We start from the raw sequence: 56408 nt of genomic DNA, 5'->3' as shown, positions 1-56408 counted from the left end.
AACGCCGCGCCGCTGCAGCGCGCCGTCGACCAGCTCGACGCCAACCTCGCGGCGACCCAGCTCGGCATCACCATCTCATCGCTCGGCCTCGGCTGGATCGGCGAGCCGGCGCTCGCCCATCTGATCGCCCCCTGGCTCGCCGCCCTGCCGGCCTTCCTCGCCGCGGCGGGCTCGCACGCCGTCGCCGTGGCGATCGCCTTCATCCTCATCACCTCGCTGCACATCGTGCTCGGCGAGCTCGCGCCCAAAAGCCTCGCCCTGCAGCGCAGCGAGGCGACGGCGCTGTTCGTCGTGCGCCCGCTGCGCCTGTTCCTGTTCCTGCTGCGTCCGGCGATCTACGTGCTGAACGGGCTCGGCAACCTCGTGCTGCGCGCCTTCGGCCTGAAGCCCGGCGCCGGCGAGGGCTCGATGCATTCGGCCGAGGAGCTGAAGCTGCTGATCCAGGCGAGCCAGGAGGCCGGCATCCTGCAGGAGGCGCAGGAGGAGGTCGTCGTGCGCGTCCTCAACATCGGCGAGCGGCGCATCGGCGACATCATGACGCCGCGCACCGAGGTCGAATGGATCGACGTCGAGGACAGCCGGCAGGAGGTGCTGAACACCATCCGCGACTGCGCCCACGAGCAGCTGCTCGTCGGGCGCGGCTCGATCGACGAGCCGCTCGGCATGGTCCTGAAGAAGGACCTGCTGCATCAGGTCCTCGACGGGCGCGAGCTCGACCCGCTCGCCGTGGTGCGCGAGCCGCTCGTGGTGCACGAGAGCATGTCGATCTTCAGGGTGCTGGAGCAGTTCAAGGCGGCGCCGGTGCGCCTCGCCCTGATCCTCGACGAATATGGCGTGCTCGAGGGCATCGTCACCCAGACCGACCTGTTGCAGGCGATGGCCGGCGACCTGCCGGACGCCGAAGGGTTCGACCCCGACATCGTCGAGCGCGCCGACGGCTCGCTGCTGATCGACGGCATGACGCCCGCCGACGAGACCTTCCAGCGCCTCGGCGTCAGGGCGCCGAAGGACCGCCATTTCCATACCGCGGCCGGCTTCGTGCTGACCCAGCTCGGCCACCTACCCGAAGTCGGCGAATCCTTCGCCTACGAAAACTGGCGGATCGAGGTCGTCGACCTCGACGGACGGCGCATCGACAAGCTGCTCGCCGCGCCGCTGGCCGCCGAGACGGGGCGCGGCGCGGGCCCCTGAGCCGCGGCCTGGAGCGGACTCTCGGAGGGAACGCTCAGCGCGCCCAATAGGCCGGGCTGATCGCCTCGCCCCATTTGGGCTCGAGGCCGCCGTTCTCGTCGACGACGACGTTGGTGTAGTCGCGGCACAGCGTCATGACCCACTGATGCGATTGTCCGCCGACCGTCACGGTCTGGGCGTAGACGCCGGCTGGCGCGCCCTCGGCCGGGCCTATCGTCAGCTTCGGGCTCGGCGCGCGCTTGCGCATATAGGGATCGGAGCACATGCCGCTCGCGTACAGCGTCTGCGCGAGATCCATCGCGCTCTTGCCCGAGCGCGGATGGACCCAGTCGGCGCGCGCCCACTTCTCCCAGCGCGACAGGCCGAACTCCTTGGTCCAGTAGGTGCGCTCGATCTGCATGGCGTCGGCGCCCCTCGGGCTGGTGACGTCCTTCGAGAAATGATCGGAGACAAGCGCCTCGAGCGTATGCCCGCTCTTGAAAGCCACCTCGTCCCGCACCCAGACATTGGCGCTGCGCCCGTACGCCCTCGGACAGGAGCCGGCGGTCGCCGCCGGATCGCCGCTCTCGTGCTTGGCGGCGAAGACGCCGACGCCGGCGACGCCGCGCGGCGGCAGCTTCGCCGGGCCGATCACCCAGGCGCGCGCGAACCTGCGCGAGGAGTTCGGATTCTCCTGGCACAGCGGCGTGCGCCACGACGACAGGGCGACCGGGCTCCAGCTGCCCATAATGAAGCCGTAGCCGTCGTCGGCCCATTGCACCGAGCCGCCCTCGCCCGCGCTCTCGAGTTCGCCGAAGCGCGGCGCGTTCGGCGCGACGTCGGGGCAGGAATGGTCGACCCCCTTGTCGTAGAAGCTGACGACGCGCGTGACGCCGTCGCGCTCGATGGGGATGTTGTCCTTCGATATTGCGCCGAGCCGTCCGGCGCAGCCGGCGTTCTTCGCCGGGAAATCGTGCAGGTGATAGGGAATCTTCTCCCCGGCTCTGATGTTGCGTCGTTTCGAGCAGGCGGCGTCATAGGGGGTGACGCCCGGCAGGATATGATCGGCGGCGTCGACGCACACGTCCATGATCATGAAGTCGAGGATGTCGTTGGAGGCGATCTGCGCCGCCGCCGGCAGGCTTGCGCCGAGCGTAAGGAAGCCCGCGCCGAGCGCCAAGGAACTTGCGCCGAGCCTCAGGGCGCTTGCGGCGGCCCTCGAAAAGCTCGCCCCCGGCGCAGGCCGGCGCGTCGCAAAGCCAGCCCGCACGCCGCGTCTCCCTGAATTCAGCCCCGTCGCCACACGGCCGTTCACGCCTCCGCCCGCTTCGCGCGCCTCGCCTTGGCCCGCGCGTCGGCCTGCGCCGCGATCTTGGCCGCGCGTTCGCGCAGGCGGTCGGAGACGCGGGCGAGCTTGCGCGCCTCGGTCTTGAACTTGCGCTTTTCCTCAGGCGTGCCGGCCAGCTTGTCGGGACGACGCGCGCGTGTCGCCGCGTCGACGAGCTGGTCCTTGACGAAGGCCGTTCGGAAGGCGCGCTCGATCTGCGCGTCGGTGACGCCGGAGAGGCAGTAATAGCGCTCGAACACGCGCATGTTGAAGTCGAGGACGTGCTTGCGCACGTGTCGGCGATCGGGCAGGAACGGATTATTGAACGGCCCCTGCACGATTTCGTAGCTCGGGAAATAGAACAGCTTCTCGTCGCGCGCCTGGGCGGCGCGCAGGAATTCGTCGAGCGCGGCGCGCAGGATCGCCTTGGAGGCGGAATTGGCGGCAAGGCAGCCGATCGGCCGGAACGTCGCGGTGAGCGGGATCGGCGAGAGCGTGAAGACGATCGCCGCCTCGGGCCGGCGCTGGCGGATCAGCTTGTAGATCTCGAGCAGGTTGACGAGATTTTCGTGGTGGGTCGAGACGCGGAACTTGTGGCGCGCAGGATCGTAACGATCGGCCGGAACGGCGCGCCAGAACACCTCGCCGGTCGGCTCGTCGTACCAGATCTCGGAGAGGCCAAGGGTCAGGACGAAGACGTCGGCCGAATCGAACAACTCGGCGGTCCTGAGCCGCACCGCCTCGTCGTAGCCAAACTCGGCGGCGTCGTAGCCGTGCCAGAGCGCCGACTGGGGCTTCTTGTCGAGCCAGGCCCATTCGAACTGCTGGCGCAGGGCGAAGGTGTTGACGATGCCGTCGCCCATGGTCGAGACATAGGCGGTCTGGTCGCGTTTGGTTGCGACGTCATAGCCGATCTTGTTGAGATAATTGGCGATGTTGGCGGCGAAGCACGATCCGAAGGCGACGATCCGCGTGTCCTTGTCGATGAAGGGCTGCGCCGGGACGAGACCGTTGACGAGATATTGGGAGACGACGGACGAAGTCAGGTAAGACGCGTCGGAGGGAAAGAAATTCGTCTGTTCGCCACGGAAGAAGGAGCCGCTCGTCCTTTTCCTGACCCCGTCCTGAACGTAGGAATGCATCTTCGACCCGCCGGCAATGGCGTTCATCTCCCGCTCCAGTCGTCGCAATAAAACGTCATGACCTCTACGCGCCGGCCAAATAGCTGTCAAACCCTTGCGTCGCAGCCTCAATACCTTTGCGCGCCGCCTCAAATAGAACAGGGATTCGCTTCAATGTCGCCACGTTCATGAATAGCGCGTCCGCCGCCCCCGCGGCGCGCGTCGAGATCGGCGGGCTTGCGCTCGCCAACGATCTTCCGCTCGTCCTCATCGCCGGCCCGTGCCAGATGGAGTCGCGCGCGCACGCGCTTGAATGCGCGCAGGCGCTCGCCGAAATCGCCGCCCGGGCGAAGATCGGCCTCATCTACAAGACCTCGTTCGACAAGGCGAACCGCACCTCGATCAAGGGGCGGCGCGGCGTCGGCCTCAAGGCGGCGCTGCCGGTGTTCGCCGAGCTGCGCGAGCTCTTCGGCCTGCCGCTCCTCACCGACGTGCACCTGCCGGAGCAATGCGCGCCCGCGGCGGAGGTCGTCGACGTCCTGCAGATCCCGGCCCTGCTGTCGCGCCAGACCGACCTCATCCTCGCCGCCGCCGCGACGGGGCGCGTCGTCAACATCAAGAAGGGCCAGTTCGCCGCCCCGTGGGATATGGCCCCGGCGGTGGAGAAGGCGCGCGCCGGCGGGGCCGGCGGGGTGCTGCTGACCGAGCGCGGGACGAGCTTCGGCTATAATTCCTTAATCGTCGACATGAGAAGCTTGGTGATCATGGCTGGCGCCGGCTGTCCGATCGTCTTCGACGCGACCCATTCGACCCAGAGCCCCGGCGGCCTCGGCGACGCCTCGGGCGGCGATCGGACGATGGCGCCGGCGCTCGCCAGAGCCGCCGTCGCGGTCGGCGTCGCGGCCGTGTTCGCGGAGGCCCATCCCGATCCCGACCGCGCCCCCTCCGACGGGCCCTCGATGTTGCCGATCGCCGCCATGCCGGAGCTGATCGAAAGCCTCATGGCCATCGACGCCGTGGCGAAGGGACGCCGCGGCGCGAATTGAAGCGGACGGCGCGGTTGGGTTAAGATTTGCGGCGCGGCCCGGCCGCGCAGGGGGTTCGGCGAACATGAGGAGGGCGCGAAGCTTGCGAGAGGCTGCGATGAAATTCGCGCTGCTCCCCCGCGACGCGAAAGCGGCGGCCTATCCGGCGGACCTCGGTCTCGACGCCGACCTCATGGTCGCCGCGCTCGCCGTCGCGCGCCAGATCGAGGGGCTCGAGGCGCTGCGCGAAGCCCTTTCCGGCGAGCTCGGCTTCGCGCTCGCGCGGGCGACGCGGATCTTCATCTCGCTCAAGGGCCGGCTGATCGTCACCGGCATGGGCAAATCCGGCCATGTCGCCCGCAAGCTCGCCTCGACCTTCGCCTCGACCGGCACGCCGACCTTCTTCGTGCATCCTTCGGAGGCGAGCCACGGCGACCTCGGCATGCTGCGTCCGGACGACGGCGTGCTGGTGATCTCGCGTTCGGGCGAGACGGTCGAGCTTTCCGACATCGTCGCCTACACGCGCCGCGCAAAGATTCCGCTCGTCGCGGTCACCTCGGCGCGCGAGAGCGCGCTCGGGCGCGCCGCCGACGTCGCCCTCGTCCTGCCCGAGGTCGTCGAGGCCTGTCCCAACGGCCTCGCGCCGACCACCTCGACGACGGCGCAGCTCGTCCTCGGCGACACGCTCGCCATCTGCCTGCTGTCGCGGCGCGGCTTCTCCTCGCGCGACTTCACCAGCCTGCACCCCGGCGGCAACCTCGGCGCGCGGCTGAAGACGGTCGAGGATCTGATGCACCGCGGCGCGGACGTGCCGACGACGCACCACGCCAGCACCCTCGCCGCGGCGATTATCGAGATGACGTCGAAGCGTCTCGGCGTCACCGGCGTCGTCGACGACGAGGGCAGGCTCGTCGGCGTCGTCACCGACGGCGACCTGCGCCGCGCGCTCGAGGCGGGCTTCTACGACCGCCCGACCAGCGAGGCGATGCGGCGCGAGCCGCTGTCCATCGCCGGCGACGCGACGGCGCATGAGGCGCTCGCCAAGATGACGCGCAACCGCGTCACCTGCCTGTTCGTGCTGGATCGCGGCCGCCCGGTCGGAATCGTCTCCGTGCACGACCTGCTCCGGATCGGCGTCTGACGCGCGCCGGACATTCGCTCTCCAGTTCTTCGCCGATCTCCTTTCGCGCCGGCGCGAACCTTTTCGCGTCGAATCTGTTCAAGGGCGCGACGCAAGACACGAGGAGATCATCCATGAAATCCGCCGCCGCCTTCGCCGCACTCGCCCTCGCCCTCTCGCCCGCGTTCGCGCTGGCGCAGGGCGAGACGCCCAACGACGCCGCCCATCCCGCCGCGGGCTCGGTGCCCGCCGACGAAATCGCCCCGGCCGCGCCGGCGAGGCCGATGGAGCGCGCCATGCCCGACGAACCGATGAGCGGCCGCTCCGCCGTCAGGTCCGGCGAGCCCTCCGCCGCTCCCTCGAGCGGCGAAACGCCCTCCGGCGAGCCCCCGGTCGGCATGGGTCGAGGCGAGAAATGACCGGCGCGGCGCGCAAGCGCCTTCTGGCGCGGCCGCCATATGCGTTGACGGCCGCGGCCGTCTTCGCGGCGCTCGGCGCCGCCGACGCCTCGGCCGGAACGAAACATCGTCGCGCGCATGCGAAGGCGGGCATGGCCAGCCAGGACCAGAGCGCTTACGGCAAGACTGGCACGCGCGGGCGCATGGGGCTCGGGGCGAACCCGCGCGCGCCGGAAGGCCCGGGCAACCCCTCGACGCGCTGAGCGGAGGGCGCGGCCATGCGCTCCGCCCCTTCTTTTTTCGCCGCGGCCGGCCTATAGCTGGGCTGCGGCGATAGGAAGAAGGAAGCCGGCGTTGAAATTTCTGACGATGCTGATCCTCGCCGTCGCCATCGCCGCGCCGGCTGGAGCCGCCACGGCGCAGACGCGACGCGGCGTCTCCACGCATCGCGCGCCGCATGTCGCGCATCACCCGCCGCGCAACGCCCGCGAGCGCGACCACGCTAGATTCGGCCACGCCGGAACGCGCGGCCGCGAGGGCCTCGGCGCCGATCCGCGCCGCCCCGAGGGGCCGGGGCGCGTCCAGCTGCGCTGAGGCGGCGGCCGGGCGCTCAGGCGTCGATCGCCGAGTTCCGCTCGCGCGCCTCGAGCTCGGCGGCTTTTTCGCTCTCCCTCCCGCACGCCTGCGCATGATGGAGCGACCCGCCTTCGCGGTTCGCCTGCGCGCCCGCCTCGCCGTCGAACAGCTTTACGCGCAGCGTCGCGCCAAGGGCGCGCGCCGCCGCCGCGAGAGGACCGTCCGCGCAGGCCCGCGCGTTCTCGAGCGAATCGAACTCATGGAAGCCGCCGACGACGCGAGGCTCGATCCCGGCGCGCCAGACCCCGCCGAGCAGGCCCGGCTGCGCCGTCGTCGACGGGGCGAGCGAACGCCAGTCGAGCGTCTCGAACGGCGCCTGCGCCTCGATCTCGGCGTAGAGGAAAATCTTCCGCTGGCTCATGCCGGTCTCTCCCATGCGCGAGCGTTCTAAACGGTTAACGCCTGAACCTGGGAGAAAGAGGCAGAATTTCCAATGTGTTCCGCGAAACGGGCGGTCGTCGCGGCGTGGCTTTGCGGCCACATCGTTCGAGCATCTGCGCCGCGTTAAGCTTTTTAGGCACCCGTCTGACCTAAAGGTGTGCGAACAAGAGGGGCTGTCCGAAGGGTTGCGCGCGGGACCGCACGCCCGGCGCACGTCGTCGGCAGAGGCTTCTCGAGAGCGTTGAGGCGGAGTTCGCGCGCATGCGCCTGACAACCATCGCGTTCGGCGCCTGCGTCGCTCTCGGCCTCGCCGGCTGCGCGGCGCTGCCCTCCTCCGGTCCCACCACCGAGGCCATTGTCAAGGCCACCGACGACAACAATCCGCAGACGCCGGCGCCCTACACGGTCATCGGGCTGAACGAATCCGCGATCGCCATCTTGCGCACCCGCGTCGAGCCTTCGCTCAGCGGGCAGATCGGGGCGCGCCCGGGCGGCGTCGGCGGCGGGTCGGCGCGCGCCGTCGGCGTCGGCGACACGCTCGCCCTGACCATCTGGGAAGGCGGCGACGGCGGGCTGTTCTCCCCGACGACGGCGGGCTCGCTCACCACCGGCAGCCGCGCCACCACGCTGCAGAACGCCGTGGTCGACCAGAAGGGCGAGATCACCATTCCCTATATCGGCCGGGCGCGCGTCGCTGGCCTCACCCCCTACGCCGCCGAGCGGATGATCGAGGCGAAGCTCGCCGACAAGACCGTCCAGCCGCAGGTCGTCGTCAACGTCGTCGGCAACGTATCGAACACGGTCAATGTGATGGGCGACGTCGGCGCCGGCGGGCGCATCGCGCTGACCCAGCGCAACGACCGGCTTCTCGACGTGCTGGCCGCCGCGGGCGGAGCGCGCTCGCCCGTCTACGACGAGACCGTGCAGATCACCCGCGGCTCGCGCGTCGCGCGCGCCCAGCTTTCGCGCATCATGAGCGACCCGCGCGAGAACATCGTCGCGATGCCTGGCGACACCATCCTCATCCAGCGCGAGCCGCTCGCCTTCGTCCTGCTCGGCGCCGCCGAGAAGGTCGCGCAGATTCCCTTCGAGGCGGAGCATCTGACGCTCGCCGAAGCGCTCGGACGCGTCGGCGGCCCGATCGACCAGCGCGCCGACGCCGCCGCCGTGTTCATCTTCCGCCCACGCGAGGATCCGAAAATCGTCGAGCGCTTCACCGGCCAGCGTCCGGCCGCGCCCGCGCCGATCGTCTACCGCCTCGACCTCAAGACCGGACCGGGCGTCGTCTACGCCCAATCCTTCGAGGTGCGCAACAAAGACCTCCTGTACGTTGCGAACTCGAATTCTTACGAGCTCGGCAAGTTCTTCGCCTTCATCCGCGGCGGCACCGGCATCGTCTACGATTTGAGCCGCATCGGCACGCCCTACTACTGAGGGCGGCGCCGCGCGGCGCAGGTCACAGACCGGCGTAGACCTGCGCCATGCGCTGCTGGAAGCGTTCGGCCGAAAAAAGCTGGGCGCGCTTGCGCCCGGCGAGCGAGAGCCGGCCGCGCAGGTCGGCGTCGGAGTCGAGCGCCCGCAGACCTTCGGCGATGGCGCGCGGATCGTAGGGATCGATCAGCAGCGCCGCGTCGCCGGCGACCTCGGGCACCGAGCCCTCCGTCGAAGAGAGCACCGGCGTCCCCAGCAGCATGCCTTCCAGCACCGGCAGGCCGAAGCCTTCGTAGAGCGAGGGGAAGGTCACCGCCTTCGCGCCGCGGATCAGGCTGACGAGCAGCGGGAACGGCGCGTAGTCGAGGCGCATGACGCGGTCGCGGGTCAGCGTCACCGGGCCGATCGTCTCGAGATAGCGCACGCTCTGGTCGTTGAGCAGGCGCAGTTCCTGCTCCGACTTCCACGCCTGCGCGCCGACGATGACGAGCGGCGTGTCGAGGCCGGAGCCGAGATAGGCCTCGATCAGCCGGCCGATGTTCTTCTTCGGCTCGATCGAGCCGAAGAACAGGAAATACTCCTTGTATTTCAGGCGGAAGGTGCCCTCGATCTCCTGCTTGACCAGATTTTCCGGCTTGTCGCGGTATTTCGCCGGAATCTCGACCGCCTGGTAGGTGTTGACGATCTTCTCCTCGGGGAAGTCGAACAGCTGGGCGATGTCCTTCTTCGAGCGCTCCGAGACGGTGACGATGGCGTCGGCCTTCTGCAGGATCTGCCTCGTCAGCCGGTAATAGCGGCGCTTGTTGTCGAGCGTCGTGTAGGGCAGGCGCAGCGGCACGAGGTCGTGCAGCGTGTAGACGTTCTTGACGCCCGGCATGACGATCGGGATCGGATAGGTCCAGTGCGCGATCTGCGGCTTTTCTGGAAGGTTTATGCGCAGGCGGTTGCGATAGATGCGGAAATGGGCGTGCGCCGCGCCGAAGATGTCGGGATAGTTCCAGATCCGGTCGAAATAGGGCAGGCGCGAGCGGAACGGCGTCGCGATCACCGTGCCAGTGATCGGCACCGGCGCCGCCGTGCGGCCGCCGACCGATTCCGCCACCTGCCGCGTGCGGCGCCAGGCGAGTTCCCACCACGGCGGCTCGCCGACGTTCTGGTCGAAGAAGGCGATCTCCTTCATGAGCGGCGTCATGCCGACCGCGGCGCGCGAGCCGTAGAGCACGTCGACCCTGTGGCCGATGTCATGGACGACATAGGAGAGGTTGCGCGCGTAGGTCGCGACGCCGGTCCCCTTCTCAAGGCCGAGATTGTAGGCGTCGATCAGGACGGTTTTTTGCGCGCCGGACGGCGGCGCGATGGGCGGCTCGGACATGTTCGCAGGCTCCGCTCGGAAAGGGCTGCGCCGGCGCGCGCGCGCAGCGACGCAGGAAGGATCAGACCGCCGCCTTCGCCGGACGCAGGAGGCTGGCGCAGGAGGCGAGCAGCTTGTCGAACACGGAAAAATGGCGCTCCCAGTTCGGCAGCTCGACGCGCGCGATGCGTTCGAGCTGCGCCGCGCGCCGGCTCGAGCCGGGCTCGGCGTAGGCGCGAATCATCTGCGCCCAGCCCGGCCCGTCAAGCGGATCGAGAAATTCGGGCGCGGCGGCGCCGATCTCGCGGAACACCGGAAGGTCGGAGGCGATCACCGGCGCCTTGAGCGCCAGCGCCTCGACGAGCGGCATGCCGTAGCCTTCGGCGAAGGAGGGAAACAGCACCGCGCGGCAGCGCGAGATCAGATATTCGAGCACGTCGTCGCTGACGGCGGCGCATTCGAGCACGTGCGAACGGATCGCCGGGCAGCGCTCGATGAGGTCGACGGCGTTCTCGTTCTCCCAGCCGCGCCGGCCGATCACGAGCAGCTTAGGCGCCGTCTCGCCCTGCGCTTCGACAAGCTGGCGCCAGAGCTGCAACAGGAAGATGTGGTTCTTGCGCGGCTCGATCGTCCCGAGCGTGACGAAGAAGGGCGCGGCGGACGGCTCTTCGGTCGGCCGCGGGAAGGCGGGAAAGCCCGAGCCGAGCGGGGCGACCGCCACGGGACGCGGCGCGAAGCCCTCCTCCATCGCGTAGCGCGACAGGATGTCCCCGGTGTGCCGCGAATTGGCGATCAGCGCCGCGCCGAGGCTCAGCATCGTCGCCATGCGGGCGCGATGGCGCGCGGCGCGGCCGCGCTTCACATATTCGGGATGGGTGATCGGAATGAGGTCGTGCACGAAGAAGATCGGCGCGAGCGCTCCGCGCTCGACGAGCGGCCTGATGCCGAGGTCGCTGTGCAGCCCCTCATGCGAGACGTTGACGTAAAGCCCGCCATGCGCGCCGAGCGTCCCGGCGCTCAGCCTGCGGCTCGTCGCGATCATGCGCGCCTTGAGCCGCCACAGTTTTCGCGCGGCGGAGCGGCGGCCCGGCGAATCGGACGCGGCGGCGAATTCGCCGAGCCCGGGATCGCCGAGGAACGCTTCGATCCGGCGCGTCGCGCGCCGCCCGGATCCGGACTTGTTGTAGCGCCATTGCTCCTCGACGAGATCAAGGAAGGCGATGGTCGCGCGCCTGCCGACGATGCGCATATGGCCGCGCCAGCGCAGCACGAAGCGCAGCCGCTCGGAATGGCCGGCGAGAAGGTGACGGGCGTATTCGAATTCGACGCGGTCGATTCCGGTCGGCGTGTCGATCTGCGGCCTGCCGACGAGGCGCGTCAGATCCATCAGCAAAAGGGCGTTCAACCTTCCTCCGGGAAATCCGTCATGACGTCGCGCGCGCCCAGATCCTCGCTGACGCGGGCGGCTAGCCGAAGCTGCCTGAACCGCTTGATCGCAGCGGCGACGGTGGGATGAAACTCGAGCTCGCCCTCGTGCAGCACGCAGCCGACGTCGGCGTAGAGCTCGAGATAACGCGGGACGGCGGTCGCGAAGACGAAGCCGGCGCTGCGCCGGCGGGCCTGGATGAGCTCGCCGCAACGCTCGCGAAAGCGCCCCTGTCCGCCGAGGATGATCTCGTCGGCGACGTAGAAATCGGCCGGAAAGCCATAGGACATTGAAAACAGGTAGGCCGAGCGGTCGGCGCGCGTCCAGTCGGCCATCGGCTCGTCGAGCGCGGCGCCGATTCCGCTGAAGGCGCGCACGAAATCGACGATCGGCCGATGGTCGATGCGGTGCAGCCGGGCCATGAACAGGATCATCTCGCGCCCGCTCATGACCCGGTTGAGATAGGCCGCGCTGCCGACGGGCAGCGACACGCGGCCGCGCCGCTCGATCCGGCCGGCGTCCGGCTCGGCGACGCCGGCGATCGCCTTGATGAGCGTCGACTTGCCGGAGCGCGGCAGGCCGAGGATCCCGACCGAGCAGCCGGCGGCGAAGGCGGCCGATACGCCGCGCAGCACATGGGCGCGCCGCGGCCCCTCGCCGACGGATTTGTGCACGCGATGCAGGCGGATGGTCACGCCGCGGCGTCCTGCGCGCGGATCAGCCGTTCGGCGGCGAGCCCGATCGTCAGGCACACCGCCGAGAAGGTGAGAAGATAGCCCTTGTCCAGCACGCTCGCCGGATAGGTCATGTAGAAGGCCGTGCGGAACCACTCGATGGCGTGCAGCACCGGATTCCAGGCGATCACCACGCGCGCCTGCTGCGGAATGTAGTCGGGCACGTAGAACACGGCCGAGATGAACAGCAGGGAGCGCGTCAGCACGCCATAGATGACGCGCCAGCTCAGGAAGAAATGCGCGATCACCGCGTTGAGGAGGCCGACCGAGATACCGAGGAAGCCGGAGGCGAGCACGGCGGCGAAGGCGACGTCCGGATAGACGGCGCGCGCGTCCGGGATGCCGCATATCCACATAATGACGAGGACGAAGAAAAACACCAGCGCGTGCGTGAGGAATTCGAGGAGCCCACGCGCGAAAACGATGTCGAGCGGGTTGACCGACGGCAGGTGACGGAAGCCGCGGGCGGCGCGGATCGATCCAGCGCAGGCCGACGAGATGTTGGTGAACAGCAGATAGGGGATGAAGCCGGTGATGAGGAACAGGAAGACGCTGGTGCCGAAGTCCGGCTGGCGGTCCATCGCCCAGAAGATGAAGAAGATCACGGCGATCTGCATCGCCGGCTCGGCCACGGCGAGCATGTAGCTCAGCCGCGACTCATGGAACTTCATCCTGATTTCGCGCAGCGCGAGCAGCGCGACGATGCGCAGCTGGAGCTCGATTCGGGACGACAGGCTGCGGCGCAGAACCGCGCTGGTCATGCGACGCGGTCCCTCAGCGAGTAATAGATGAGCAGGCCGCACATCCAGAACAGCGCGCTCGCGCCGAACACCAGGGCGATGTTGAGCAGCCGCTTGGGATAGATCGACTCCTCGGCGAGCGCCGGCTGCACGAAGGCGGCGAGATAGGTGTGCTGCATGATGGCGTTGGATTTCGCCGTCTCGAGCGCGTTGAGGTTGGCCGACCACAATTGCTCGGCGAACTGACGCTCGACCTGGAGATCCTCATAGCGGGCGAGCTGGGCGGCGTAGAGCTTGCCGTCGGCGGCTTGGCCGCCGCCGCCGATCTCGGAGGCCGCCGCGCGCAGCTGCTCCTCGGTCGAGCGGATCTTGGTCTTGAGCTGGGTGATCGTCGGCGCGTTCGGCGCCATGCTGACGCTCGCCGTGGCGAGCTGCGAGCGCAGTTGGGCGAGGTCGCCGCGCAGCTTGGCGCCGAGGTCCATCACGTTCGAGGCGTCGCGGCCGGGATCGGCCGTGCGCTGGAAGTTGCGGAACTCCAAAAGATCATGGCGAACTTTCTTCAGGCGCTGCTCGGCGCGGCCGAGATCCTCCTCTGCGAAACGGATCGCGTCGTCGCGCGAGCGCTGGGCGACCTCGTTCACGAGCGCCTCCGACTGGCGCATCAGCGCGTTGGCGACGTCGAGCGCGTCCTGCGGCGTGAAGGCGCGCACGCGCACGACGCCGACGCCGGTGGTCATGTCGAAGGTGGCGTCGATCATCCCCTGCCAGTAGTTGACGAAATTCTCGATGCTCGCCGTCCCCGGCAGGCGGGCGAGGTAGTCGGCGATCGACGTCGTATAGCGGGAGCGCAGCCCGACGATCTTCTCGACGTTGTCGATCGCCTGCCGGCTTTTCACGAATTCGATGACGGCGAAATTATAAAGGAAGGCGCCCGCCTTGGCCTGGCCGCCCAGCGCCGCCGAAGCCGCGTTGTTACCCGCCGGCTGGGCGTCCGAGGCCTGCACCGAGAACTTGAATTCGGAAAAATACTGATTGCTGGCGAAGAACCCGTAGTAAAGGCTCGCGAGCACCGTGGGCAGGGCGACGCACAGCAGGAAGGAGACGCGCACCGTCGTGGAGCGTCGCGGGCTCGCCTCCGGCGGCCGCAGGCCGCGGCCGAACTCCTCATCAAGGAGGTCGCGCTCCTCCGGCTCCGCTTCCGGCGCGCGCGCGGCGAGTCGGCGGGCGCGCAGAAGCTGCGCACCGCGGTCCTGGAGGCTGGAGACGACGTTCAGCATCGACATTTGCCTCATTTCCTCGCTCATTGCGCGGCAGCTCCGGCGAGCTCCGCCTCCTCGCGCTCGACGCGCTGGGGCGCGCGCTCGGGCGCGGCGCCGAGCAGGCGGCCGAGCACGCCCTCGACGGCGAGATCGAGGGCGCGCGCGCCGAAATAGCCGCCGTTGATCTGGGCGCGCCGCTTGACGATGCGCGAGAAGGCGGCGGCGAGTTGCGCGTCGGGCGTCGCGGGCGCCGTCCAGAAGCCGTCGAGCCCGCCCTGGTGGGCGAGGCCCGGCAGGTCGTAGATGGCGCTGCCGAGGCACTTGACCGCGCGGCCCTGGCGCAGCGCCATCAGCCCGACGGTGCTGTTGACGGTGACGACGCCGCGGCTTCCTTCGATGAGGGCGGCGAGGTCGCCGCCGTCGACGAAGACGACGCGGGCCTCGACGCCGCGCTCGCGCGCCAGCGCGCGCAGGAGCCGGCGGTAGTCGGAAAGGCCGTTGTCGAGCGGGTGCAGCTTGACGACCAGCGCGGCGTCGGCCGGCGCGTGGTCGGCGAAGGAGCGCAGCGTCAGGGCGCAGGCCTCCCACATCGAGGCGAACGGCGAATGCGAGCGGATCTGCGAATCGGCGTCGAGCTGCAGCGGAAACAGGAAGTAGGTCGAGCCCGCGCCCCTCAGCGCGTCGAGCGCCGCAACGGTCGCGCGCCGCTCGCGGCGCCCGCGCGCGAGGCGGCCGGCCCAGCCGCGCGCCTCGGCCAGGGGCGAAGCCGGCCGATGGCGCGTGAAGCGCGGATAGAAAAGACGCGTCGGCGCGTTGGCGACATGGAAGGCGAGGTCGAGCGCGACCCGCTCGGCGAAGCTCTGCGCCGCGGGGCGCTCCTCGGGCTCGCCGCCCAGCGCGGCCTCGGCCATGTAGCGCCGCGGATCGCGCGGCAGCGGCGAGAAGCCGTTGACGCCGCCCCGCTCCATGGTGATCCAGTTCGGCCGCAGGTAGCCTTCCTCGAACACGTGGACGGCGAGGCCGGCCCGCCGCGCGAGCAGGGCGGCCGGACGATGATAGGGCCTGCAGTCGCCGAACAGCAGCACGTCGGTGAAGCCCCGCGCCTCGATGAAACGCGCGAACCAGGCCGGCCAGTCCTCGAGCGAGCCCGCGTAGCGCGAGCTGTGGCGGAGCGAGCCCCAGAACAAATGATCGGCGCAGCAGAAGTTTATCCTGTGAACGCCAGCGCCGCGTTCAAGAAGAGAGTGGCGCAGGCGCGCGAACAGCCGGCTCGAATTGCCTTGCAGAAACAGGAAATGTCTGGTCTGAAGCGCTCCGGACTCGCTGGCCATTTCCCACTCTTTCCGAAAGACATAAAACAAACGACGACATGCCCCGCTTCGCGATCTGTTCACTAAATGGGCATATTCGGCTTATTCATGGCGACGACGCAATCACGGCATCTTTATGTTGATCGTTTCTCAATGGCAACGCGCGGCCGCCGCGGCGAGCCGATCCAAACTCCCGACGTGACCGCACCATGACCGCTCCCGTCGCCCTCGCCGCGGCTCTCGCGGCGCTCGCCGTCGGGCTCGCCCTCGACGCCGTCGCCGGCCCGTCCCGCGCGCGCGGCTGGCGCGCGCCCGCGTTGCGGCTCCTCGCGCATGCGGCGCTTCTCGGCGGCCTGTTCTGCCTGACCCTTTTTAGACCGATTTCCTCAATAATTCTCTATCTTGTCGCCGTGGCGACGCTGGTCGCGGCGAGCCGCGGCAAGCGCCGCATCCTGCGCGAGCGGCTGGTGGTCCATGATCTTCTGCTGATCAGGCAAATCCTGCGCCACCCCCGGATGTACTACACCTCGAAGCGGGACTGGCGGGTGTGGGCGATCGCGGCGGGGACGCTGGCGGCGCTCGGCGCGATCGCCCTCGAGCCGCCGCTTTCGGCCGCCGCGGGCCTTTCCGTCTTCTGCGCCTTCGCCGCCGCCCTCGCCCTGCTGACGACGCTCGGCGCCTCTCCGGCGACGTGCGCGCAGGACGCCGCCGGGGAGGCCGACCGCGCCATCGCCGAGGCCGGCCTTCTCGGCTCGCTCTACGCCGGAGCCCTCGCCCTGCGCACGGCGCCGGACGCCCCGCCCCGCGCGCCCGCCCCGCTCGCGGACGCGCAGGCGCTCATCGTCGCCGTGCAATGCGAGTCGTTCCTCTCCGGCGAACGCTTCGCCGGCGGCCCCGCCCTGCCGGCCTTCGCGGCGCTGCGCGCGCGCGCGCGCAGCAGCGGACGCCTCGAGACGCCGGCCTATGGCGCGAACACCATGCGCGCGGAGTTCTCCTTCCTCTCCGGCCTGCCCAACGCGCGGCTCGGCGCGCTGCGCTTCAACCCCTATCTGGCCAGCGCGGCGCTCGGGCCTGGCGCGCTCACGCGCGGACTGCGCGACGCCGGCTGGCGCACGATCTTCGTGCATCCCAACGACGCGCGCTTCTTCGACCGCGACCGCGTCGTCCCGGACCTTGGCTTTGAGCGCTTCGTCGACGGAGCCGACTTCGCCAGGGCCTCACGCGCCGGCCCTTACGTGTCGGACGCGGAAGTCGCGAAGAAGGTGCTGGCCCTCGCCGCGCAGACGCCAAGGCCCGCGCTGATCTTCGCGGCGACGATGGAGAACCACGGCCCCTGGCGGGCGGGACGGCTCGGACCCGGCAAGACCGGGCTCGACTGCTTCAAGGAGCATCTCGTCAACGCCGACCGGATGATCGGCGCGCTATGCGAAGGCCTCGCGCGCCTGCCCGGCCCCGTCGTGCTCTGCGTCTTTGGCGACCATCTGCCGGCGCTCGACCTGCCCGGCGTCGACGATCTGCTGGCCACCGACTACGCGCTCGCCCGGCTCGACGAGCCGCCGGAGCCCGGGCGCGCGGAGGGGTGGACGGCGCGGCGGATGCGGTGCTCGGAGCTGCTGGCGGCGGCGGTCGCCTGCGCGGGGGCGCGGCCGGCGGCAGCGGCGCGAGCGGCGGAACGACGACGGCGAGATCCGCCTCGCGCGCCGCCGGGCGGGCCGAAAGCAGGACCCGCGTGAGCTGGCGCAGCTGCTCGCCGGCGCGGGCGCGCAGGCGCATGAAATGCCCGCGCACGTCGTCGGCGCTGGTGCGCACCGACTGCGGCGCCTCGACGAGCCGCTGCAGCTCGTCGGCCATCATCTCGCTGAGATATTCGTCCGGCTCGAACACGGCGCCGTAGCGGCCGACGAGCTCGGCGACGAAGCCGCAATTGGTGGTGACCGGGCGCAGGCCGAAGCTCATGGCCTCGAGCAGCACCAGCGGCTGCGCCTCGTAGCGATAGCGCGTGGGAAACAGGAAGACGTCGATCGAGCGGAAGAAGTCCTCCTTGGCCTTCTTGTCGACGCGGCCGATCGCCTCGATCATGTCGCCGAGCTTCTCGCGTCCTTCGGCCAGCATGGACGCCGCCTCCTCGCCGACGGTCGGGCCGGCGAAGACGAAGGTCACGTCAAGGCCCCGCGCGCGGCATTTCCCGGCGACGTCGAGGACGACGTCGAGGCCTTTCTCGCGGCACAGATTGCTGAGGAAGCCGACGCGCAGCTTGCCGCCGTCGCGCGGCGCGCGCGGCGCGAGGTCGTCGGGCGGCGCGATATGGCAGGCGTTGTGGCTCACCATGATCGGCGGCATGTCGGGATAGAGGATGCGCAGGTTCTCCGCCATCTCCTCCGACAGGGCGACATTGAGGCCGCGCGGGCCCATCAGCTTCTGCAGGAGCGCGAAGCGCCCCTGCCGCACGAAGGCGTGCTCCGAGGTGTGATGGTGCAGCACGACGTCATGGCCGAGCAGGCGCGCGAGGCCGACGAGCAGGAAATTGTAGCCGACGCCGAAGCCGGACTCGAATACCGTGTAGAAGCGCCGGCCCGGCCGGCGGCCGCCGCGCAGCAGCCGCGCCGCAGCGCCGAGAACGCGCGACACGCGGGTCAGATGATACTGGAGGCCGAACTTGTTCGCGCCCGGGCCGATGTCGCAGATCTCGACGCGGCCGGCGCCGCCGAGCTCCGTCGCGGCCCTGGCCACCGAAGCGTTGACCAGCGACTGGCCATGCACGGGCGGGGGCAGGCAAACGGCGAAGAAGGCTTCCCCGGCGGCGACGTCGGCGAGGCGCAGATCGACAGGGGGAGCCGCCGCTTCAGCCCTCAGGGGATCGACGGGCCACGGCAACAGGTTCATCGCGACGGACTCCAGGACGAAAGCCTGCAAGTATTAGCAGCGCACGACTACTTGCGGTTGCATGAGTTCAGAAGTATTGAATCCAGCGCGCTCTCTTGTAAGCACCGGTATCAGGCGGCTACGCCCAAGTCCAGTCACATTCTCTTTATGCGAAGCTTACAGACTGTTTATTTTCCTACAAATATGTTATGAATATTTTTAGTTATGATGATTATTGAATTTTGTTACATCACTATTCATCAGGACGCATAACCGAAAGCTCTTGCTCCTCGACGGAAAAACGTCTTCCTTCATCTGAGCTGAAGCATAAACCGGCCGAGCCGCCCTCTTCGCCAGACGCCGAATTAAAGGCTTCGCCACTTTTAGGACACATTTTCCCGGAATGCAACTTCAATTCGGCGCGCAGGGCTTGACGCGCCTGCGCACGGAACGAAAACGCGCCCGATCGGCGCGAGCCGGCGCGAAATCACGGCGTGTTCGCAAATCCGAAAACGTTTCGGCGGGCGGTTGATCAGTAGGCTATGCCGCCTTTTTCACGATGTGCGTTCGCGCACATCATAGAGGCGCGCGCGGCGGGCCACGGCGCCGCGCGGAGGCGTCCCCGCCGCGCTCAAACGGCGCCGCGGCGTCATCGGCGCCGCGCTTCGTCAGGTCGGACGCGTCAGGTCAGGACGCCGTGGCAATGCTTGTACTTCTTGCCTGATCCGCAGGGACAGGGCTGGTTGCGTCCGACCTTCGGATAGTCGCCCGCAAGCCCGGCGTCCGGCGACGGACGCTGCAGCGTCGCCGTCGCGCCGCCTTCGTCGAGGGCGGCGGCCGGAGCGAAGGACAACGCCGTCTCGAGCGGCGCCGGCGCCGGCGCGAAAGCCTCGGCGAAGCCGCCCTCCGGCGCTTCGGGCGCCTCGAAGGCGACCTCGACGCGCGACAGCTGCGCCGTGACGGTCTGGCGCAGTTGCGCGATCAGCTCGTCGAACAGCTCGAAGGCCTCGGACTTGTATTCGTTGAGCGGGTCGCGCTGCGCCATGCCGCGCCAGCCGACGACCTGACGCAAATGGTCGAGCGTGACGAGATGCTCGCGCCACAGATGGTCGAGCGCCTGCAGGACGATCTGCTTCTCGATGTAGCGGGTGAGGTCCGGGCCGTTGCGCGCGGCGCGCGCGGCGTAGGACTCGTCGACGGCCTTCTGCAGGCGCTCGCGCAGCGCCTCCTCGTCGATCCCCTCCTCCTTCGCCCAGTCGGCGACGGGCGCCTCGACGTTGAACGATTCGACGACCCCCCGCGCGAGCCCCTCGACGTCCCAGGCCTCGGGATAGGAGTCGCGCGGCACGGCGCGCGAGACGAGGTCGTCGACGACGCCCTCGCGCATCTCGCCGACCATCTCCTCGAGCGAATCTTTCGCCATCATCTCGCGGCGCTGCTCGAACACGACCTTGCGCTGGTCGTTCATGACGTTGTCGTATTTCAGGATGTTCTTGCGCATGTCGAAGTTGCGCGCTTCGACCTTCTGCTGCGCCTTCTCGAGCGCCTTGTTGATCCACGGATGGACGATCGCCTCGTCCTCCTTGAGGCCGAGCTTGACCAGCATCGACTCCATGCGCTCGGAGCCGAAGATGCGCATCAGGTCGTCCTTGAGGGACAGGAAGAACTTCGAGCGGCCGGGATCGCCCTGGCGGCCGGAGCGGCCGCGCAGCTGGTTGTCGATGCGCCGGCTCTCGTGCCGCTCGGTGCCGACGATGTAGAGGCCGCCGGCGGCGATCGCCTTGGCCTTGAACGCGTCGACTTCGGCGCGGATTTCGGCCTCCCTGGCCTCGCGCTCCGCGCCTTCGGGCAGCCCCTCGCACTCCTGCGAAACGCGCATGTCGACGTTGCCGCCGAGCTTGATGTCGGTGCCGCGGCCGGCCATGTTGGTGGCGATGGTGATCGCCCCGGGCACGCCGGCCTCGGCGACGATATAGGCCTCCTGCTCGTGGAAGCGGGCGTTGAGCACGGCGAACAGCTTCGAGGGTTCGCCTTTGCGCGCCGCCTCGTACAGCTTCTGCAGCGCCTGCGGCTGCGAAAAATCGATCTGCCTGTAGCCCTCGCGCTTCATCGCCTCGGCGAGCTGCTCGGATTTCTCGATCGAGGTGGTGCCGACGAGCAGCGGCTGCATCTTGGCGTTGGCCGCCTCGATCTCGCGCACGATGGCGCGCAGCTTCTCCTCGGCCGAGCGATAGACCTCGTCGTCCTCGTCGAGGCGTCGCACCGGCAGGTTGGTCGGGATGTCGACGACGTCGAGCTTGTAGATCTCGGCGAATTCGTCGGCCTCGGTCGAGGCCGTGCCGGTCATGCCGGCGAGCTTCTTGTAGAGGCGGAAATAGTTCTGGAAGGTGATCGAGGCGAGCGTCACGTTCTCGGGCTGGACCTGGACGTGCTCCTTGGCTTCGAGCGCCTGGTGCAGCCCCTCCGAATAGCGCCGCCCCGGCATCATGCGGCCGGTGAACTCGTCGATGATGACGACTTCGCCGTTGCGGACGATATAGTCCTTGTCGCGCTGGAACAGCTTGTGCGCGCGCAAGGCCTGGTTGACGTGGTGCACGATGGTGACGTTGGCCGCCTCGTAGAGCGAGCCCTCGATCTCGACGCCGGCCGCGCGCAGAAGCTCCTCGATATGCTCGTTGCCGATCTCGGTCAGGCTCGTCGCGCGCTGCTTCTCGTCGACCTCGTAATCCTCGCGGTCGAGCCTCGGCATCACCTTGTCGATGAGGTTATAGAGGTCGGACTTGTCGTCGGACGGGCCGGAGATGATCAGCGGCGTGCGCGCCTCGTCGATCAGGATCGAGTCGACCTCGTCGACGATGGCGAAGGCGTGGCCGCGCTGAACCATCTGCGACAGCTCGTATTTCATGTTGTCGCGCAGATAGTCGAAGCCGAACTCGTTGTTCGTGCCGTAGGTGACGTCGGCGGCGTAGGAGCGGCGGCGCTCCTCGTCCTCGACGCCGTGCACGATGATTCCCGTCGAAAGGCCGAGAAATCCGTAGACGCGGCCCATCCATTCGGCGTCGCGCCGGGCGAGATAGTCGTTGACGGTGACGACGTGCACGCCCGTGCCGGGGAGCGCGTTGAGGTAGGTCGCGAGCGTCGCGACCAGCGTCTTGCCCTCGCCGGTGCGCATCTCGGCGATGGCGCCCTCGTGCAGCACCATGCCGCCGATGAGCTGCACGTCGAAATGGCGCTGGCCGAGCACGCGGCGCGCCGCCTCGCGCACCACGGCGAAAGCGGGAACGAGCAGGTCGTCGAGCGTCTTGCCGGCGGAAAGCTCGGCGCGGAACTGCGCCGTCTTGCCCGCAAGCTCGGCGTCGGAGAGCGCGCGCGTCTGCGGCTCGAGCGCGTTGATCGCCGCGACTTTCGGCTTGTAGCTCTTCAGCCGGCGCTCGTTCGCCGAGCCGAAAATCTTCTTCGCGAAAGAGGCCAGCATCGTCAGTCAACTCCTGCGGTCGCGCGCGCCGGGGGAAGTCAGGAGCGCGCGGGGCCCGGCCGCGGTCCGCGCCTTGCGCGAAGCGGCTCCCACAGCCCATATAGGAGGAAGCCCGGCGTGAGCGAAGGGCCGTTCCGGCGCCCTGAGCGTCCCGCGCGCGGCTTTGGGCGCGCCTCGCGTCCTGGCGCCTTGTGTCCTGGCGCGTCAGGCCTAGGCGCCGCCAGCAAGGCCCAGGCTTCGCCAGCATGTCCGATACGCCGCCGCACACATAGGGGCGCGCCCGCCCCTTGTCAAACAGGGCGCGGGAGACGGCGGGCGAGACGGGCCGGCCCGCGCCGGCCGCGCGGGCCTTGTCAAAGCCGCCGCGCCATGCTCTTTCCCTGCCGCCCTCGCGAAGCTTCGTCATACGACGCCCGCGTCAACCGCCAAAGCCAACACGCAGCATCATGGCGCTCCCTGAGGGACCATCGTGCTCGACGTCCGGGAGCCTTTCATGACCGCATTCCTCTCGCGCGCCGCCGTCGCCGCCGGCCTCGCGCTGCTTCCCTGCATCGCCCTCGCGCAGACGCCCCCGGCGGACGCGCCGAAGGCCGACGCCCCCAAGCCAGACGCGGCGAAGGCCGACGCGGCCGGCGCCAAGCTCCTCGCCACCGTCAACGGCCAGCAGATCACCGAAGAGGACCTGCGCGTGGCGCGCGAGGACCTTGCGGCGAACCTGCCGCCGCAGCTGCAGGGCAAGGCGCGCGACGCCTATCTTCTCGACTTCCTGATCGACGGCGCGCTCGTCGCCCAGCTCGCCAAGTCGGAAGGGCTCGACAAGACTCCCGAGTACGCCCGGCGCCTCGCCTATTACCATGAGAAGCTTCTGATGGAGGCCAAGCTCGGCCAGATCGCCAAGGCGGCGCTGACCGACGAGGCGATCAAGAAGACCTATGACGACGCGCTGAAGGCGCAAAAGCCCGAGCAGGAGGTGCGCGCCCGGCATATTCTCGTCGCCACCGACGACGACGCCAAGAAAGTGATCGCGCGCCTCAAGGCCGGCGAGGATTTCGCCAAGGTGGCCAAGGAGGTGTCCAAGGACACCAGCGCCGACGGCGGCGAGCTCGGCTGGTTCTCCAAGGACAAGATGGTGCCCGAATTCGCCGACGCCGCCTTCAAGCTCGACGTCGGACAGATGTCCGAGCCGGTGAAGAGCCCGTTCGGCTGGCATGTCATCGAGGTCGAGGGCAAGCGGGAGAAGCCGTTTCCCGCGCTCGACGAGGTCAAGGACCAGGTGAGCCGCTACGTCGTCCAGAAGGCGCAGTCCGACGCCGTGACGTCCCTGCGCAAGAACGCCAAGATCGAGCGCGCCCCCGGCGCCCCCTCCGCTTCCGACGAGACGCAGGTCGACGACGCGGCGGCGGCGGCGCCCGCGCCGGCTCCCGCTCCCGCGGAAGAGAAAAAGAAGTAAGGTTCCGACCGGCCCGGTTCGAGGCCGCAGGGGAGGAGAGGAGCGATGACGCACGCCTACGCCGATACGCCGTCGCTTCGCGACAATCCGATGACGCTGAACGGCGTCGTCACGACCCCGCATTATTTCGCCTCGCAGGCGGGGCTCGACATGCTGCGCCGGGGCGGAAACGCCGTCGACGCGGCGATTGCGGCGGCGGCCGCGCTCGCCGTCGTCTATCCGCAAATGACGACGATCGGCGGCGACAACTTCTGGCTGATCTATAACGCCGGGACCTCCGAGCTGAAGGCGCTGAACGCCAGCGGCCGGTCCGGCGAAAAGGCGACGATCTCCTTCTACCGCGACAAAGGCTGCGCGAAAATTCCCGCGCGCGGCTATCTCGCCGCCAATACGGCGCCGGGCGTCGTCTCCGGCTGGGACGAGGCGTTCCGCTACGCGAAGTCGGCGATGGGCGGCGCCGTCGGCTGGCGCGAGCTGTTCGGCTCGGCGATCCTCTACGCCCGCGACGGCTTTCCGGTCAGCCATTCGCTGGCGCATTGGAGCGCGGTCAACGCCGATCCGCAGGATCAGGAATTCCGCAACCTGCAGCGCTTTGAAGGCTTCCGCGGCGCTTACCTCAAGGGCGACGGCGCTCCTTACGCCGTCGGCGAGCGCTTGCGGCTGCCCGACCTCGCCGCGACGCTGGAGCTGATCGCCGAAAAGGGCGCGGCGGAATTTTACACCGGGAGCGTCGCCCGCCGCATCGTCGCCGACCTCGAGGCCAATGGCGGGATCTTGACGCTCGACGATTTCGCGCGCCATACGGCCGATTGGGTCGAGCCCATTTCAGCGCCCTACCGGGACTGCCGCGCCTATAATTTCCCGCCCAACACGCAAGGCATGGCCTCGCTCGAAATTCTGAACATTCTCAACAATTTCGACGTCGCGAGCCTGCGCGAGGGGACGGCCGACTACTATCACCTGATGGTCGAGGCGACGAAAGAGGCCTTCATCGACCGCGACCTTTATCTGACCGACCCGGATTTTTCGGACATTCCGCTGGATCGCCTGCTTTGCGCGGCGCATGGGCGGGCGCAGGCGGCGCGCATCGACATGGCGCGCGCCCGCAACGAGCAGCCTCCGCTCGATCCGAAGGGCGACACCATCTGGCTGGGCGTCGTCGACGCCGCGGGCAACGCCGTCTCGCTGATCCAGAGCATCTATCATGACTTCGGGTCGGGAATCGTCGCCGGCGGCACGGGCGTGCTGCTGCAGAACCGCGGCAGCTTCTTCTCGCTCGACGAGGCGCATGTGAACAGCCTCGCGCCGAAAAAGCGATGCTTCCATACGCTCAATCCGGCGATGCTGTTCAAGGACGGCCGCCCTTATCTCGTTTACGGCACGATGGGCGGCGAAGGCCAGCCGCAGACGCAGGCGGCGATCGTCACGCGCGTCGTCGATTTTGGCCTGTCGCCGCAGGAGGCGATCAACGCCCCGCGCTGGCTGCACGGGCGCACCTGGGGCGCCTCCTCCAATGATCTGAAGCTCGAAGGCCGCATCCCGGCGGAGGTGGTCGAGGAGCTGCGCCGGCGCGGCCACCCGGTCGCGCGGGTCGCCGATTTCACTGATACGATGGGCCACGCGGGCGCGATCCTGATCGACCCCGCGACGTTCGTGCGCAAGGGCGCCAGCGATCCGCGCGGCGACGGGCTGGCGGCGGCCTACTAGCGCCCCGCGCGCCTGCGCTCCATTGACGGCGCCGCCTTCGCCCTGCAAACCGGGCGCGATCTTGCTCCTTCAGGGAAACCGCACCAGATGGCCGCCATCTCGCCGCTCGCGCCGCAATCCTACCCCGAGCTTCCCGAAGTCGACGGCGCGCGCTTTTCCGCAGGCGCCGCCGGCGTGCGCTACAAGGGCCGCACGGACGTGATGATCGCCCTTCTCGACAAGGGCACGCAGGTCGCGGGCGTCTTCACGAAGTCGAAATGCCCGTCGGCCCCGGTCGACTGGTGCCGGGCGAAGCTCGCGGGCGGAACCGCGCGCGCCCTCATCGTCAATTCCGGCAACGCCAACGCCTTCACCGGCAAGGCGGGCGCCGACGCCGTCAAGCTCACCGCCGCGATCGGCGCCAAGGCGCTCGGCGTCCCGAAGAACGAGATCTTCCTCGCCTCGACCGGCGTCATCGGCGAGCCGCTCGACGCGGCCAAATTCGAGCCCGTGCTGCCGAAGCTCGCGGCGAAAGCGAAGCCGTCCGCCATGTTCGAGGCGGCCAAGGCGATCATGACCACCGACACCTATCCCAAGGTCTGCGCGCGCAAGGCCGAGCTCGGCGGCGTCGAAGTGACCATCGCCGGCATGGCCAAGGGCGCCGGCATGATCGCCCCGGACATGGCGACCATGCTGTCCTTCATCTTCACCGACGCGCCGATCGCGGCGCCCGCCCTGCAGGCGATGCTGTCGAAAGGCGTCGAGACCTCCTTCAACGCCATCACGGTGGACAGCGACACCTCGACCTCCGACACCTTGATGCTGTTCGCCACCGGCGCGGCTTCGAAGCGCGGCGCGCCGCGCGTCGAGGACGCGCGCGACCGCCGCCTCGCCTCCTTCCGCGCCGCGCTCGACGAGATCCTGCTCGACCTCGCCCATCAGGTGGTCAGGGACGGCGAGGGCGCGCGCCATTTCGTCGAGGTCGCGGTGACCGGCGCCGCCTCGAAGGCGGCGGCCAGGCGCGTCGCGCTGTCGATCGCCAACTCGCCGCTGGTCAAGACGGCGGTCGCCGGCGAGGACGCCAACTGGGGCCGCGTCGTCGCCGCCGTCGGCAAGGCCGGCGAGAAGGCCGAGCGCGACAGGCTCGCCATCTGGTTCGGCGGCCTGCGCGTCGCGCACAAGGGACGGCGCGACCCGGCCTATGACGAAGCCGAGGCGTCCGAAATCATGAAGCGCCAGGAGATCGCCATCCGCGTCGACCTCGGCCTCGGGACGGGCGCCGCCACGGTGTGGACCTGCGACCTCACCAAGGAATATGTCGAGATCAACGGCGATTATCGCTCGTGAGGCGGCGTTCGTGAGGCTCGTGCTCGTCGTCGCCTGCGCGCTCGTCGACGCCGACGGGCGGACGCTGATCGCGCGCCGGCCGGAAGGCAAGGCGCTCGCGGGGCTGTGGGAGTTTCCCGGCGGCAAGCTCGAGGCCGGCGAGCGGCCGGAGGACGCGCTGATCCGCGAGCTGCATGAGGAGCTCGGGATCGCCGTCAAGCCGGCCTGCCTCGCGCCGCTCAGTTTCGCGAGCCACGCCTATGAGGACTTCCACCTTCTGATGCCGCTCTATGTCTGCCGGCGCTGGGAGGGCTTCGCCGCCGCGCGCGAAGGGCAGGCGCTGGCCTGGGTCTTTCCGAAGGCGCTGCGCGACTATCCCATGCCGCCGGCGGACGCGCCGCTCATCCCGCCGCTGATCGAGCTTCTGGGATAAAGAAGCCTATTTCTTGCGCCCCTTCGCCGCGTCGTCTTCCGACTCCCCGAGCTTCGCGCAATATTTGGCGATGCAGCGCTCATAGGCGGGGTCGGACGTCCCCTTGGCGTGGTAGAGGCAGCTCGAGACGCAGCGCTGCTGCTCCTCCGACCCGTCCTCGGCGCGCGCAGGCGCGGCGGCGAGCAGGATGAGGGCGAAGGCGGCGATCGAAAGGCGCATGGTCGATCCAAGGTTGAAGAAGGAAAGCTCCGCCGCCCCGCGGCGGGCGGCGGCCTCGTCAGAACGTCACCGTCACCGTGAACGTATCCTTCGCGGAGGACGCGGGAAAGCTCTTGTAGGCCTGGAAGCTGTGGCCGACGTTATCGCCGTCGAGCGCGGTGCAGGAGACCGACACGCGCACGGTGTTGTCGGTCCGCGACGTGTCATAGACATAGCTCAGCGCGACCGATTTCGGCGTCTCGTTCCAGCTATAGAACTGCTGTCCGGTCGAGGTGTTGTAAGTCTTCGCCGCCGCCGACCCGGAATAGATCGTGTAGGAGCAGGAGATGGTGGCGTAGTCCCGGGCCTCGCCGCTCTTGAATACGAAGATCGGACGGATCGTGGCGGTCCCGCGCGCGATCGCCTGCGGCTCGATCGCCGCCGAGGGCGTGAAGGTTTTGGCCGCGGGATCGTAGACGCCGAGGACCGCGCCGGCGGGCGGCGCGGCCGGCGGCCGCCTCGCGTCGATGGCCGCCTTCGCCTGCGCGACGAAGGCCTCGAGCGCCGCCCCGGCGAGCGCCGGCTGCGCCGATCCGTCGTCGGCGCGCGCGGGAAGCGTCGCGAGAAGGGCGAGCGTCCCCGCCGCGGCGGCGCGCAGACGAGGGGAAACCGGATGCGTCCGCATGAGCGCCGTCCCGTCCGACATCCCTAGAGCCCGCCCGAGAAGCTGACCGTGGTGTTCGCGCCGTTCGCCGGCGTCTTGATGGTGGAGCTCGAATAGGCGCTGTAGTTGAGCCGCGGCCCCGTCGCCGGCGTGACGCCGGCGCTGAGCGACAGGCTCACCGTCACCGTCGTCGCGGTCGAGGAGATGAGGAACGCATAGGGCATGCGCAGGGAGATGACGACCTTGCCGCCCGCCACCGTCGCCGATCCGGCGACCGTATGGCTGTTGGTGAAGGCGGCGTCGTAGGAGCTGGCGTAGCCGCTGGCGTAGACGATCGTTCCGGCCGGCAGCTTCGAATTGACCGTGTAGGTCCCCTTGAGGGTCAGGACGCCGGTCCGCGTGATGGTCGTCGTCGCCGCGTCGTTGACGATGACGGTCGCCTGCGCCGCGCCGGCGTTCGGGGCGACGGACCCCTCCTGCGCCAGCGCCGGGGCGCCGAGAAGGACGAGGCCGGCGGCGAACGAAACGCCGAGGCGAGGCGACGGCTTCATCGCGGGCTCCTTGGAAGGGGAAAACTCGACCATGGCGAAAGCGTCCTCGCGGCTCACAGCCGAACCGGTATGGAGACGGTGACGACGGAGCCGTCGGCGGGCATGGGAATGACGAGGTTGGTCCCCACGAAGCCGCTTCCGGACGTGGTCGGGGCGCTCGCCGAGAAGAAGATCGGCACGCGCGCCTGCGGTGAGGCGAGGACCCATTTGTAGGGCAGCGTCAGCACGACCCTCTGCGACGATCCGGCCTTCGCCGTCACGGTCGTCGTCTGGACGGTCTGCGAGACGTTCGTTCCCGCCCCCTGCGCCTGCGCGCTGAGGCTGATGCTGGTCCCCGCCGGAATCGAATCGTCGGTCGTGATGGCGCAGACCACCTTGATGGTGGCGCTCGCCGTCGTCGTCTCGGCCGGCGCCGACGACGCCGCGGCGAGGCCGACGAGCGTCGCCAAGAGCGGCGCGGCGAAGGACTTCATGCCCGCGCGCATGCTAGATCCTCTGATTGACGACGACGGTCGTCGCCGCCCCGTCCTTGGGAATGGGGATGGACTGGGTCCCGCTCAGATAGGCGCCGGTCGAGCTGTAAATCGAATATTCGATCTGCATCTCGTCGGCGGTCGTGTAAGTGACCGCGTAGGGAATCTTCAGCGTGAGCCGGCCGGAGTCGCCCGAGCGCGGCACGGCGTCGCCGGCGCTGACGGCGTTGTTGAAGTCATCGTCGCCGACATTGGCCGAGGCGTAGCCGTAGAAGGTCGCCGAGGCCGGAACGGCGGCGTCGATCGTCAGCTTGAGGAGCACGGTCAGCACGCCCGAGCGCACCGTCGGCGCGGCTTCGGCGTCCGGGGCGGCCTGCGCCGCGTTCAGAAGCGGGATCGGCGTGAAGACGTTGGTCTTCGGGTCGAGATATCCTGCGACCGGCGCCGCGCCCGATCCGGCCGCCGCCTGGCCCGCCTCCTGCGCCGCCGCGCCGACGGCGAGCGAGCAGCAAAGAAGCGCGGCGCCCGCGAGGCGCGGCGCGGTCTGGCTACGGATCATCGGCGAGGCCTCAAGGTTTGGCGCGGCTTCGGTTCGGCGTTGCGCCGCTCTCGGAATAGTGAACGAAGCCTTAACCGGCGTCATGACGTGATTGGGTCATGGACGCGGAGGCCTCGCGCGCCGCGTCCGAAAAGCCTCGCCATGGCGCGGACCGATGCTCTAGACAGGATCGACCTCAAGGCCGCATGACGAGGAACGCCGCTTCCATGGTCCGCTTCGAGAACGTCGGCCTGCGTTACGGCATGGGCGCGGAGATCCTGAAGGACGTCACCTTCTCGATCGAGCCGCGCTCGTTCCAGTTCCTCACCGGCCCCTCGGGCGCCGGCAAGACGACGCTCCTGCGCCTCATACTGATGGCGCTGCGGCCGACGCGCGGCATGATCCGCCTGTTCGGGCGCGACGCGCTGACCATCGACAAGGCCGGCGTCACCGACCTGCGCCGGCGCATCGGCGTCGTCTTCCAGGACTTCCGCCTGCTCGACCATCTCACCGCCTATGAGAACGTCGCCTTGCCGCTGCGCGTGCGCGGCATGGACGAGGCGAGCTACCGCGGCGAGGTCGTCGAGCTCCTGCGCTGGGTCGGCCTTGGCGAGCGCATGAACATTCCGCCCGCCGTGCTCTCGGGCGGCGAGAAGCAGCGCGCGGTGATCGCCCGCGCGCTGATCGTGCGGCCCGAGCTGCTGCTCGCCGACGAGCCGACCGGCAACGTCGACCCGAGCCTCGCGCGGCGCCTGCTGCGGCTGTTCACCGAGCTGCACAAGTCCGGCACCTCGGTGGTCATCGCGACCCACGACCTCGCCCTCATGGACCAGTTCGAGGGCGCGCGGCGCCTCGTCCTCGGCGACGGAAGGCTGCACATCTTCGACTGAGGACGCCCGAAGCTTGGCGCCCCTCTTCGCGCGCGCTACCGTCCGCGCGCGGGCGCCGCAGGCCCGCCGAGCCGGGACAGGGGTTTGGACCCACGCGACGTCAATAGCGCGCGGACGCGCGCGAACGATTTGCATCTCGCGCAGACGCGCCGCGGCGACCCGCGCCGCGACCCGTCCTCGCGCGCCTTCGACCTCGAGGGCTTCGAGGACGCCGGGTTCGACCTTCCGGCGCTCGAGGCGGAGGACCTCGACGAGCCGGCCCGCCCGCGCTCGGCCCTGAGCCGCGCGCTGGCCGCGCTCGGCGCGCGAGCGCGCGCCTTCGCCGAGCGCCGCCGCCGGGCGCGCGAGGCGCGGCGCGAGAAGGCGCTGGTGCCGGCCGCCTCGATCGCCGGACGGGCGCTGGTCACGGTGATCGCCATCATGACCTTCCTCGCCGCGCTGACCGCCGGCGCGGCGATCCTCATCGCCGACGCCTCCTCGTCCTGGCGCAATGAGGTCTCGCGCGAGATGACCGTCCAGATCCGCCCCTCGGCGACCCGCGACGTCGAGGCGGACCTGCGCAAGGCGGCCGAGATCGTCCGCAAGGCGCCGGGCGTCGCCTCGGCGCGGCCCTATTCGCGCGACGAGTCGGAAGCCCTGCTCGAGCCCTGGCTCGGGGCGAACCTCGACCTCTCCGAGCTGCCGGTGCCGCGCCTCATCGTCGTGACGCTGCGCCCCGGCGCCTATCTCGACGCGACCGCCCTGTCGCGCGCGCTCGCCGAGGCCGTTCCGGGCGCGAGCCTCGACGACCATCACCGCTGGATGCGCCGCCTCGCCCTGATGGCGAACAGCGTCGTCGTCGTCGCGGCGACGATCTTCGCGCTGGTGCTCGCGGCGATGACCCTCGCCGTCGCCTTCGCGACGCGCGGAGCGATGGCCGGGAATCGCGAGATCATCGAGGTGCTGCATTTCGTCGGCGCCGCCGACGATTACGTGGCGCGCCAGTTCCAGCGCCATTTCTTCCGGCTCGGCCTGCGCGGCGGGCTCATCGGCGGGCTGTGCGCCGTCGCTATCTTCTATCTGTCGGCGACGCTGCTTTCGGCGCTGCGCTCGACCCCCGGCGGAGACCAGCTCGAGGCGATGTTCGGCGGCTTCTCGCTCGGCGGCGCGGTCTACGGCGCGATCCTCGCCATCGCCCTCGGCGTCGCCCTGCTCACCGCCCTCGTCTCGCGGATCATCGTGCTGCGGCATCTGCGCGAGCTGAGCTGAGCAAACCTTCCATCAAATTCATCGTATGCCGCTTCCACGGGAAACGACGGTTGATCGTTATGAGAGAAGATGTCGACTGAGCACCTGATCCCCTCAGCTCTCTTGGTAGGCTATCGCGTCAAGGAATGGCGCAACGCGACTGGCGTTTTGACCACAGCTTGTCCCGCGGAGTGGGGCGAAGTCATTGAAGTGCTTCGGGCCTTTCGGCTCTTGAAATCGGAAGTCAGGGTCGGCGGCGGCAATCGCTCGTTGATCAGCCGTCGGATTGACGAGCCCCTCTACGCCAAGGGCTGGAAGGAGAAAAAATTCACGACCGCCATCGTGGTCGACGCAACTCGCATAGAAAGTCCCACTCATTCGGTCGACTGTTTCAAAGGCGGCGTGGCGGTCGAAATGGAATGGAACAATAAGGATCCGTTTTACGACCGTGATCTCAATAATTTTAGGCTCCTATTCGATCTGCGCGCAATTCAGGTTGGCGTCGTGATCACCCGGTCGTGGGAGCTTCAGGAGATATTCAAAAAAGTCGGCAAGGGTGCGTCCTATGGCAAGGCGACGACCCATCACGAAAAACTCTGGCCCAAGGTCGAGGGCGGCGGCGCCGGCGGTTGCCCGCTTCTGACATTCGCCATCAAGCCGACGCTGTTTGTCGACGATGGTGAAGCAGCTTATGAAACGCTCAAGCTCAAAGTGGATGAAGAAAAGGCGGCGAAAGCCGCCGCCAAGAGAGCGGCCAAAAAAGCGGGCCGTCCCGTTCCAGAGGCCGATGGCGACGACGAGGATTAATCGGTCAGCAGGCGAGCCGCTTGGCTATGGTGCGCGTACGTCTTCCACGTCGGCGTATATGACTCGTCGGCTTGATCGCCCCATGTCGTCCACCCGTTCCGTACGCCGCGGCCGAACATCTCTAGATAAGGTCCGGGCGAGCATGATTCGATCAGACCGTACTGCTCGTCTGGCTTGCGCGAATGCTCTCGCTTACGCGTCTGTATCATGTTGACTTGCCTGCGTCCCGGCGTGAGCGTTCTGGCATTCTTTCCAATAACACCGAAAAGCAAAAGCTCGGTCACATTACGAAAGTAGAAACCTACACCGCGTCCATCAGAGCCGCCATCTTTACGAATTTTATGCCATATGATATTAGCCTTATACTTGAATCCCCAGGCCGCCATAACTGCCAATCCTTCCGGCAGAAGTGCGTTCGGAACCCAGAGATAAAGATGAGCCGTCTCAGCGGCGACATCCCGCACCGGAAGAGAGGATATTTCGCTCAGGGTCATCGTGCCGTAGCGGCTGAGCCTCCTGTGTTCGGGGGCGACTTTGCCTGTCGAATTCTGAAAACGCCACGGCGGATCAGCCATGATGGTTGCAAAACGGCGACCGCGCGTGGCGCGCAGCAGCTCGGTCGTAGCATCCGTCTTGGCCAGCAAAACTGCGCTCCATTCGCCCTGAGTTAGCTTCACCCACAATCATAGGTCATTCGCCATTGGACGAAACTGCATTCTGTCGACGAAGGCTTGCTCTTGACGGATCATCGTGCTGCGGCATCTGCGGGAGCTGAGCTGAGCGACGGGCGCAATGTTGCGGGAGCGCAAAGCGGCGGGGGCGGCGCCGGCGCATCCTCGCGCCCATATATAGCCGCGGGGCGACGGGCCCGACCCCTTCGCCCGAAACCCCTTTGGAGCCTGCACATGGACGCAAGCGAACCGGCGAGCGCGCGCGCGCCTCTCTCGAACGGCGACGACGGCCGCGATTTCGGCGCTCCGGCGATGTCCGCGCAGGCGCGCGAAGACGTCGAGGCGGCGATCCGGGCGCTCGTCGCCGATTTCTACGGCGAGGCGCGCAAGGACGATCTGCTCGGCCCGGTGTTCGAGGCGGCGGTGGAGGACTGGGACGGCCATCTCGCCAAGATCGCCGACTTCTGGTCGCGCGCGCTGCTGCGCACGCAGCGCTACAACGGCTTCCCCTTTCCGGCCCACGCCCGGCTGCAGGGCCTGAGGCCCGAGCATTTCGCGCGCTGGCTCGAACTGTTCGCGGAGAGCGCGGCGCGGATCCTGCCGCCCGCCTATGCGGAGCCGGCGATCGCCCGCGCCCGGCTTATGGCGCGCAGCTTCGTGGCCGGGCTGTTTTCGTTCGAGGAGGGAGACGGCGCGCCTGCGGGCGAGCGTGGATAAGGGGCCTGCGATCGCATCCGTTCCGCTCAAGCGGCGGCGCCCTTGATTCGGCGTCGCTGCGGAAATCGCCCGGCGCTGCGCGTCGATTCATTGAATTTCTTGCAGCGACGTCGATGCGTCAGGCAATATACTCGAGCTTGACGCGGCATGTCGCCTCGCGGTCAAGCCTCTATGGCCGCCTCGCCTCTTCCGCCGCGTTCGTCGGGAGGAAGAATTGGACAAGTTCGACATTTTCCTGAGCGTCGGCGCTACTTCGACGCCGGCTCAGGAGACGTTCGTCCGCGCCGTCGAGGACCGTCTTCGAAGCGAAGGACTTACGCCGCGCACCGTCGGCCGCAACACATTCGGTTCGGACGCTCCGCTCAAGACCGTGACCGACCTGATGGACACTTGCGCCGGCGCCGTCGTCGTCGCGCTGGAGCGCACCTATTTTCCAGAAGGAGTCGACAGAAGAGGCGGGCCGAAGGAACGCAAACTCGCCGACGTCAGGTTGCCCACGCCTTGGAACCATATCGAGGCGGCGATGGCCTACAGCCGAAAACTTCCGCTCCTCGTGATAGTCGAAAATAATCTGAAGAGTGAGGGACTGCTGGAGCCAAGCTATGACTGGTATGTGCAGCGCATCGATCCTACGCCGCAATCCTTGAACGGCGACGAATTCAACGGGGTCCTGTCAAACTGGAAAATGAAACTGGCGAAAAGACCTGCGCTCTCGGCGGCGCCAGCCGAGCTCACCATCGGACAAATCGTCGCCAATCTGAAGCCCGCGCAACTCTATGGAGCGCTCGTCGCGCTGAGCGGCGCAATTGGCGGCGCCTTCTTGCTCGGAGGCAAGATGTTCGGTCATTGAATGGCGTAATTGCGCCGCCTTCGGTTCTCTTTCCGAAGGAGCTGATAGTTTGACGCGTAATCGTTGGCCGCCAGACTGCTCATTCGCCAAGAACGGCGTTCCCTCACACCGGCACGCGCACGCTCGCCCTCAAGCCCCCCAGCGGCGAATCGGAAAGCTGGATGTCGCCGCCATGCGAGCGCGCGATGTCGAGGGCGATGGCGAGGCCCAGCCCCGTGCCGCCGACGTCCTGGTTGCGCGCCTCGTCGAGGCGGTAGAAGGGGCGAAAAACCTCCTCGCGCAATTCGGCCGGCACGCCCGGCCCGTCGTCGTCGACATGGATGACGAGGAAGCGCGAATCGCGGATCGCCTCGACCGCCACGGTCTTCGCGTAGTTCTGGGCGTTGCCGATGAGATTGGCGAGGAGGCGCTTGAAGGCGTCGGGGCGCAGCGTCGCCACGGGGTCGCCGCTGTAGGCGATGGCGACGTCGCGGCCCTCGCGCTCGGCGTCGAAGCGCAGCTCCTCCAGAAACTCGATCATGTCGACGCGCACCGCCCGCTCGCCCGCCGCGCCGCGCGCGAAGGCGAGATAGGCCTCGAGCATGCGCTGCATCTCGGCGACGTCCCTGTCGAGCTCGGCCGTCTCCTCGCTCGGCGGCATCAGCGCGAGCGAGAGCTTGAAGCGCGTCAGCACCGTGCGCAGGTCGTGGCTCACGCCCGACAGCATGGCGGTGCGCTGCTCGATGGCGCGCTCGATGCGCCGCTTCATCTCGATGAAGGCGAAGCCGGCGCGGCGCACCTCGCGCGCCCCGCGCGGCCGGAAATCCGGGTCGCGGCCCTTGCCGAACTCCTCGGCCGCGCCGGCCAGCGCCAGGATCGGCTTGATCTGGTTGCGCAGCACGACGCTCGCCACCACGATCAACACGAGAGAGGCGCCGACCATCCAGAGCAAAAAGATATAGGAGTTCGAGGCGTAGGCGGCGCTGCGGTAGGCGATGACGCGCAGAATCGCGTCGTCGAGCTTGATGCGGATCTCGATGAGGTTCGACCGTCCGACCGTGTCGAGCCAGAACGGGCGCGCGATCTGCTTGCGGATCTCGTTGGAGAGCGCCGCGTCGACGATGCCGAAGAAAGGCTTGGGCAACGCCGGCGGCAGCGGGCCGGGCGGCAGGAATTCGGCGTCGATCTTGAGCCGGTCCTGAGCGATCTGGATCAGCCTGTCCTGCGCGCCCGGAAAGGCCTGATGCAGATCGATGAGCGCGGCGATGTCCTGCGTCAGCGCCGTCGACAGGCGGTTCGTCACGAGCTGCCAGTGCCGCTCGAGGAAGACGTATGTCAGCACGCATTGCAGCACGATCATCGGCAGGATGACGATGAGCGCGGCGCGGGCGTAGAGGCCCTGCGGCAGAATCTGCGCGAACTTGCGCGAAAACCCGCGCCAGAGCGCGCGCGGACGCGCGAGCGCGGCGGCGAAGGTGAGGGTCAATCGCGGCCTCAAGGCTCTCCGCGGGCGCCGTTCGCCCGCGGGCCCTCATTAACGCAGTCGGCGCGGCGGCGGAACAGCGAGGCGGGCGGCGCGGCCGCCGCCCGCCTCGGGACGCCTAAAGCTCCTCGGACAGCTTGCCGATGTGCTTCTGGCAATAGAGCTGCACGCCGACCTGGCGGATGAGCTCCTGCTGCGTCTCGAGGAAGTCGATATGGTGCTCCTCGTCCTTGAGCAGCTCGTCGTAGAGCTCTTTGGTCACGCGATCGTGAACCGAAATGCAATATTCCGCCGCCTCGGTGTAGAGCGCGCGCGCGCCGAGCTCGGCCGCGAGGTCGCAGGAGAGAATCTCCTCGACCGACTGACCGATGCGCAGCGGGTCGAGCACCTGCATGTTGGGAAAGCCCTCAAGGAACAGGATGCGCGCCGTGAGCTTGTCGGCGTGGCGCATCTCCTCGATCGATTCCTCGCGCCACTGCCTGGCGAGGTCCTTGAAGCCCCAGTTGTCGAGGATGCGGAAATGCAGCCAGTACTGGTTGATCGCCGTCAGCTCGCTGCGCAGGCTGCGGTTGAGATAGTCGATGACTCTTTCGTCGCCCTTCATAGGTCCGAACCCCTTGTTGTCCCCCCGCCCGGACGTTCGTCGCCCGTGATGAAGCGAGCAGGCTTAAATTAGATAGATTCTAAATAAGATGGCGCCGCAGGATGCGGCAAGCGCTTTTTTCGGCGACGGCGAGATTTGGAGCAAGCGAAGCGCCCTGACGAATAACGGCGCGATAAAATTCGAGTAAGCTTAGATAGCCGAAGGCAATCTTCATCCGACAGTCTCGCCGTCGATCATTTCCGTTCTGCGGCGCGCCTCGCGCATCAGCGAAGCGCGCCGAACGGGATGCAAGGCCGAGAGGAGCGGATCGATGGCTGCGCGCGCGACGAGGCGAAGGCTGGCGCGGAACGAGGCCGACGGCGAATCGTTTCGCCTCATGTTCGAGGGCAGCCCGACCGCGGCCGCCCTGTGCGACGCGCGCAGCCTCGCCTTCCTCGCCGTCAACGAGGCGGCGGCCGCGCTCTGGCGCCGCTCCCGCCTCGACCTTCTGCGCATGAGCCTCATCGACGTCACGCACCCCGACGAGCGCGAGGAGGCGCGCGCCTTCGCGCTGCGCGAGCCGGCCTCCGGCGCGCAGCGGGTCGGACGTTGCGTGCGCTCCGACGGCGCGCTCGTCGACGTCGCGACGCGCGCCCGCGCGATCCGCTTTGAAGGCCGCCTCGTCCGGCTCGTCACCGTCACGGACCTCAGCGAGCGGCGACGCGCCGACGCGAGGCTCGCCTACGCCCGGCGCCACGACGAGCTCACCGGCCTGCCCAATCGCGCGCTGTTCCGCGAGACCCTCGCCGCCGCGCTGGCGGGGCCGGGATCCGGCGAGATCGCCGTGCTCTACCTGGACCTCGACCGTTTCAAGGGCGTGAACGACGCGCTCGGCCACCTGGTCGGCGACCGGCTGCTGCGCGCGGCGGCGGACCGGCTGCGCGCGCGGCTCGCCCCCGGCGACGCGCTCGCCCGCTTCGGCGGCGACGAGTTCGCGCTGATGCGCAAGGGCGTCGCCGGCGAGAAGGAGGCGGGCGCGCTGGCCGCGCTGGCGCTCGAGACGCTCGGGCGTCCCTATGCGATCGACGGCCATCCGGTCGAGATCGGCGCCTCGGTCGGCGTCGCGCTCGCCCCGCGCGACGGGCGCGACGCCGACCTCCTCCTGAAGAACGCCGACCTCGCCCTCCACCGCGCCAAGGAGGAGGGCCGGCGCGCGCTGCGCTTCTTCGAGCCCGGCATGGACGCGCGGGCGCAGGCGCGCCGCCGGCTCGAGGTCGAGCTGCGCCGGGCGCTGGCCGCCGGGGAGTTCGAGCTCTATTATCAGCCGCTCGTCGCGCTCAGCGACGGCGCCATCACCGGCTTCGAGGCGCTCCTGCGCTGGCGCCATCCGCAGCGCGGCATGGTCGCGCCCGCCGAGTTCATCGGCCTCGCCGAGGAGATCGGCCTCATCGTCCCGCTCGGCGAATGGGCGCTTCGGCAGGCCTGCGCCGAAGCCGCGACCTGGCCGGGAAATCTCAAAGTCGCCGTCAACCTCTCCTGCGCGCAGTTCCGCAGCGGCAACCTGATCCACGCCGTGCTCACCGCGCTCGCCGCCTCCGGCCTGCCGGCCCGCCGCCTCGAGCTCGAGATCACCGAATCGGTCCTGCTCGCCGAGAGCGAGGCGAACCTCATGACCCTGCGCAGCCTGCGCAGCCTCGGCGTCAGCGTGTCGATGGACGATTTCGGCACGGGCTATTCCAGCCTCTCCTATCTGCGCGCCTTCCCCTTCGACAAGATCAAGATCGACCGCTCCTTCGTGAGCGAGCTTGGCCGCAGCGGCGGCTCGATGGCGATCGTGCGGGCGGTGGCGGGGCTTGGCGTCAGCCTTGGCGTGCCGACCACCGCCGAGGGCGTCGAGACCGGAGAGCAGCTCGCCTTTCTGCGCGCCGAAGGCTGCACCGAGATGCAGGGCTATTTCTTCAGCCCGCCGGTGCCGGCGAGCAAGATCCGGCCCATGATCGAGGCCAATGAGACGGCCGATCCACGCTTTGGCCCTCCGCCGCGCCATTGAGGTCGTGGCCGCCCGTCGGTCGCCCCAGGCCATGCGACATATATTAATCGGCGACATTTGGCATCGGAGGTCCTATTGGTGCTTGACGCCGCGCGGCGGAGCCGGCGTGATTGGAGATTGGCGAGCCGCGACCTTCTGCGACGACACGCGCCGCGCCATGAGGACAGGATGCGCAACAGCACGATCGCCGCCGAGGCCCCGCCGAACACTTTGCGCGTCATCTGTCTCGCGACCTGCGCGGTCCTGGTCTTCCTGTGCTTCGGCTTCGTCTTCCCCTATCAGCCGCAGTTCGGGGAATCGCTGCGCATCCTGGCTTTGACCATTTCGGCGCTGTGCTTGATGATGGTCGACAATCTGTGCGACCCGCGGCCGCGGCCGGTGCACCTTCTTTTCTGCATCTACATGATCGTGTCTTACCTGCTGCCGGGGTATTTCCACACGGCGACGGGACGCTTCCCTTTCTTTTCAGCCGGCTACAGCACGGGCCAGGTCCTGAACACGGCGATCGTCGCGGCCGTCTTCACCGCCTGCGTCTTCCTCGGCTACAGCCTTGAATTCCCGCGCCGCGCGACCGGAGCCGGGAGGGAGGCGGTGCCCGCCCGGCTGCGGCAGGCGATCCTCTATTGCGCGGCCGCCTCCGCCGTCTGCGCCGTGCTTTACGGGCTCGGCGCGCTGCGGGCGCCGCGCGGCGACGACGCCTTCGCCGACACTATCGCCTCGCCGGTCAAGCTGATCTTCGGCGCGATCGCCCATTCCGGCAGTTTCTACGCCCTGATGTTCGCGATCATCCTCTACAGAGTCCAAAGGTCGATCGCCGCGCTTGCGCTCATCCTCCTCACGCTGGCGCTGTTCGGGGCGTTCAATTCCCCGCTCGCCATTCCCCGTTCGACCATCGCGAGCTATCTGATCTCCGCCTTCTGCGTCTTCCTTCCCTTCACGCGTTTTCAGAAGACCATGCTGACGGTCGCGCTGATCGCCTCGCAACTGACGCTTTTCTCCTATCTCAGCTATCTGCAGCGCGGCGACAAGGAGCACGGATTCACGCTTGATCCGTTCCATGAATATGTGACGAGCGGCGACTTCGACGGTTTCCAGTCGACGATCAACGTCGTCGCGATGCACGATGGCCTCGGCGGCAAGGGCGGCGTGAATCTGCTGTCGGCGATCTTCTTTTTCGTGCCGCGGGCGGTCTGGCCGCAGAAAAGCTTCGGCACGGGCGGAGAATCGGCTTCCTATATGGGCTATCCGTTCATCAATATCTCATCACCTCTGCCCTCGGAGTTCTACATCGATTTCGGGCTTCCCGGCGTCGTCGCGCTGTCGTTCCTGTTCGGGCTGCTGATGAAGGCCTGCGACGACTATTTTCTACGCTACAAGCGCACTGACGATCCAATCGGCCAGACCTTCGTCAGCGTCGTGGCCGGCTGGATCTTCGTCATTTTACGCGGCTCGCTGACCGGTACGCTCGGCCCGATCGTCCTTTCGCTCGCCATCGGCGGCCTGTGTCATATCTATGCCACCCGGCCGCGAACGGAGGATTCCTCAGGCGGCTCGCCTTAGGTGACGCCAGGCGGGCGGCGGCTCGCCGCCTCGCGCCCAATGGCGAAGGAAAGGACTTTCCTGACGAGGTCGGCGGGGCGTCGAAAATCCAGCCCGTCGACCCAGCGCCGCGCCGGCGTTTCGAGATAGAAGAAGGAAAAATAGCTCGCGACGAAGATCGCGACGTAGCAGACGAGGGCGATCGCCAGCATCGCGTAAAGGCCGGCGTGCAGAAACTTGTCGCCCAAAGCGTTCATCAGGAGCAAGATGAACAGCCCGTGCCACATATAGATTGAGTAGGTGAGCTGGCCGAGCGGCGACGTGCGGCGGACGAACGCCGAGGGCTTTCCCTGCAGATCGGCGGCGACGGCCGAAACGGCGACGACGTAGACGAGCGCAAGGTCGAGGAGCTCCGGCGCTCCGGCCATCATGCACCAGACGAGCGCGACGGCGGCGAGCGCGAGGATAGGCTGCGGCGCAGGCAGCCTTGCGATCACGGCGCGTCCATAATAGAACGCCGAACCGATCATGAAGGAGGGCGCGGCGCGCAGCAGGGGATGCACATGCGTCCATTGCGTCGCATCGAATCCGCCCTGCCGGACAAGCGCATAGGCTGCGACGGCGGCGAGCGACGCGGCGCCAGCCAAGGCGAGCGCTCGCGGCGATTGCGCGCCAAGGAGCGCGATCGCCGGAAACGCGAGATACATGACCATCTCGGCGCTGATCGACCAGGTGACGCCGTTGAACATGATTCCGTTGCCGCAATCGACGAAGGAATGCAGCAGAAACGCGGTGTCGGCGATGCAGAGCGGATTGAAGGAAGGGGCGTGCCGGCCGGCGATTCCGGCTGCGGCGAAAGCGCCCCAGATGCCGATGGCGACGAGCAGCGTCGCCCAGTGCAGCGGAACGAGCCGTCCGACGCGGCGCTGCAGGAAGAGGCCGTAGCCGCCTGAAGAGCCGACGCGGCCGTGATAGACGTAGGCGATTACATAGCCGGAAATGACGAAGAAGAGATCGACGAACAGCGCCATGCCGCCCGTCGTCTCGCCCAACGCGGCGCGCTCTGCGGCGGGCGCGAAGAACTCATGCGAATGATGCAGCACGATTCCGGCCGAGGCGACGAAGCGCATGAGGTCGAGATGCAGCATTTCGCCGGACGCCGCATGCAGGCGGGGCAACCGCATAGCTAAACTCCTGGCTCCTCGCCGCAAGGCCGCCGCGCGCAGGAACTACGCGCGGCGCGTCGTGGCCGACCGCCGCAATCTAGCAAAACCACCAACGCTTTGACATGATGTCGCGCCGGGCGAGGAGGCCGCCCTGCGCGAAAGCATCAATTCAACGTGATGGAGCAGGAGCCAGCATCCGTCGCGCCGCCGCTCCAGTACGTGAGATCGCGCACGCCGTCCGGCAAGCCGGCGGCCGCAGAATAGATCTGCGAGCGATTGCTGACTGCGACGAGATGCTTTGATCCATCGGCGCTGAAGAGGTCCATGCCTGGATAGCCAGGCTGCAGAGCGAAGGTATAGGACGACATCCCTGCGGGAACCGCAGTGCGCACGCCGACGCCGCCGATGCGAGTGATGAGCAAACTCGCCGTCTTCGCGAACACGACCACCTCGATCTTGTCCTGCGCCGCCTGCGAGAGCGGATTGTAGCTGGAGACGGTCTGCCTGGGCGCCGAAGCGGCCACCGGCTCCCGGCGATAGAAATAATAGACGGCGTTGCGGGTGATCGCCGGCGCCGAGCCGTTGCGCCACCACGTCGTATAATAGCCGGTCAGATTATAGAAGCCATTGCCCGCATCGCCCGCCGCGCTGACGGCCGGGGAGATGTGCGTCGATTCGCCATAGTCGTTCCAAGAGACGACCTGCACCATGTCGGGATTGGTCTTGATGATTCCGGCCCAGGCGTTGCGATAGGCGAGGCTGTTGTAGGCCTCGTAATACATGCCCGATTGGGGTTTGTAGCCTTGCGGCGACAGGCCGGCGAAGAAGATCGGCGCCGAGGAGGCGCGCACTCGCGGCGCGTTGCCGACGATCCAGTCGAGCTGGTCGGGGACGCCGGGCGCGCCGAAGTTGCCGAGGCCGACGCTGACCGGAGCATATTGATTGACGTAAGGCGCGGCGAGGCTCGCGAGATTCGGGATGAAGGCGATGTTGTAGCCCTGCGACTTCAGCGTCGCAGTCATCGACGCCCAGGCGGCCGGCGTCACCTGTTCCGCCGCGAAGGGCGAGACGACGAGGCGCCCGTCGGAGAGGCGGTAGAGCGAAGAATCGTTGTAAACCGCCTTGACGATCGTCATCACCTTGCTGGTGTCGTAGCCGAGCCCGGCCATGTCGGGCATCAGCATGATCTTAAAGCGAGAGTCGACGGCTTTGGCCGCCTGCAGCATCAGCGCCAGGCTTCCCCCCGAGGTCGCGTCGGACGTCGCCATCGTGTCGAAGGCGAAGCCGTTCAGGCCGCGCGCGATGGCGAGCGTGACCTCGCGCTTCATGTTGGTGAGCCGATAGCTTGAAGCGGAAGGCGTCACGGGCAAGGGACGCGACCGCAGAAGGCCGCCCGCCGAGAGGAACTTGTTGTTCTCGCCGCTGGGCGAAAGATAATTGACCGTATAATAATCTTTCGGCGCCGGCTGATTGTCGATCGAGATAGGCAGCGGATAGAAATAATGTGCGAACACTTTCTTAGATGAATTTAACACCGAGTCGGCTGAAGGCATATCGAACGGCAGACATGTCGAATTATCCGCCTTCGCAGAGGCGCTTAGCACAAGGGCCGCCACGGCGAGCAAAGTCTGAGCTGCGCGCGCCGGCGTGAAGCTAACTAAAGCAGGAGAAGTCTTGCGCGTCTTCCGGGCATCGCGGCGCGCTTCCCCATGGCGCGTCGCTTCGATTGCAATCGACATATTTCATTTCCCTCATACGACTGGCTGAGCCCCCGCTAGTCTTGAGACTTCAACCTTGCTTGAACCATGCGCAGTCGATGAGGGGAAATTATGTCAATGTTATGTAAATATGAAATTTCAATATTTATCACTAAAACGCCGCAAAAAAAACGCCTTCGCCAAGCTGCGCCATATAAACGCGAGCGCGATATCCTCTTCTGAATAATCTCCGTTATATAGATCGCCCGCCCACCGACAGGGCGCGCGACACAAATTTGTGAGAACTCTACAATTTTGAAAGTGTGTTTGTAAATTTCTACAATCTGCGCGCTTCGGATGTAAACCTAGCGACAAAACTATGCGATCAGCTGATTAATTCATTATATGAATTTCAATTGATATTTATCGTTCACGCTTCATCACGACAACTTGATCGTCCCGACCGGCGTCTGCGCGCGAGCTTTTCGGATGGCGGACTCTTCTATCGACGGGCAGGCGAGGCGACGCGCTTATCTTTCCGTCTCGCTCCGCTCGTCGTAGCGCGACGTCGCCGCGGGCGTCACAATCGCCAATAAATCGCCACGCTGCGACAATTTGTCCAAGACGCCGGCTGCCGAAAGCCGTACGGCGAGGCCGAGCAGCGAGGTCCATCTCGCAACGCTCTGGTCGGCCGCGAGGCGTCGGAGCGCCGTCTGATCGGAAATCGCGCTAGAAGCGCAGGCGCAGCAGCTTTTCGCGCAGCTCCCCGGGCACGCAGGCGCGCGCGAGCGCCCTCGCGCGCCGCTTCAGGGCGAAATAGCGTCCGAGCAGCGGCGCCTCGAGCTCGGCGACGTCGCCGCTGAGCAGGATCACGCGGCCGGGCTCGGGATGGCGCCGCCGCACCAGCGCGGCCGCGAGCGTCGCGAAATGGGCGTTGTCCTGGCCGACGATGCCGCCGCACGCGGCCAAAAGCCCCAGATTCTTGCACGCCGTGAAGGTCTCCTGCCGCGCGAGCTCAGGCTGGCGGAAGAGCATCTTGTGGTTGGCGTTGTTGTAGCGCTTCTCCTCATGGTCGAAGATCAGCCTTACGCCGGCGGGGAGCTCGATCTCCTCGACCGCCTTCGGGCTGTCGCTCGCAAGGAACAGCCGCTCGAATTTCCATCGCGCATGGACGCGGGCGATCGCCGCGTTCAAATGCCGCGCCGGCACATAAGCCGTCTCGACCGTCTTGTCGCCGCGACGGAAATGGACGCCGAGCGTGCGCTCGTCGACGCCGAGCCGCGCCTGCGCCGCTGCGATCTCGGCTTCGGCCTCCGCCGTCGACCGCATCCAGGCGAGAATCTCGCCGTCGAGATTGGCGTCCGCCGGCAGGCCATAGCGGGCCGCCGCGCCGCGCTGGGACCAGGACACGACGCCGCCGGGCTCGGGCAGGCGCGCGTTGGCCGCCTCGAATTCGAAGCGCAGGCAAGGCTCCTGCTGAGCGCCGAGCGGGTCCCACATCGGCTGGGCGGCCCAGTCGACGCCCGGGACCGGTGCGTTCTGCGGCGCGCAGGTCTGCAGATAGGGCGGATCGTCCTCGAGCAGGAACACCGCGCGGCGGCCGAGGGCGAGGGCGAGCTTGAGGCCGAGCAGGCGGCGCGAGATCTGCCCGCCGAAGCCGATCGGGATCTGCTCGATCAGAAGACAGGGGCCGGGCGGGCCGAACTGGAGCCGGTCGAGTTCGTCGGCGAGGCGGGGAAGAGAACTGGTCGTCATGAAGGAGCCCGAGGCCGGCGGCCTTGACGCCGCCCCGCTTTCCCTACACCGCATTCCTTCCCAAAGCACGCGGACGAACGCGGCGAATTTCGCGCAGCCTTCAGGGCGCATGTTCGCCATGATGGGCGAAGGCGGCCGCCCCCGAGGTCTCATGAACCGCACTTTCCTGATGATCCGCTCGGCGGGTTTCGCCTTCGTCACCAAGCTCAGCGGCGCGGCGACGGTGTTCGTCGCCCTGCCGCTGGTCGCCCGCGGCGTCTCGCCCTCCGACTACGCCGTCTTCCTCACCACCATGAACGTCGCCGCGATCGGCGGCCTCGTCTTCGCGCCCTACGCCGCGCTGTTCATTCGCGAGCTCGCCCACGCTTTCGCGCGCGACGACGCCAAGGCGCTGCGCGTCGCCGTGCGGCGCTGCTTCAACGCCCACGCGGCGCTGGTCGGCGTCGTCGCGACGGGATTCGTCGCGATCGGCGCGGCGCTCGCCTTCGGCTGGTCGCTGAAGCCCGCGATGGCCGTCGGCGTCGCGCTCAACCTTCTCCAGGTCGCGGCGAGCTTCGGGCAGCTCTACCGCATCGCCGAACGCACCGACCATGTGACGAGCCTCGTCCAGACCGCGGCCAATCTCGTCCTCGTCGGCGCCCTGCTGGCGCTGGCCCATTTCGGCCGGCTGAACGATCTTTCCGTCTGCCTCGTCTATTTCGGCGTTCCGGCGGCCGCCGAGCTCGCCGTGTTCACGCAGGTCGCGCGCGCGCGCCGCCTGCCGCTCGGCCTCGGGCGGCGCGCCTTCGCCGACCTCGCCGAGCGCATCCCCGAAAGCCTGCCGCTATATCTTTCGCCGATCGCCGACTACATCAAGGTCTACGCCGCGGCGATGCTCGCGCTCCTCGCCACCAACACGCATGAATATATCGTGTTCTCGACCGCGGCGCTGATGATCGCCCGCCTCGTCAATCCGCTCACCCTCGTCACGCGGCCGCTGATGCCGGCCTTCATCGACGCCTTCCAGCGCGGCGACGAGGCCTGGCTCCGCGGCCTGCGCCGGACGCTCGTCGGCGGCGCGCTGCTCGGCGCGCTCGCCGCCGCCGCGCTGCCCTTCCTCGTCAGCAAGCAGGTCTTCGCCCTCGCCCTGCCGAAGGAGGCGGGCGACATCTCGACCGCCTTCATCGTCTTCTGCGCCTTCTTCGCCTATTCCTACGCGCTGACCGCGCTGCTCGCCCCGCTCTACATCGGGGCGCGGCGCGCGCCCTTCTACGGGATCGCCAACCTCGCCTTCACCCTCGCCGGAGCCGGCCTTGGGACTGTCGCGGCGACGCGTTTCGGCGCCTCGGGCATGATGTGCTGCCTCGCCGTCGCGACCACCGCCTGCGGCGTCCTGCTGCTCGCGGCGATGGACTGGCGCGGCGCGCCGCAGGCGTCGGCCACGTCGTCCTGACGCGCGAAAGAGAAGCTTCATGCTCGAACTCGTCGCCAAGGCCCTTCTTTCCGGCGCGATCGTCGCCGTCGCCTCCGAGGCGGCGCGACGCTGGCCCGGAATCGGCGGCCTCATCGCCTCGCTGCCGCTCGTATCGATCCTCGCCATGATCTGGCTCTGGCGCGCGGCGCGGGACGGCGAGCGCGTCGCCGCCTTCAGCGAGGGAACATTCTGGTTCGTGCTGCCCTCGCTGCCGATGTTCCTGCTCGTGCCGGCCCTACTGCGGCGCGGCGTCGCGTTCTGGCCGGCGCTGGCGGCGGGCTGCGCGCTCACCATGACGCTTTACGCCGGCTTTCTCCTGATCGCGCCGAGGATCGGGCTACGGCTCTGAACCCGCCGGCTTGCGAACAAAACGCGAATCAGCGATCCTGCGGCGGAAGCTCGACAACCTCGCCGCGACCTCATGGAGCCGCACAGCGCATTTTCGCAGGACGCGCCGTCCATTCCATGCGACGGCGCGCCGGGTCCGGGAGCTCCGCGCGAGGCCGTCGTGCGGAAGATCATCCATGTCGACATGGACGCCTTCTTCGCCTCCGTTGAGCAGCGCGACGATCCGGCCCTGCGCGGGCGTCCGGTCGCCGTCGGCGGCGCTTCGGCGCGCGGCGTGGTCGCGGCGGCGAGCTACGAGGCGCGCGCTTTCGGCGTGCGGTCGGCGATGTCGTCCGTCGTCGCGCGGCGCAAGTGCCCCGAGCTCGTGTTCGTCAAGCCGCGCTTCGAGGCCTACAAGGCCGTCTCGGCGCAGATCCGCGAGATTTTTTACGAATTCACCGACCTCGTCGAGCCGCTCTCGCTCGACGAAGCCTATCTCGACGTCACCGAGAATTTCGCCGGCGAGCCCTCGGCGACGCGGATCGCGCAGGCGATCCGGGCGGAAATCCGCGCGAAAACCGGCCTCACCGCTTCGGCGGGCGTCAGCTACAACAAATTCCTCGCCAAGCTCGCCTCGGACGAGCGCAAGCCCGACGGGCTTTTCGTCGTGCCGCCGCAGATGGGGCCGTCCTTCGTCTCCGGCCTTCCGGTCGAGCGCCTGCACGGGGTCGGGCCGGCGACGCGGGCGCGGATGAACCGGCTCGGCCTCATGACCGTCGCCGACCTGCGCGAGCGCCCGCTCGACTTTCTGAGCCGCCGCTTCGGCAAGGCGGGGCGTCATTACTACGGCCTCGCGCGCGGGATCGACGAACGGCCGGTGCGCCCGGACCGGCCGCGCAAGTCGATCGGCGCGGAGACGACGTTTTTCGAGGACCTCGACGACGCCGAGGCGATGCGCGCCGCGCTGGCGCCCATTGCGCAAAAGGTGTGGGGCCGGGCCGCGGCGCTCGGCGTCTGCGGGCGCGGCGTGACGCTGAAGGCGAAGAGCGCCGATTTCGTCGTCTCGACGCGCGCCCGCTCGCTGCGCGCGCCGGTCGCGAGCGTCGAGGCGCTGACGCGCGAGGGCTTCGCCCTGCTCGCCTGCCTGCCGCCGCAGCGCCGCGGCGTGCGCCTGCTCGGCCTCAGCCTGTCGGCGCTCGAGCCCGCAGGGCGCGAGGCGGCCGCCCAGCTCGACCTCGCTCTCGCCTAGCGCTCTTCAGGCGACGCCCGCCGAAGGCGCGGCGCGCCGACGACATGGCGAGGCGGGCCGCGGCGTTCACGCGCGCGTGCGCCCCCGCACCGAGGGCGGACGCGGCGCGGGCTAGCTTTCGGGCATGGACGGCGCGCGACGCCGCAAAGCCCGAGGGAGACAGCCATGATCCGCAAGACGCTCGCCGCCGCAGCCCTTTTCGCCACGCTCGCCGGCGCCGCCGCGCCCGCCGCGGCCGGTCCCTGGCACGGCCCGTGGGGCTATCATCCCTGGGGCTGGGGCGTCGGCGCCGCCGCGGCGGGGCTCGCCATCGGCGCGGCCGCCGCAGCCGCCGCGACGCCTTACGACTACGCGCCGGCCTGCTATTTCTCGCGTCAGCCCGTGCTCAACGCCTATGGCGACGTCGTCGGCTACCGCCGCGTGCGCGTCTGCAACTGAGCCGCCTCGCCCGACGCGAAAGGCCCCGGAGCCGGCCTCCGGGGCCTTTCGCGCGTCAGGGCGGGCCCGCCCGCGCGCCGGAGGCGGACGCGGCGAGCGTCTCCCTCAGCCGGCTTTTCTCGAAGGCGATCACGACGCCGACCGAAATGATCAGCGGAATGATGAGGTAGAACAGCCGGAACACGAGCAGCGCGGTCAGCACCTCGATCTGCGGCGTCGTCGGCATGGCCTTGATGAACAGGATTTCGAACACGCCGAGCCCGCCCGGCGCGTTGGAGACGAGCGCCGCCGAAAACGAGGCGAGAAAGACGGCGAGCACGGTGACGAAGCCCGGATTGCCCTCGGCCGGCAGCGCGAAATAGATGATTCCGGCGGCGCCGACGAGCTCGAGCGGCGCGGCCAGCATCTGGCGCACGGCGATGCCGGGGCGCGGATACTCCAGCTTGAAGCCGCGCACGACGAGCGGCTTCAAGCCGAGGATCGAACCCGTCAGATAGAGCGCGACGAAGGCGAGAAGGCCGAGGCCGACGACGAAGGCGGTGGTCGGATTGGTCAGCACGCCCGGCAGCAGCCCCGAGAAGCGCGCGAGCAGGACCGGATCGAAGACGAGGCACAATCCGCCTAGGAACATCGTCCCCAGGGCGAAGGTGAAGGAGCAGAGCGCGACGAGCACCGCGACCTGCGCCGCCGACAGTCCCTTGGCGTGATAGGCGCGGTAGCGCACCATCGCGCCCGAGAACACCGTCGCGCCGATGTTGTGGGCGAGCGCGTAGGTCGTGAAGGAGCAGAGCCCGGCGTAAAGCCAGGAAATATTGAAGACCCCGAGATGACGCAGCGCGATCTTGTCGTACCAGGCGAGCGCCGCATAGGCGACGAGCGTCGAGCCGAAGGCGAGGAGATAGTCGCGCGCGCGGATCGCCCTGAGCTCGCGCCAGACCTCCGGCCCGACGTCCTGGCCGCGGAACTCGTGGTAGAGCAGGATGAGGGAGACGACGACGGCGACGAGGCCGACGGCGGGCCAGAAGAAATCGAGGATCCGCTTCATGACGCTCCCGGCCGGCTCCGACGACGGACCCGGCGGACGTTCTAGCGCAGTCCGGCGCAAAAGGCAGGCCCGGAAAGGCGCGGCGCCCGGCTCGAATCAGCCGCGCGCGGCGCGCAGGCGTCCGGCGTCCTCGCCCGCCGCGGAATCCCCCGCGTGGCCGCTCTCCTGAGGCGCCGCGCCCTGCGCCCGGTCGCGCGCCTCGCAGCCTTCGGCCCGCTCGAGGTCGGCGATCGCCTCGGCGAGCCGGCTCCGCGCGTCCTCGAGCTGGGCCGTGAGGTCGCGCGCGGAGCGCTCGAGATTGTCCCGGCGCGCGCGGGCGGCGCGGGCGTAGGTGGGATAGGCGAAATGTCCGGGCTCGAAGATGCCGGCGCGCTGCTCCTCGGCGGCGATCTCCTGCTCCAGCTCGCTGGCGATCCTGGTGAATTCGAACGCCATGGATTCGATCTGGGCGACGCGGCGTCTTTTCTCCTCGATCTGGAATCTCTTGAGGCGAAGGACGGACTCCTGGAGCTTCATGATCGCTTCTCACCTCTCGGCCCGCAGGCGGCGCGGCGCGCCTGTCGCTTCCCTATTTTATTTTACGCAATTCAACCGCGCGATAATGGCGGCGCTGAGCGTCCACGCGGCCACGGTCACAGCCTGGCGCAAGATTGACCAATGAAGCTTGCCGTTTCGTTACTCGCCCTTCCGGCGCGGCCATGCGCGGAATTTCGCCGTTTTCGCGCGGAAGGTTCAGCGGATCGGCGCGCCGGCGTGGGCCGTCAGGCTGCGGCAAGCCTGTTAATGTTTTTGTTAACCAATGGCCGTTAAGGTTACGAAATGCGCCGGATTCGGTTAACGGGCCGCGCCGCGGTCCGCGGAGGACGGGCTGGCCCCGGCGACGACAGGGGCGCGCGGCCGCAGGGCGGCGATCCCGGGACGGACTGAAGGCGGCGACGGCGTGGCGGGGGAGCTTTGAGATGCGCGTTCTATTGATCGAAGACGACGGCGCGACCGCGCAGAGCATCGAGCTGATGCTGAAGTCCGAGAACTTCAACATCTACACGACCGACCTCGGCGAGGAGGGGGCCGACCTCGGCAAGCTCTACGACTACGACATCATCCTGCTCGACCTGAACCTTCCCGACATGTCGGGCTATGAGGTGCTGCGCCGCCTGCGCAACGCCAAGGTCAAGACGCCGATCCTCATCCTGTCGGGCTTCGCCGCCATCGAGGACAAGGTGAAGGGCCTCGGCATCGGCGCGGACGACTACCTGACCAAGCCCTTCCACAAGGACGAGCTCGTCGCCCGCATCCACGCCATCGTGCGCCGCTCGAAGGGCCACGCCCAGTCGGTGATCGCCACCGGCGACCTCATCGTCAACCTCGACCAGAAGACCGTCGAGGTCGACGGCGCGCGGGTGCATCTGACCGGCAAGGAATATCAGATGCTCGAGCTCCTCTCCCTGCGCAAGGGCACGACCCTGACCAAGGAGATGTTCCTCAACCACCTCTACGGCGGCATGGACGAGCCCGAGCTCAAGATCATCGACGTCTTCATCTGCAAGCTGCGCAAGAAGCTCGCCAACGCCAGCAACGGCCGCAACTACATCGAGACCGTCTGGGGCCGCGGCTATGTGCTGCGCGAGCCGAGCGAGGACGAAGAGCGCATCATCGCCTGAAGCCGTCGACGCCGCGCGCGGCCGCCCGGGCCGCCGGCGTTTTCCTCGCCGAGGCGGCTCTAGGGCCGCCGCTCCATTTTTCAATATACCGACCACGCCGCCGGCGTCCCTTGATTGAAGCGGCTCAGGCCGCGGCCTCTCGCGCCGCCGCCGCCGGGCGCGCCTCGAAGGTCGCCGCGTCGGCGTCGGACGAAGCGATGAGCGTCATCTGCGCCGCCTCCGCCACCAGAACCGCGTAATAGGGCTGGATCGCGTGCGCGTCGATCGGCTCCTCGGGCGCGTCGGCGAGGATCGCCGCGACGCGCGGATTGATCTTCACGTTCGGCCCCTTCGCCGTGACCCGCGCCGAAAAATCGCTCCAGCCCTCGCTGAGCGGCTCGACGCGGACGGTCCCGCCGCGCGGCGCGCTCGAGGCCGCGAGCAGGCACAGGTTGAGCAGGAGCTTCACCTTGTTCTTGGGCGCGAGGACGCGCGGAATCGACCATTCGAGCTTGAGCTTCGGATCGCTGAACAGGCCGCGCGCCGCCTTCTCGGCGTCGCCCGTGTCGATCGAGGCGCCCGCCGAGCCCGCGGCGCCGAAGGCGAGGCGCGCGAACTGAAGCCGCGCCGAGGCGTTGTCGGCCGAGCCGCGGATGAGCTCAAGCACATCCTTGCGCATCGCCTCGTCCTTCTCGTCCTCCAGCATTTCAAGGCCGTTCACGATGGCGCCGACCGGGCTGATGACGTCATGGCACACGCGCGAGCACAGGAGGGCGGCGAGGTCGAGCGGATCGAGGGAAATGGAGGTCATGGGCCTTACGTCGTTTGAACGGCGCCGGGCGGGCGCCTCGCCGGAGCGGAGGCGCGATCCTAAATGAATATGGTTAACGAATCACCGCCAAGTCTCCCGGATGGTTCAAGCTCCAGGTCGGCGAGGCCGCGCGGGGGATGGCGTTCACATATATTGACAAGCTTGCCCTATGGGTCGGAGGATGACAGTTGTAAAAGAAATGAATTCAATCTTTCTTTGGAACGCTTGGGCGCGCGTCCATTTGTAAATTTTCTGTATTGCCCTGTTTCCAAGAGTGTTCGATGGCCGACGCCGCGCCCAGGAAAATTTTCGCCGGTCCGAGGCTCAAGCGCCTGCGGCGCGAGCGGCGTCTGACGCAGGCCCGCATGGCCGACGAGCTCGACGTCTCGCCGAGCTACCTCAACCTCATGGAGAGCAACCAGCGGCCGATCACCGTGCAGGTGCTGATCCGCCTCGCCGACGTCTATGGCGTCGACCCGCGCGACTTCATGGAGATCGAGGGCGAGCAGTCGGTCGGCGACGTCGAGCAGATCCTCGCCGATCCGCTGTTTCGCGACGCCGCCGTGCCGCGCGCCGAGGTGCGCGACGCGGCCGAGAACTCGCCGGCCCTGCTCGCCGCCATGCTGAAGCTCTACCGCGCCTACTCCAACGCGCGCGAGGCGAGCGAGGCCGGCGTCTTCTCCTCGGCCGACCGCGACCGCCCCGACGCCGCCTCGGGCGAGAATCCGATCGACAAGGTGCGCGCCATTTTGCACGACGCGCGCAATCATTTCCCGGAGATCGACGGCGCCGCCGAGAACTTCGCCGCCGCCCTGCCCGTCGAGGCGCACGGGCTCTACGCCGCGCTCGTCGACCATCTGCGCGCGCGCCACGCGATCAGGGTGCGCGCGCTTCCCCTCGAAGTGATGGGCGACCGGCTGCGCTGGTACGACCACCACCGCAAGCAGCTGATGATCTCCGAGATCATGGACCAGCCGGGCCGCTGTTTTCAGGCGGCCTATCAGCTCGGCCTCGCGGAATTCTCAGGCCTTCTCAACGACACCGCCGCGCGGCTCGGCCAGACCGACGAGGTGGCGCGCAAGCTTTTGCGCGTCACCCTCGCCAATTATTTCGCCGCCGCGGTGATGATGCCCTATTCGCAGTTCCACGAGGCGGCCGAGTTGACCGGCTACGACGTCGAGGTGCTCGCCGCGCGCTTTTCCGCGAGTTTTGAGCAGGTGGCGCACCGGCTGACGACGCTGTCGCGGCAGAGCGCGCGCGGCATCCCTTTCTTCATGCTGCGCGTCGACATCGCCGGCAACGTCTCGAAGCGCTTTTCGTCGGGGCGCTTTCCCTTCGCCAATTCCGGCGGCACCTGCCCGCTGTGGAACATCCACGCGAGCTTCGCCAACCCGGGCCGCATCCTGACCCAGGCGATCGAGCTGACCGACGGCTCGCAATGGTTCTCGATCGCCCGCACCGTGCGCCGCTCGCTCGCCCCCTGGGGCGCGATCGAGCCGCGCTTCGCCGTCGCGCTCGGCTGCGAGCTGAAGTTCGCAAGGCGCCTCGTCTATGCGCGAAAGCTCGACTTCGACAATCCCGAGGCGACGCCGATCGGGGTGCACTGCCGCCTGTGCGACCGCCAGAACTGTCCCCAGCGCGCCGCCCCGCCGGCCTTGCGCGCGCTGCATGTCGACGAGCTGACGAGGAACGTGTCGCCGTTCCCGTTCAAGGATGTCTGAATTTTACGACGCGCCGCGCCTGAGCTAGGCTGCGGCTTTCGGTTATTGATTTCCGTCTTTGGATTGCGCCCGTGAGTTTTCAGGACGTCCTAGCCTGGCTCAGCGAAGAGAAGAACCAGAAGCTTCTCGCCTGGCTTGGCGGCGGCGCGGTCGCCGTCTTCGGCGCGGTCTGGACGGTCTATGTGTTCCGGGTCGGCCGAAAAGACAAGAAGCTCGAGCGCGAAGACAAGGCGAAGGAGCTGGAGCAGAAGAAGAGCCCGGCCCCTTCAATCATGATGACCGTCAACGGGAACGCACAGGCCTCCGGGCCGAGCGCGACCTACAACGCGCCAGTCAATATCCATAACAATCCCGATCCTTCGGCCATCGTCGCGCCGATACGGGACGACATCGGCCAGCTTCGAGCGGAAACGAGAGAGTCATCCGCTCAACTGAAAGAGTTGGCCGCCCAGATCGCCCGCGAGAAAGGCGTCCCCCTCGCGTCGCTGCGCGCCATTCTTGAAAAGATAGGCGAGACGGAGATCAGCGAAGAGGCCATTCCCCGGCTGCTCGAAGCCAAAGCCGACGAGCTTTTGAAGCTGCGCGAAGAGATCGAGGCGTTCCGCGCCGCCTTCCCGGACCTTGCGGCGATTGTTGTTGAGGCGGAAAAGCTCATCGAAGCCGGCGCGCTCGACAAAGCGCATGACATACTCGTCAAGGGCCGCGAGGCGGCGCGCGCCCGCAGGCAGGACGCCGCCCGCGCCGAAGCGAGGCTTCTGTCGCTCGACGCGGGCATTGACGATCTGAAGCTCGCCTATCGCTCCGCGGCGGAAAAATATGGCGAGGCGGCGAGCCTCGTCGCTGGCTTCGACGCCGGGGCGCGCTTCGATTTTCTTAGCGCGCAGCAACACGAGCTTTACAAGCAGGGGCTCGAATTCGGCGACAATCCGTCGCTCATCGAAGCGGTCACTGTCGCGCGACAATTGCTGGCGGTGGCGCTGAACGGCGATCAGCGCGGAGCGACCCAGAACAATCTCGGCAATGCGCTTGCCACCCTCGGCGCACGCGAGAGCGGGACGGCGCGGCTGGAGCAGGCCGTCGACGCCTATCGCGAAACCTTGAAGGAATATACTCGCGACCGCGTCCCGCTCGACTGGGCCATGACCCAGAACAATCTCGGCAATGCGCTTCAAACCCTCGGCGAACTTGAGCGCGGCACGACGCGGCTGGAGGATGCCGTCGAGGCCTATCGTGCGGCGTTGCAGGAATACACCCGCGACCGCGTCCCGCTCCAATGGGCCACGACCCAGAATAATCTCGGCGTTGCGCTTCGAACCCTCGGCGCACGCGAAAGCGGCACGGCGCGGCTCGAGCAAGCCGTCGAGGCCTATCGCGAAGCCCTGAAAGAACGCGCCCGCGACCGCGTCCCGCTCGACTGGGCCACGACCCAGAACAATCTCGGCGCTGCGCTTCGAACCCTCGGCGAACGCGAAAGCGGCACGACGCGGCTGGAGGATGCCGTCGAGGCCTATCGCGCGGCGTTGCAGGAATACACCCGCGAGCGCGTCCCGCTCGACTGGGCGATGAGCTATGGCAACCAAGGAGTCTCCTTGATGCTCGTCGCCGAACGAACCGGCGATAAAGCATTGGCGAAGACCGCCTTAAATCAAATTGTGGCCGCTGAGAAGGCCATGCGCGACGGCGGCCATATTCCCTTCGCTGACTATTATGCGGCTAAGCTTCCAAAAGCGCGGACGCTCGCCGACAGTCTTCAGCTACAATAGCCTGTCCTAAGTATTCATCGCCTCGAAGAACGTCGCGTTGCCCTTCGGCGTCTCGCGCATCTTGCCCATTAAGAATTCGATCGCGTCGATCGTGCCCATCGGGTTGAGGATGCGGCGCAGCACGTACATCTTCTTGAGGATGTCCGGCGGCACCAGCAGCTCCTCCTTGCGGGTGCCGGAGCGGGTGATGTCGATCGCCGGGAACACGCGCTTGTCGGCCACCTTGCGGTCGAGGATGATCTCGCTGTTGCCGGTGCCCTTGAACTCCTCGAAGATCACCTCGTCCATGCGCGAGCCGGTGTCGATCAGCGCCGTGGCGATGATCGTCAGCGAGCCGCCCTCCTCGATGTTGCGCGCCGCGCCGAAGAAGCGCTTCGGCCGCTGCAGCGCGTTGGCGTCGACGCCGCCGGTCAGCACCTTGCCCGAGGACGGCACCACCGTGTTATAGGCGCGCCCGAGGCGCGTGATCGAATCGAGCAGGATCACGACGTCGCGGCCGTGCTCGACGAGGCGCTTGGCCTTCTCGATGACCATCTCGGCGACCTGGACATGGCGCACCGCCGGCTCGTCGAAGGTCGACGAGACCACCTCGCCGTGCACCGAGCGCTGCATGTCGGTGACCTCCTCGGGCCGCTCGTCGATCAGCAGCACGATCAGATAGCACTCGGGATGGTTGGCGGTCACCGACTGGGCGATGTTCTGCAGAAGGACCGTCTTGCCGGTGCGCGGCGGGGCGACGATCAGCGCGCGCTGGCCCTTGCCGATCGGGGCGACGATGTCGATGACGCGCGAGGAGAAATCCTTGCGCGTCGGGTCCTCGATCTCGAGCTTCAGCCGCTCGTCGGGATAGAGCGGCGTCAGATTGTCGAAATGGACCTTGTGGCGGACCTTTTCGGGGTCCTCGAAATTGATGGTGTTGACCTTCAGAAGCGCGAAATAGCGCTCGCCCTCCTTGGGGGAGCGGATCAGCCCCTCGACCGTGTCGCCGGTGCGAAGGCCGAAGCGGCGGATCTGCGAGGGCGAGACATAGATGTCGTCGGGGCCGGCGAGATAGTTGGCGTCGGGCGAGCGCAGGAAGCCGAAGCCGTCCTGCAGCACCTCGATCACGCCCTCGCCGACGATCTCGACGTCGCGGCTCGCGAGCTGCTTCAGGATCGCGAACATCAGCTCCTGCTTGCGCATGATCGAGGCGTTCTCGACTTCATGCTCCTCGGCGAAGGCCAGAAGTTCGGTCGGAGACTTGAGCTTCAAGTCTTGCAGTTTGATTTCCCGCATCGGGATAGGGTCCTCGGAGGGGGCGCGACGGGCGCGAGACGTTTCAAGACGGGAGGGCTGGAGCTGGATCGATCCGTCGTCCGACGATCCTGAGCGTCCTTGGCTGATCGGGCGGACTTGCGGCGGGCGATGCGCGTCCGCGCCGTAGCCTCAGCCGATCGACCTGCAGGGGGGAGCCTTACCGATA

Annotated in this window: 51 protein-coding genes and 1 pseudogene (1 of these 52 cut by a window edge); 26 read left to right on the top strand and 26 right to left on the bottom strand. The window is 67.9% G+C overall.

Going from position 1 to position 56408, the window contains the following annotated elements:
• A protein-coding gene (locus tag ACE3OG_RS11085; RefSeq protein WP_374308560.1) for a hemolysin family protein crosses the window boundary here: on the top strand, nt 1-1191 show its 3' portion. Its footprint begins 156 nt before the window's first position; the window shows 1191 of its 1347 coding nt (coding positions 157-1347); its start codon lies off the left edge, out of view; its stop codon occupies nt 1189-1191.
• Nucleotides 1192-1225: 34 nt separating this feature from the next.
• On the opposite strand, the gene ACE3OG_RS11080 is transcribed toward ACE3OG_RS11085, so the two are convergent.
• Nucleotides 1226-2350, bottom strand: a complete 1125-nt coding sequence (locus tag ACE3OG_RS11080) for a hypothetical protein (RefSeq protein WP_374308558.1) — start codon at nt 2348-2350, stop codon at nt 1226-1228.
• A gap of 131 nt (nt 2351-2481) precedes the next feature.
• Complete coding sequence (locus ACE3OG_RS11075) at nt 2482-3666, bottom strand: GSCFA domain-containing protein (RefSeq protein WP_374308556.1); 1185 nt, start codon at nt 3664-3666, stop codon at nt 2482-2484.
• 140 nt (nt 3667-3806) lie between these two features.
• On the opposite strand from ACE3OG_RS11075, the gene kdsA reads away from it, so the two are divergent.
• The 5 genes from kdsA (at nt 3807) to ACE3OG_RS11050 (ending at nt 6755) form a co-directional block, all read left to right on the top strand.
• On the top strand, nt 3807-4664 hold the full coding sequence (gene kdsA, locus ACE3OG_RS11070) for a 3-deoxy-8-phosphooctulonate synthase (RefSeq protein WP_374308554.1): 858 nt from the start codon (nt 3807-3809) through the stop codon (nt 4662-4664).
• A gap of 97 nt (nt 4665-4761) precedes the next feature.
• Entirely contained in the window at nt 4762-5784 is a 1023-nt protein-coding gene (locus ACE3OG_RS11065; protein ID WP_374308552.1) for an SIS domain-containing protein, read from the top strand.
• 113 nt (nt 5785-5897) lie between these two features.
• Nucleotides 5898-6182, top strand: a complete 285-nt coding sequence (locus ACE3OG_RS11060) for a hypothetical protein (RefSeq protein ID WP_374308550.1) — start codon at nt 5898-5900, stop codon at nt 6180-6182.
• Nucleotides 6179-6424 (top strand): hypothetical protein, encoded by a 246-nt coding sequence (locus ACE3OG_RS11055; RefSeq protein ID WP_374308548.1) that lies wholly within the window; start codon nt 6179-6181, stop codon nt 6422-6424. Before ACE3OG_RS11060 ends, ACE3OG_RS11055 begins: the two co-directional genes overlap by 4 nt.
• Nucleotides 6425-6515: 91 nt before the next feature.
• Entirely contained in the window at nt 6516-6755 is a 240-nt protein-coding gene (locus ACE3OG_RS11050) for a hypothetical protein (protein ID WP_374308546.1), read from the top strand.
• Nucleotides 6756-6771: 16 nt separating this feature from the next.
• Here the strand turns inward: ACE3OG_RS11050 and ACE3OG_RS11045 are convergent, their stop codons facing one another.
• Complete coding sequence (locus ACE3OG_RS11045; protein WP_374308544.1) at nt 6772-7158, bottom strand: hypothetical protein; 387 nt, start codon at nt 7156-7158, stop codon at nt 6772-6774.
• Nucleotides 7159-7439: 281 nt separating this feature from the next.
• On the opposite strand from ACE3OG_RS11045, the gene ACE3OG_RS11040 reads away from it, so the two are divergent.
• Nucleotides 7440-8612 (top strand): polysaccharide biosynthesis/export family protein, encoded by a 1173-nt coding sequence (locus tag ACE3OG_RS11040; protein ID WP_374308541.1) that lies wholly within the window; start codon nt 7440-7442, stop codon nt 8610-8612.
• Between the two features lie 22 nt (nt 8613-8634).
• On the opposite strand, the gene ACE3OG_RS11035 is transcribed toward ACE3OG_RS11040, so the two are convergent.
• The 6 genes from ACE3OG_RS11035 to ACE3OG_RS11010 form a co-directional block, all read right to left on the bottom strand.
• Nucleotides 8635-9981 (bottom strand): glycosyltransferase family 4 protein, encoded by a 1347-nt coding sequence (locus ACE3OG_RS11035; protein WP_374308539.1) that lies wholly within the window; start codon nt 9979-9981, stop codon nt 8635-8637.
• A gap of 61 nt (nt 9982-10042) precedes the next feature.
• Complete coding sequence (locus ACE3OG_RS11030; RefSeq protein WP_374308537.1) at nt 10043-11365, bottom strand: glycosyltransferase family 4 protein; 1323 nt, start codon at nt 11363-11365, stop codon at nt 10043-10045.
• Complete coding sequence (locus ACE3OG_RS11025; protein ID WP_374308535.1) at nt 11362-12081, bottom strand: ATP-binding cassette domain-containing protein; 720 nt, start codon at nt 12079-12081, stop codon at nt 11362-11364. The genes ACE3OG_RS11030 and ACE3OG_RS11025 overlap by 4 nt, the downstream gene beginning before the upstream one ends.
• Nucleotides 12078-12881, bottom strand: a complete 804-nt coding sequence (locus tag ACE3OG_RS11020) for an ABC transporter permease (RefSeq protein WP_374308533.1) — start codon at nt 12879-12881, stop codon at nt 12078-12080. Before ACE3OG_RS11020 ends, ACE3OG_RS11025 begins: the two co-directional genes overlap by 4 nt.
• Nucleotides 12878-14152 carry a hypothetical protein gene (locus ACE3OG_RS11015; RefSeq protein WP_374308531.1) on the bottom strand — a complete coding sequence of 425 codons (1275 nt, stop codon included), beginning with the start codon at nt 14150-14152 and terminating at the stop codon, nt 12878-12880. Before ACE3OG_RS11015 ends, ACE3OG_RS11020 begins: the two co-directional genes overlap by 4 nt.
• An 8-nt stretch (nt 14153-14160) precedes the next feature.
• On the bottom strand, nt 14161-15450 hold the full coding sequence (locus ACE3OG_RS11010) for a capsule biosynthesis protein (RefSeq protein ID WP_374308529.1): 1290 nt from the start codon (nt 15448-15450) through the stop codon (nt 14161-14163).
• A 188-nt stretch (nt 15451-15638) separates the two neighbouring features.
• Between ACE3OG_RS11010 and ACE3OG_RS11005 the strand changes: the two genes are divergently transcribed.
• Nucleotides 15639-17162 carry an LTA synthase family protein gene (locus ACE3OG_RS11005; protein ID WP_374308527.1) on the top strand — a complete coding sequence of 508 codons (1524 nt, stop codon included), beginning with the start codon at nt 15639-15641 and terminating at the stop codon, nt 17160-17162.
• A gap of 91 nt (nt 17163-17253) precedes the next feature.
• Here ACE3OG_RS11005 and ACE3OG_RS11000 read toward each other — a convergent pair.
• Both ACE3OG_RS11000 and secA read right to left on the bottom strand, forming a co-directional pair.
• Nucleotides 17254-17757 (bottom strand): annotated as a pseudogene (locus tag ACE3OG_RS11000) (glycosyltransferase family 4 protein); the annotation flags it as partial.
• A gap of 1216 nt (nt 17758-18973) precedes the next feature.
• Nucleotides 18974-21766, bottom strand: coding sequence for a preprotein translocase subunit SecA (secA, locus tag ACE3OG_RS10995; protein WP_374308525.1), 2793 nt, complete (start codon nt 21764-21766; stop codon nt 18974-18976).
• Nucleotides 21767-22259: 493 nt separating this feature from the next.
• Between secA and ACE3OG_RS10990 the strand changes: the two genes are divergently transcribed.
• From ACE3OG_RS10990 to ACE3OG_RS10975, 4 genes are all read left to right on the top strand, one after another.
• Nucleotides 22260-23216, top strand: coding sequence for a peptidylprolyl isomerase (locus ACE3OG_RS10990; RefSeq protein ID WP_374308523.1), 957 nt, complete (start codon nt 22260-22262; stop codon nt 23214-23216).
• A 45-nt stretch (nt 23217-23261) separates the two neighbouring features.
• Nucleotides 23262-24923: a gamma-glutamyltransferase gene (gene ggt, locus ACE3OG_RS10985; protein WP_374308521.1), complete on the top strand. Its 1662-nt coding sequence runs from the start codon at nt 23262-23264 to the stop codon at nt 24921-24923.
• An 87-nt stretch (nt 24924-25010) separates the two neighbouring features.
• Nucleotides 25011-26249 carry a bifunctional glutamate N-acetyltransferase/amino-acid acetyltransferase ArgJ gene (gene argJ, locus ACE3OG_RS10980; RefSeq protein ID WP_374308519.1) on the top strand — a complete coding sequence of 413 codons (1239 nt, stop codon included), beginning with the start codon at nt 25011-25013 and terminating at the stop codon, nt 26247-26249.
• Nucleotides 26218-26661: a (deoxy)nucleoside triphosphate pyrophosphohydrolase gene (locus ACE3OG_RS10975; RefSeq protein ID WP_374308517.1), complete on the top strand. Its 444-nt coding sequence runs from the start codon at nt 26218-26220 to the stop codon at nt 26659-26661. The genes argJ and ACE3OG_RS10975 overlap by 32 nt, the downstream gene beginning before the upstream one ends.
• 6 nt (nt 26662-26667) lie before the next feature.
• On the opposite strand, the gene ACE3OG_RS10970 is transcribed toward ACE3OG_RS10975, so the two are convergent.
• The 5 genes from ACE3OG_RS10970 to ACE3OG_RS10950 are packed head-to-tail and all read right to left on the bottom strand — an operon-like array spanning nt 26668 to nt 29106.
• Nucleotides 26668-26880: a hypothetical protein gene (locus tag ACE3OG_RS10970; protein WP_374308515.1), complete on the bottom strand. Its 213-nt coding sequence runs from the start codon at nt 26878-26880 to the stop codon at nt 26668-26670.
• A 58-nt stretch (nt 26881-26938) separates the two neighbouring features.
• Nucleotides 26939-27544, bottom strand: a complete 606-nt coding sequence (locus ACE3OG_RS10965) for a hypothetical protein (RefSeq protein WP_374308513.1) — start codon at nt 27542-27544, stop codon at nt 26939-26941.
• A 23-nt stretch (nt 27545-27567) separates the two neighbouring features.
• Nucleotides 27568-28074: a hypothetical protein gene (locus ACE3OG_RS10960; RefSeq protein WP_374308512.1), complete on the bottom strand. Its 507-nt coding sequence runs from the start codon at nt 28072-28074 to the stop codon at nt 27568-27570.
• A gap of 53 nt (nt 28075-28127) precedes the next feature.
• Nucleotides 28128-28559: a hypothetical protein gene (locus ACE3OG_RS10955; RefSeq protein ID WP_374308510.1), complete on the bottom strand. Its 432-nt coding sequence runs from the start codon at nt 28557-28559 to the stop codon at nt 28128-28130.
• A gap of 1 nt (nt 28560) precedes the next feature.
• Nucleotides 28561-29106, bottom strand: coding sequence for a hypothetical protein (locus ACE3OG_RS10950; protein WP_374308508.1), 546 nt, complete (start codon nt 29104-29106; stop codon nt 28561-28563).
• Nucleotides 29107-29312: 206 nt separating this feature from the next.
• Here ACE3OG_RS10950 and ftsE point away from each other — a divergent pair, with 206 nt between their 5' ends.
• From ftsE to ACE3OG_RS10935, 3 genes are all read left to right on the top strand, one after another.
• On the top strand, nt 29313-29975 hold the full coding sequence (gene ftsE, locus ACE3OG_RS10945) for a cell division ATP-binding protein FtsE (protein WP_374308506.1): 663 nt from the start codon (nt 29313-29315) through the stop codon (nt 29973-29975).
• A gap of 288 nt (nt 29976-30263) precedes the next feature.
• Complete coding sequence (locus tag ACE3OG_RS10940; protein WP_374308578.1) at nt 30264-31223, top strand: cell division protein FtsX; 960 nt, start codon at nt 30264-30266, stop codon at nt 31221-31223.
• 69 nt (nt 31224-31292) lie between these two features.
• Entirely contained in the window at nt 31293-32009 is a 717-nt protein-coding gene (locus ACE3OG_RS10935; protein WP_374308504.1) for a BglII/BstYI family type II restriction endonuclease, read from the top strand.
• On the opposite strand, the gene ACE3OG_RS10930 is transcribed toward ACE3OG_RS10935, so the two are convergent.
• Nucleotides 32006-32653 carry an MT-A70 family methyltransferase gene (locus ACE3OG_RS10930; protein WP_374308502.1) on the bottom strand — a complete coding sequence of 216 codons (648 nt, stop codon included), beginning with the start codon at nt 32651-32653 and terminating at the stop codon, nt 32006-32008. The genes ACE3OG_RS10935 and ACE3OG_RS10930 overlap by 4 nt on opposite strands.
• 261 nt (nt 32654-32914) lie before the next feature.
• Between ACE3OG_RS10930 and ACE3OG_RS10925 the strand changes: the two genes are divergently transcribed.
• On the top strand, nt 32915-33397 hold the full coding sequence (locus tag ACE3OG_RS10925) for a group III truncated hemoglobin (protein ID WP_374308500.1): 483 nt from the start codon (nt 32915-32917) through the stop codon (nt 33395-33397).
• 214 nt (nt 33398-33611) lie between these two features.
• Complete coding sequence (locus ACE3OG_RS10920) at nt 33612-34247, top strand: hypothetical protein (protein ID WP_374308498.1); 636 nt, start codon at nt 33612-33614, stop codon at nt 34245-34247.
• Nucleotides 34248-34350: 103 nt separating this feature from the next.
• On the opposite strand, the gene ACE3OG_RS10915 is transcribed toward ACE3OG_RS10920, so the two are convergent.
• Nucleotides 34351-35712, bottom strand: coding sequence for an ATP-binding protein (locus tag ACE3OG_RS10915; protein ID WP_374308496.1), 1362 nt, complete (start codon nt 35710-35712; stop codon nt 34351-34353).
• A 115-nt stretch (nt 35713-35827) separates the two neighbouring features.
• A complete protein-coding gene (bfr, locus tag ACE3OG_RS10910; protein ID WP_374308494.1) occupies nt 35828-36313 on the bottom strand; it encodes a bacterioferritin in 486 nt (161 codons plus the stop codon).
• A 310-nt stretch (nt 36314-36623) separates the two neighbouring features.
• Here bfr and ACE3OG_RS10905 point away from each other — a divergent pair, with 310 nt between their 5' ends.
• Both ACE3OG_RS10905 and ACE3OG_RS10900 read left to right on the top strand, forming a co-directional pair.
• Entirely contained in the window at nt 36624-38342 is a 1719-nt protein-coding gene (locus ACE3OG_RS10905; RefSeq protein WP_374308492.1) for a putative bifunctional diguanylate cyclase/phosphodiesterase, read from the top strand.
• A 168-nt stretch (nt 38343-38510) separates the two neighbouring features.
• Nucleotides 38511-39902 (top strand): hypothetical protein, encoded by a 1392-nt coding sequence (locus ACE3OG_RS10900; RefSeq protein WP_374308490.1) that lies wholly within the window; start codon nt 38511-38513, stop codon nt 39900-39902.
• On the opposite strand, the gene ACE3OG_RS10895 is transcribed toward ACE3OG_RS10900, so the two are convergent.
• From ACE3OG_RS10895 to ACE3OG_RS10885, 3 genes are all read right to left on the bottom strand, one after another.
• A complete protein-coding gene (locus tag ACE3OG_RS10895; RefSeq protein WP_374308488.1) occupies nt 39899-41065 on the bottom strand; it encodes an acyltransferase family protein in 1167 nt (388 codons plus the stop codon). The genes ACE3OG_RS10900 and ACE3OG_RS10895 overlap by 4 nt on opposite strands.
• 146 nt (nt 41066-41211) lie before the next feature.
• Nucleotides 41212-42561 carry a glycoside hydrolase family 71 protein gene (locus tag ACE3OG_RS10890; protein ID WP_374308486.1) on the bottom strand — a complete coding sequence of 450 codons (1350 nt, stop codon included), beginning with the start codon at nt 42559-42561 and terminating at the stop codon, nt 41212-41214.
• 912 nt (nt 42562-43473) lie between these two features.
• Entirely contained in the window at nt 43474-44499 is a 1026-nt protein-coding gene (locus ACE3OG_RS10885) for a hypothetical protein (protein ID WP_374308484.1), read from the bottom strand.
• 151 nt (nt 44500-44650) lie between these two features.
• Here ACE3OG_RS10885 and ACE3OG_RS10880 point away from each other — a divergent pair, with 151 nt between their 5' ends.
• The 4 genes from ACE3OG_RS10880 (at nt 44651) to ACE3OG_RS10865 (ending at nt 47966) form a co-directional block, all read left to right on the top strand.
• Nucleotides 44651-45931, top strand: a complete 1281-nt coding sequence (locus tag ACE3OG_RS10880; RefSeq protein ID WP_374308482.1) for a hypothetical protein — start codon at nt 44651-44653, stop codon at nt 45929-45931.
• A gap of 19 nt (nt 45932-45950) precedes the next feature.
• Nucleotides 45951-46301, top strand: coding sequence for a DUF3147 family protein (locus tag ACE3OG_RS10875; protein WP_374308480.1), 351 nt, complete (start codon nt 45951-45953; stop codon nt 46299-46301).
• A 159-nt stretch (nt 46302-46460) separates the two neighbouring features.
• Nucleotides 46461-47528, top strand: a complete 1068-nt coding sequence (dinB, locus tag ACE3OG_RS10870; RefSeq protein WP_374308478.1) for a DNA polymerase IV — start codon at nt 46461-46463, stop codon at nt 47526-47528.
• A gap of 165 nt (nt 47529-47693) precedes the next feature.
• Nucleotides 47694-47966 (top strand): hypothetical protein, encoded by a 273-nt coding sequence (locus ACE3OG_RS10865; RefSeq protein WP_374308476.1) that lies wholly within the window; start codon nt 47694-47696, stop codon nt 47964-47966.
• A gap of 55 nt (nt 47967-48021) precedes the next feature.
• On the opposite strand, the gene ACE3OG_RS10860 is transcribed toward ACE3OG_RS10865, so the two are convergent.
• Nucleotides 48022-49011 (bottom strand): lysylphosphatidylglycerol synthase domain-containing protein, encoded by a 990-nt coding sequence (locus ACE3OG_RS10860; RefSeq protein ID WP_374308474.1) that lies wholly within the window; start codon nt 49009-49011, stop codon nt 48022-48024.
• Nucleotides 49012-49107: 96 nt separating this feature from the next.
• Nucleotides 49108-49527: a flagellar export protein FliJ gene (locus ACE3OG_RS10855; RefSeq protein ID WP_374308472.1), complete on the bottom strand. Its 420-nt coding sequence runs from the start codon at nt 49525-49527 to the stop codon at nt 49108-49110.
• Nucleotides 49528-49970: 443 nt separating this feature from the next.
• On the opposite strand from ACE3OG_RS10855, the gene ctrA reads away from it, so the two are divergent.
• Nucleotides 49971-50672, top strand: a complete 702-nt coding sequence (ctrA, locus tag ACE3OG_RS10850; protein ID WP_374308470.1) for a response regulator transcription factor CtrA — start codon at nt 49971-49973, stop codon at nt 50670-50672.
• Between the two features lie 124 nt (nt 50673-50796).
• Here ctrA and chpT read toward each other — a convergent pair whose 3' ends face one another.
• Nucleotides 50797-51462, bottom strand: coding sequence for a histidine phosphotransferase ChpT (gene chpT, locus ACE3OG_RS10845; protein ID WP_374308468.1), 666 nt, complete (start codon nt 51460-51462; stop codon nt 50797-50799).
• A gap of 281 nt (nt 51463-51743) precedes the next feature.
• Here chpT and ACE3OG_RS10840 point away from each other — a divergent pair, with 281 nt between their 5' ends.
• Together ACE3OG_RS10840 and ACE3OG_RS10835 are read left to right on the top strand one after the other, a co-directional pair.
• A complete protein-coding gene (locus ACE3OG_RS10840; protein WP_374308466.1) occupies nt 51744-53183 on the top strand; it encodes a short-chain fatty acyl-CoA regulator family protein in 1440 nt (479 codons plus the stop codon).
• 71 nt (nt 53184-53254) lie between these two features.
• Complete coding sequence (locus tag ACE3OG_RS10835; RefSeq protein ID WP_374308464.1) at nt 53255-54946, top strand: tetratricopeptide repeat protein; 1692 nt, start codon at nt 53255-53257, stop codon at nt 54944-54946.
• 6 nt (nt 54947-54952) lie between these two features.
• Here ACE3OG_RS10835 and rho read toward each other — a convergent pair whose 3' ends face one another.
• Complete coding sequence (gene rho / locus ACE3OG_RS10830; protein WP_374308462.1) at nt 54953-56221, bottom strand: transcription termination factor Rho; 1269 nt, start codon at nt 56219-56221, stop codon at nt 54953-54955.
• Between the last annotated feature and the right edge of the window lie 187 nt (nt 56222-56408).

The sequence above is a fragment of the Methylocella sp. genome (genome assembly GCF_041905455.1).
Classification (GTDB): Bacteria; Pseudomonadota; Alphaproteobacteria; order Rhizobiales; family Beijerinckiaceae; genus Methylocapsa.
Note: the sequence above shows the minus strand (reverse complement) of the source record. Positions and strands in the feature narration are given on the sequence as shown.

Bases quoted from the DNA above. Each gene is read 5' to 3' on its own strand.
- ACE3OG_RS11075 (WP_374308556.1), bottom strand. From the start codon at position 3,666: ATGAACGCCATTGCCGGCGGGTCGAAGATGCATTCCTACGTTCAGGAC.
- kdsA (WP_374308554.1), top strand. From the start codon at position 3,807: ATGAATAGCGCGTCCGCCGCCCCCGCGGCGCGCGTCGAGATCGGCGGG.
- ACE3OG_RS11065 (WP_374308552.1), top strand. From the start codon at position 4,762: ATGAAATTCGCGCTGCTCCCCCGCGACGCGAAAGCGGCGGCCTATCCG.
- ACE3OG_RS11060 (WP_374308550.1), top strand. From the start codon at position 5,898: ATGAAATCCGCCGCCGCCTTCGCCGCACTCGCCCTCGCCCTCTCGCCC.
- ACE3OG_RS11055 (WP_374308548.1), top strand. From the start codon at position 6,179: ATGACCGGCGCGGCGCGCAAGCGCCTTCTGGCGCGGCCGCCATATGCG.
- ACE3OG_RS11045 (WP_374308544.1), bottom strand. From the start codon at position 7,158: ATGAGCCAGCGGAAGATTTTCCTCTACGCCGAGATCGAGGCGCAGGCG.
- ACE3OG_RS11040 (WP_374308541.1), top strand. From the start codon at position 7,440: ATGCGCCTGACAACCATCGCGTTCGGCGCCTGCGTCGCTCTCGGCCTC.
- ACE3OG_RS11035 (WP_374308539.1), bottom strand. From the start codon at position 9,981: ATGTCCGAGCCGCCCATCGCGCCGCCGTCCGGCGCGCAAAAAACCGTC.
- ACE3OG_RS11020 (WP_374308533.1), bottom strand. From the start codon at position 12,881: ATGACCAGCGCGGTTCTGCGCCGCAGCCTGTCGTCCCGAATCGAGCTC.
- ACE3OG_RS11015 (WP_374308531.1), bottom strand. From the start codon at position 14,152: ATGAGGCAAATGTCGATGCTGAACGTCGTCTCCAGCCTCCAGGACCGC.
- ACE3OG_RS11010 (WP_374308529.1), bottom strand. From the start codon at position 15,450: ATGGCCAGCGAGTCCGGAGCGCTTCAGACCAGACATTTCCTGTTTCTG.
- ACE3OG_RS11005 (WP_374308527.1), top strand. From the start codon at position 15,639: ATGACCGCTCCCGTCGCCCTCGCCGCGGCTCTCGCGGCGCTCGCCGTC.
- secA (WP_374308525.1), bottom strand. From the start codon at position 21,766: ATGCTGGCCTCTTTCGCGAAGAAGATTTTCGGCTCGGCGAACGAGCGC.
- ACE3OG_RS10990 (WP_374308523.1), top strand. From the start codon at position 22,260: ATGACCGCATTCCTCTCGCGCGCCGCCGTCGCCGCCGGCCTCGCGCTG.
- ggt (WP_374308521.1), top strand. From the start codon at position 23,262: ATGACGCACGCCTACGCCGATACGCCGTCGCTTCGCGACAATCCGATG.
- argJ (WP_374308519.1), top strand. From the start codon at position 25,011: ATGGCCGCCATCTCGCCGCTCGCGCCGCAATCCTACCCCGAGCTTCCC.
- ACE3OG_RS10975 (WP_374308517.1), top strand. From the start codon at position 26,218: ATGTCGAGATCAACGGCGATTATCGCTCGTGAGGCGGCGTTCGTGAGG.
- ACE3OG_RS10970 (WP_374308515.1), bottom strand. From the start codon at position 26,880: ATGCGCCTTTCGATCGCCGCCTTCGCCCTCATCCTGCTCGCCGCCGCG.
- ACE3OG_RS10965 (WP_374308513.1), bottom strand. From the start codon at position 27,544: ATGCGGACGCATCCGGTTTCCCCTCGTCTGCGCGCCGCCGCGGCGGGG.
- ACE3OG_RS10960 (WP_374308512.1), bottom strand. From the start codon at position 28,074: ATGAAGCCGTCGCCTCGCCTCGGCGTTTCGTTCGCCGCCGGCCTCGTC.
- ACE3OG_RS10955 (WP_374308510.1), bottom strand. From the start codon at position 28,559: ATGCGCGCGGGCATGAAGTCCTTCGCCGCGCCGCTCTTGGCGACGCTC.
- ACE3OG_RS10950 (WP_374308508.1), bottom strand. From the start codon at position 29,106: ATGATCCGTAGCCAGACCGCGCCGCGCCTCGCGGGCGCCGCGCTTCTT.
- ftsE (WP_374308506.1), top strand. From the start codon at position 29,313: ATGGTCCGCTTCGAGAACGTCGGCCTGCGTTACGGCATGGGCGCGGAG.
- ACE3OG_RS10935 (WP_374308504.1), top strand. From the start codon at position 31,293: ATGTCGACTGAGCACCTGATCCCCTCAGCTCTCTTGGTAGGCTATCGC.
- ACE3OG_RS10925 (WP_374308500.1), top strand. From the start codon at position 32,915: ATGGACGCAAGCGAACCGGCGAGCGCGCGCGCGCCTCTCTCGAACGGC.
- bfr (WP_374308494.1), bottom strand. From the start codon at position 36,313: ATGAAGGGCGACGAAAGAGTCATCGACTATCTCAACCGCAGCCTGCGC.
- ACE3OG_RS10905 (WP_374308492.1), top strand. From the start codon at position 36,624: ATGGCTGCGCGCGCGACGAGGCGAAGGCTGGCGCGGAACGAGGCCGAC.
- ACE3OG_RS10900 (WP_374308490.1), top strand. From the start codon at position 38,511: ATGCGCAACAGCACGATCGCCGCCGAGGCCCCGCCGAACACTTTGCGC.
- ACE3OG_RS10895 (WP_374308488.1), bottom strand. From the start codon at position 41,065: ATGCGGTTGCCCCGCCTGCATGCGGCGTCCGGCGAAATGCTGCATCTC.
- ACE3OG_RS10885 (WP_374308484.1), bottom strand. From the start codon at position 44,499: ATGACGACCAGTTCTCTTCCCCGCCTCGCCGACGAACTCGACCGGCTC.
- ACE3OG_RS10880 (WP_374308482.1), top strand. From the start codon at position 44,651: ATGAACCGCACTTTCCTGATGATCCGCTCGGCGGGTTTCGCCTTCGTC.
- ACE3OG_RS10875 (WP_374308480.1), top strand. From the start codon at position 45,951: ATGCTCGAACTCGTCGCCAAGGCCCTTCTTTCCGGCGCGATCGTCGCC.
- ACE3OG_RS10865 (WP_374308476.1), top strand. From the start codon at position 47,694: ATGATCCGCAAGACGCTCGCCGCCGCAGCCCTTTTCGCCACGCTCGCC.
- ACE3OG_RS10860 (WP_374308474.1), bottom strand. From the start codon at position 49,011: ATGAAGCGGATCCTCGATTTCTTCTGGCCCGCCGTCGGCCTCGTCGCC.
- ACE3OG_RS10855 (WP_374308472.1), bottom strand. From the start codon at position 49,527: ATGAAGCTCCAGGAGTCCGTCCTTCGCCTCAAGAGATTCCAGATCGAG.
- ctrA (WP_374308470.1), top strand. From the start codon at position 49,971: ATGCGCGTTCTATTGATCGAAGACGACGGCGCGACCGCGCAGAGCATC.
- chpT (WP_374308468.1), bottom strand. From the start codon at position 51,462: ATGACCTCCATTTCCCTCGATCCGCTCGACCTCGCCGCCCTCCTGTGC.
- ACE3OG_RS10840 (WP_374308466.1), top strand. From the start codon at position 51,744: ATGGCCGACGCCGCGCCCAGGAAAATTTTCGCCGGTCCGAGGCTCAAG.
- rho (WP_374308462.1), bottom strand. From the start codon at position 56,221: ATGCGGGAAATCAAACTGCAAGACTTGAAGCTCAAGTCTCCGACCGAA.